47 protein-coding genes (1 of these 47 running past the window's edge) are annotated in these 57671 nt (G+C 40.4%); 43 read left to right on the top strand and 4 right to left on the bottom strand.

Annotated features, from left to right (window positions below):
* The 8 genes from HPE63_RS17430 to HPE63_RS17395 all read left to right on the top strand — a co-directional run.
* Nucleotides 1-931 carry the end of a TAT-variant-translocated molybdopterin oxidoreductase gene (locus tag HPE63_RS17430; RefSeq protein WP_188315590.1) on the top strand. Its footprint begins 2192 nt before the window's first position, so 931 of the gene's 3123 nt are visible here — the last part of the coding sequence; its start codon lies off the left edge, out of view; it ends in the stop codon at nt 929-931.
* A 33-nt stretch (nt 932-964) separates the two neighbouring features.
* Nucleotides 965-2698 carry an NrfD/PsrC family molybdoenzyme membrane anchor subunit gene (gene nrfD, locus HPE63_RS17425; protein ID WP_188315589.1) on the top strand — a complete coding sequence of 578 codons (1734 nt, stop codon included), beginning with the start codon at nt 965-967 and terminating at the stop codon, nt 2696-2698.
* Between the two features lie 6 nt (nt 2699-2704).
* Nucleotides 2705-3226, top strand: a complete 522-nt coding sequence (locus tag HPE63_RS17420) for a DUF3341 domain-containing protein (protein WP_188315588.1) — start codon at nt 2705-2707, stop codon at nt 3224-3226.
* Nucleotides 3227-3236: 10 nt separating this feature from the next.
* Nucleotides 3237-3815, top strand: a complete 579-nt coding sequence (locus tag HPE63_RS17415; RefSeq protein ID WP_188315597.1) for a c-type cytochrome — start codon at nt 3237-3239, stop codon at nt 3813-3815.
* Between the two features lie 20 nt (nt 3816-3835).
* Entirely contained in the window at nt 3836-5161 is a 1326-nt protein-coding gene (locus HPE63_RS17410; RefSeq protein WP_188315587.1) for a quinol:cytochrome C oxidoreductase, read from the top strand.
* Nucleotides 5162-5304: 143 nt separating this feature from the next.
* Nucleotides 5305-6363, top strand: coding sequence for a cytochrome c oxidase subunit II (locus tag HPE63_RS17405; RefSeq protein WP_188315586.1), 1059 nt, complete (start codon nt 5305-5307; stop codon nt 6361-6363).
* Nucleotides 6364-6394: 31 nt separating this feature from the next.
* Nucleotides 6395-8218 carry a cytochrome c oxidase subunit I gene (locus HPE63_RS17400; RefSeq protein WP_188315585.1) on the top strand — a complete coding sequence of 608 codons (1824 nt, stop codon included), beginning with the start codon at nt 6395-6397 and terminating at the stop codon, nt 8216-8218.
* Between the two features lie 167 nt (nt 8219-8385).
* Nucleotides 8386-9207 (top strand): GIN domain-containing protein, encoded by an 822-nt coding sequence (locus HPE63_RS17395; RefSeq protein WP_188315584.1) that lies wholly within the window; start codon nt 8386-8388, stop codon nt 9205-9207.
* A 100-nt stretch (nt 9208-9307) separates the two neighbouring features.
* Here HPE63_RS17395 and pckA read toward each other — a convergent pair whose 3' ends face one another.
* Nucleotides 9308-10897 (bottom strand): phosphoenolpyruvate carboxykinase (ATP), encoded by a 1590-nt coding sequence (pckA, locus tag HPE63_RS17390; protein ID WP_188315583.1) that lies wholly within the window; start codon nt 10895-10897, stop codon nt 9308-9310.
* A 285-nt stretch (nt 10898-11182) separates the two neighbouring features.
* On the opposite strand from pckA, the gene ruvB reads away from it, so the two are divergent.
* The 30 genes from ruvB to tsaB all read left to right on the top strand — a co-directional run bounded on the left by ruvB (nt 11183) and on the right by tsaB (nt 48556).
* Entirely contained in the window at nt 11183-12205 is a 1023-nt protein-coding gene (gene ruvB, locus HPE63_RS17385) for a Holliday junction branch migration DNA helicase RuvB (RefSeq protein WP_188315582.1), read from the top strand.
* Between the two features lie 220 nt (nt 12206-12425).
* Nucleotides 12426-13751, top strand: coding sequence for a cytochrome P450 (locus HPE63_RS17380; RefSeq protein ID WP_188315581.1), 1326 nt, complete (start codon nt 12426-12428; stop codon nt 13749-13751).
* Between the two features lie 269 nt (nt 13752-14020).
* Nucleotides 14021-15970: a helix-turn-helix domain-containing protein gene (locus HPE63_RS17375; protein WP_188315580.1), complete on the top strand. Its 1950-nt coding sequence runs from the start codon at nt 14021-14023 to the stop codon at nt 15968-15970.
* 182 nt (nt 15971-16152) lie between these two features.
* Nucleotides 16153-16689: a hypothetical protein gene (locus tag HPE63_RS17370; protein ID WP_188315579.1), complete on the top strand. Its 537-nt coding sequence runs from the start codon at nt 16153-16155 to the stop codon at nt 16687-16689.
* Between the two features lie 491 nt (nt 16690-17180).
* Complete coding sequence (locus tag HPE63_RS17365; protein WP_188315578.1) at nt 17181-17756, top strand: c-type cytochrome; 576 nt, start codon at nt 17181-17183, stop codon at nt 17754-17756.
* A 40-nt stretch (nt 17757-17796) separates the two neighbouring features.
* Nucleotides 17797-18714: a tRNA epoxyqueuosine(34) reductase QueG gene (gene queG, locus HPE63_RS17360; RefSeq protein ID WP_188315577.1), complete on the top strand. Its 918-nt coding sequence runs from the start codon at nt 17797-17799 to the stop codon at nt 18712-18714.
* A 168-nt stretch (nt 18715-18882) separates the two neighbouring features.
* Nucleotides 18883-20154: an MFS transporter gene (locus HPE63_RS17355; RefSeq protein WP_223198209.1), complete on the top strand. Its 1272-nt coding sequence runs from the start codon at nt 18883-18885 to the stop codon at nt 20152-20154.
* Between the two features lie 170 nt (nt 20155-20324).
* Nucleotides 20325-22613: an NADP-dependent malic enzyme gene (locus tag HPE63_RS17350; RefSeq protein WP_188315575.1), complete on the top strand. Its 2289-nt coding sequence runs from the start codon at nt 20325-20327 to the stop codon at nt 22611-22613.
* A gap of 229 nt (nt 22614-22842) precedes the next feature.
* A complete protein-coding gene (ruvA, locus tag HPE63_RS17345) occupies nt 22843-23424 on the top strand; it encodes a Holliday junction branch migration protein RuvA (RefSeq protein ID WP_188315574.1) in 582 nt (193 codons plus the stop codon).
* 5 nt (nt 23425-23429) lie between these two features.
* Nucleotides 23430-30626, top strand: coding sequence for a T9SS outer membrane translocon Sov/SprA (sov, locus tag HPE63_RS17340; RefSeq protein ID WP_188315573.1), 7197 nt, complete (start codon nt 23430-23432; stop codon nt 30624-30626).
* A 227-nt stretch (nt 30627-30853) separates the two neighbouring features.
* Nucleotides 30854-31234: a glycine cleavage system protein GcvH gene (gcvH, locus tag HPE63_RS17335; RefSeq protein WP_188315572.1), complete on the top strand. Its 381-nt coding sequence runs from the start codon at nt 30854-30856 to the stop codon at nt 31232-31234.
* 34 nt (nt 31235-31268) lie between these two features.
* Nucleotides 31269-31619 carry a VanZ family protein gene (locus tag HPE63_RS17330; protein ID WP_188315571.1) on the top strand — a complete coding sequence of 117 codons (351 nt, stop codon included), beginning with the start codon at nt 31269-31271 and terminating at the stop codon, nt 31617-31619.
* A 61-nt stretch (nt 31620-31680) separates the two neighbouring features.
* Nucleotides 31681-32400, top strand: coding sequence for an energy transducer TonB (locus tag HPE63_RS17325; protein WP_188315570.1), 720 nt, complete (start codon nt 31681-31683; stop codon nt 32398-32400).
* Between the two features lie 362 nt (nt 32401-32762).
* Nucleotides 32763-33674, top strand: a complete 912-nt coding sequence (gene cyoE, locus HPE63_RS17320) for a heme o synthase (RefSeq protein ID WP_188315569.1) — start codon at nt 32763-32765, stop codon at nt 33672-33674.
* 82 nt (nt 33675-33756) lie between these two features.
* Entirely contained in the window at nt 33757-34338 is a 582-nt protein-coding gene (locus HPE63_RS17315) for a cytochrome c oxidase subunit 3 (protein WP_188315568.1), read from the top strand.
* 98 nt (nt 34339-34436) lie between these two features.
* A complete protein-coding gene (locus HPE63_RS17310) occupies nt 34437-35411 on the top strand; it encodes a cytochrome c oxidase subunit 3 (protein WP_188315567.1) in 975 nt (324 codons plus the stop codon).
* 60 nt (nt 35412-35471) lie between these two features.
* Nucleotides 35472-35855, top strand: a complete 384-nt coding sequence (locus HPE63_RS17305; protein WP_188315566.1) for a cytochrome C oxidase subunit IV family protein — start codon at nt 35472-35474, stop codon at nt 35853-35855.
* Between the two features lie 151 nt (nt 35856-36006).
* Nucleotides 36007-36633 carry a hypothetical protein gene (locus tag HPE63_RS17300; protein ID WP_188315565.1) on the top strand — a complete coding sequence of 209 codons (627 nt, stop codon included), beginning with the start codon at nt 36007-36009 and terminating at the stop codon, nt 36631-36633.
* A gap of 21 nt (nt 36634-36654) precedes the next feature.
* Nucleotides 36655-37380, top strand: a complete 726-nt coding sequence (locus tag HPE63_RS17295) for an SCO family protein (RefSeq protein WP_188315564.1) — start codon at nt 36655-36657, stop codon at nt 37378-37380.
* Nucleotides 37381-37386: 6 nt separating this feature from the next.
* Nucleotides 37387-37923: a DUF420 domain-containing protein gene (locus tag HPE63_RS17290; RefSeq protein ID WP_188315563.1), complete on the top strand. Its 537-nt coding sequence runs from the start codon at nt 37387-37389 to the stop codon at nt 37921-37923.
* A complete protein-coding gene (locus tag HPE63_RS17285; RefSeq protein WP_188315562.1) occupies nt 37920-38135 on the top strand; it encodes a hypothetical protein in 216 nt (71 codons plus the stop codon). Before HPE63_RS17290 ends, HPE63_RS17285 begins: the two co-directional genes overlap by 4 nt.
* Before the next feature lie 114 nt (nt 38136-38249).
* Entirely contained in the window at nt 38250-39497 is a 1248-nt protein-coding gene (locus HPE63_RS17280) for an ABC transporter permease (protein ID WP_188315561.1), read from the top strand.
* 9 nt (nt 39498-39506) lie between these two features.
* Nucleotides 39507-40766: an ABC transporter permease gene (locus HPE63_RS17275; protein WP_188315560.1), complete on the top strand. Its 1260-nt coding sequence runs from the start codon at nt 39507-39509 to the stop codon at nt 40764-40766.
* 33 nt (nt 40767-40799) lie between these two features.
* Nucleotides 40800-41912 carry an efflux RND transporter periplasmic adaptor subunit gene (locus tag HPE63_RS17270; RefSeq protein ID WP_188315559.1) on the top strand — a complete coding sequence of 371 codons (1113 nt, stop codon included), beginning with the start codon at nt 40800-40802 and terminating at the stop codon, nt 41910-41912.
* Between the two features lie 106 nt (nt 41913-42018).
* A complete protein-coding gene (locus HPE63_RS17265) occupies nt 42019-42720 on the top strand; it encodes an ABC transporter ATP-binding protein (RefSeq protein ID WP_188315558.1) in 702 nt (233 codons plus the stop codon).
* The gene (locus tag HPE63_RS17260; RefSeq protein WP_188315557.1) at nt 42713-43942 is read left to right on the top strand and encodes an ABC transporter permease; all 1230 of its coding nucleotides are present in this window, start codon (nt 42713-42715) and stop codon (nt 43940-43942) included. The genes HPE63_RS17265 and HPE63_RS17260 overlap by 8 nt, the downstream gene beginning before the upstream one ends.
* 1 nt (nt 43943) lies before the next feature.
* Nucleotides 43944-45206 (top strand): ABC transporter permease, encoded by a 1263-nt coding sequence (locus tag HPE63_RS17255; RefSeq protein ID WP_188315556.1) that lies wholly within the window; start codon nt 43944-43946, stop codon nt 45204-45206.
* A gap of 42 nt (nt 45207-45248) precedes the next feature.
* Complete coding sequence (locus tag HPE63_RS17250) at nt 45249-46412, top strand: efflux RND transporter periplasmic adaptor subunit (protein WP_188315555.1); 1164 nt, start codon at nt 45249-45251, stop codon at nt 46410-46412.
* A gap of 34 nt (nt 46413-46446) precedes the next feature.
* Nucleotides 46447-47796, top strand: coding sequence for a TolC family protein (locus HPE63_RS17245; RefSeq protein ID WP_188315554.1), 1350 nt, complete (start codon nt 46447-46449; stop codon nt 47794-47796).
* Between the two features lie 88 nt (nt 47797-47884).
* Nucleotides 47885-48556: a tRNA (adenosine(37)-N6)-threonylcarbamoyltransferase complex dimerization subunit type 1 TsaB gene (tsaB, locus tag HPE63_RS17240; RefSeq protein ID WP_188315553.1), complete on the top strand. Its 672-nt coding sequence runs from the start codon at nt 47885-47887 to the stop codon at nt 48554-48556.
* A gap of 101 nt (nt 48557-48657) precedes the next feature.
* Here the strand turns inward: tsaB and HPE63_RS17235 are convergent, their stop codons facing one another.
* Together HPE63_RS17235 and HPE63_RS17230 are read right to left on the bottom strand one after the other, a co-directional pair.
* Nucleotides 48658-48858: a dodecin family protein gene (locus HPE63_RS17235; RefSeq protein ID WP_188315552.1), complete on the bottom strand. Its 201-nt coding sequence runs from the start codon at nt 48856-48858 to the stop codon at nt 48658-48660.
* 70 nt (nt 48859-48928) lie between these two features.
* Nucleotides 48929-49831 carry a NifU family protein gene (locus HPE63_RS17230; RefSeq protein WP_188315551.1) on the bottom strand — a complete coding sequence of 301 codons (903 nt, stop codon included), beginning with the start codon at nt 49829-49831 and terminating at the stop codon, nt 48929-48931.
* A gap of 122 nt (nt 49832-49953) precedes the next feature.
* Here HPE63_RS17230 and HPE63_RS17225 point away from each other — a divergent pair, with 122 nt between their 5' ends.
* A complete protein-coding gene (locus tag HPE63_RS17225; protein ID WP_188315550.1) occupies nt 49954-50946 on the top strand; it encodes a PorP/SprF family type IX secretion system membrane protein in 993 nt (330 codons plus the stop codon).
* A 78-nt stretch (nt 50947-51024) separates the two neighbouring features.
* On the opposite strand, the gene HPE63_RS17220 is transcribed toward HPE63_RS17225, so the two are convergent.
* Nucleotides 51025-52209, bottom strand: a complete 1185-nt coding sequence (locus tag HPE63_RS17220; protein WP_188315549.1) for a vWA domain-containing protein — start codon at nt 52207-52209, stop codon at nt 51025-51027.
* A gap of 253 nt (nt 52210-52462) precedes the next feature.
* Between HPE63_RS17220 and HPE63_RS17215 the strand changes: the two genes are divergently transcribed.
* The 4 genes from HPE63_RS17215 to HPE63_RS17200 all read left to right on the top strand — a co-directional run.
* The gene (locus HPE63_RS17215) at nt 52463-54673 is read left to right on the top strand and encodes a histidine kinase (RefSeq protein ID WP_188315548.1); all 2211 of its coding nucleotides are present in this window, start codon (nt 52463-52465) and stop codon (nt 54671-54673) included.
* Nucleotides 54670-55398: a LytR/AlgR family response regulator transcription factor gene (locus tag HPE63_RS17210; protein ID WP_188315547.1), complete on the top strand. Its 729-nt coding sequence runs from the start codon at nt 54670-54672 to the stop codon at nt 55396-55398. Before HPE63_RS17215 ends, HPE63_RS17210 begins: the two co-directional genes overlap by 4 nt.
* 19 nt (nt 55399-55417) lie before the next feature.
* Nucleotides 55418-55933, top strand: a complete 516-nt coding sequence (locus HPE63_RS17205) for a gamma carbonic anhydrase family protein (protein WP_188315546.1) — start codon at nt 55418-55420, stop codon at nt 55931-55933.
* 169 nt (nt 55934-56102) lie between these two features.
* On the top strand, nt 56103-57671 hold a 1569-nt coding region (locus HPE63_RS17200; protein ID WP_317172924.1), incomplete at its 3' end, for a Calx-beta domain-containing protein.

The raw sequence follows: 57671 nt of genomic DNA, 5'->3' as shown, positions 1-57671 counted from the left end.
CAATACGAAAGATCATGCCGAATGGAACAAGGTTCCTGTAGTGTCCTTGAACCACCAGGAGGTTCCTGCAACAACAGTTGATTTATGGGATAGTTTTGATCGTTCAATCGGACATCACTTCAATATGTCCATCGATTTAAATGCCTGTACGGGATGTGGAGCCTGTGTTGTAGCTTGTAGCGCTGAAAACAATGTGCCTGTAGTGGGTAAACAAGAGGTGCGACGTTCAAGGGATATGCATTGGTTACGAATCGATAGATACTATTCTTCAGAAGACACCTTTGAAGCCGATAATATCAAAAAGGATGAATTTGATGGCTTGTCGGGAGATAAAGGTTCTTTAGGAGGATTTGGTGAATTGGAGGATCCCGCAACCAATCCGCAAGTAGCTTTTCAACCGATAATGTGCCAACATTGTAACCATGCCCCATGTGAAACGGTATGTCCGGTAGCGGCAACATCACATGGACGCCAAGGTCAAAACCAAATGGCATACAACAGATGTGTGGGTACACGTTATTGTGCGAACAACTGTCCGTATAAAGTCCGAAGGTTCAACTGGTTTTTGTATAACAACAATGACGAGTTTGATTTTCACATGAATAACGATTTGGGTAAAATGGTCATCAATCCGGATGTAACTGTAAGATCTAGGGGTGTAATAGAAAAATGTTCTATGTGTATCCAAAAGACACAAAAGACCATACTTGATGCCAAACGAGATGGAAGGGTGATCAAAGACGGTGAATTCCAAACGGCCTGTTCTATGGCTTGTAACAATGGAGCTATTGTCTTTGGGGATGTAAATGATGAGAAAAGTGAGATTGCTGAGTTGAAAGAGAGTGATCGCATGTACCATTTATTGGAACACGTAGGTACGAAACCAAATGTATTCTATCACGTGAAAGTGAGAAATAACAACGAAGCGTAAAAATATTATTTAGCAAAGTAACTTAAAAAGATTATGGCGTCGCATTACGAAGCACCTATACGAAAACCCCTAGTACTTGGAGACAAAGGCTATCATGATGTAACCGTGGATATAGCCGCTCCGGTTGAGGGAAGGGCCAATAAACAATGGTGGATTGTTTTTTCCATATCGTTGGCTGCATTCCTTTGGGGAGTTGGTTGTATAATTTACACGATCTCTACGGGTATTGGATCCTGGGGATTGAACAAGACGGTTAACTGGGCTTGGGATATTACCAATTTTGTTTGGTGGGTAGGTATTGGTCATGCAGGAACCCTGATTTCGGCCGTTCTTTTGCTTTTCAGACAAAAATGGAGAATGGCCATCAACCGTTCTGCGGAGGCCATGACCATATTTTCGGTTATCCAGGCGGGTTTATTTCCAATAATCCATATGGGTCGCCCATGGTTGGCGTATTGGGTATTGCCTATACCTAACCAGTTTGGTTCTTTATGGGTGAATTTTAACTCCCCATTACTTTGGGACGTTTTTGCGATTTCTACATATCTTTCCGTTTCAATGGTGTTTTGGTGGACAGGCTTACTCCCCGATTTCGCAATGATTCGTGATAGGGCGGTATTGCCTTTTCAAAAGAAGATCTATAGCTTATTGAGTTTTGGTTGGACAGGCCGCGCGAAAGATTGGCAACGATTTGAAGAAGTATCTTTGGTATTGGCAGGTTTGGCCACCCCTTTGGTATTATCGGTACACACGATTGTATCGTTTGACTTTGCTACTTCGGTGATTCCTGGTTGGCATACGACCATTTTCCCTCCATATTTTGTGGCCGGGGCGGTATTCTCAGGATTCGCAATGGTAAATACCTTATTGATAATCATGAGAAAGGTATGTAGCCTAGAAGCCTACATTACTGTACAACATATTGAGCTAATGAATATTGTGATTATGATCACAGGTTCAATTGTAGGTTGTGCCTATATAACCGAATTGTTCATGGCCTGGTATTCTGGGGTTGAATACGAGCAATATGCATTCTTGAATAGGGCCACCGGACCATATTGGTGGGCATATTGGGCAATGATGAGCTGCAATGTATTCTCTCCGCAGTTTATGTGGTTCAAAAAACTACGTACCAGTATCATGTTCTCTTTCTTTATTTCGATCATCGTGAATATCGGAATGTGGTTCGAAAGATTTGTAATCATCGTTACTTCGTTGCATAGGGATTATTTGCCGTCTTCTTGGAGTATGTTCTCGCCTACCTTTATCGACATAGGAACGTTTATAGGGACCATCGGATTCTTCTTTGTATTGTTCTTATTATATGCAAGGACATTCCCAGTAATTGCACAGGCGGAAGTAAAGACGATTTTAAAATCGTCGGGTGAGAAGTACAAAAAATTGAGGGAAGCAGGTAAACCGTTATATCAAATCAGTACAAGCACAAAGATAAAGGAAGAGGTAAAACCGGTAACCGAATTAAAAACGGAGGCTCCAAAAGATGATAAAGGGGATGTTTCCAGCTTATTGAAAACCATCGGTACATTTGATGCGACCAAGGAAAAGGCTGATGATCTTAAGAAAGTTAAGGGTATTGGGCCAAAAATGGAGAAAACCTTAAACCAAATAGGCATTTTTACATTTGCCCAAGTCAGCCGAATGACGGAAAAGGAATATACTTTATTGGACTCAATTACAGGTTCGTTTCCTGGTAGGGCACAACGTGATGATTGGGCGGGTCAAGCAAAAAAATTAAATAACAAGTAATACGATATGGCATCTAAAGTTATACATGCATACTACAATGATGACGACGTGCTTATGCATGCAGTCAAAAAGGTGAAAGGCGCCAAACATCATATAGAGGAAGTATATTGTCCTTTTCCAGTACATGGCCTTGATAAAGCCATGGGCCTTGCCCCGACCAGAATAGCCATTACATCTTTTATTTATGGGTGTGTAGGTCTTATTGTGTCGATTGTTATGATGAATTATATCATGATCCAGGACTGGCCACAGGATATAGGGGGAAAACCCAGTTTCAGTTATATTGAGAACATGCCGGCATTTGTCCCGATTATGTTCGAATTAACGGTATTCTTTGCTGCGCATTTAATGGTGATTACCTTCTACCTTAGAAGTAGATTATGGCCGTTCAAAAAAGCGGAAAATCCGGATGTAAGGACCACGGACGACCATTTTGTAATGGAGTTGGCCATACATGATAACGAAAAAGAATTAAAGAACTTATTGATGGATACCGGTGCGGTCGAGATCAATGTTTCAGAAAAGTAGTCATAAGATGATGAACAATATTAGTAAAGTCGGAATTGCATTTGTGCTGGTACTGTTGATGGCATCATGTGCTGATAAAAACAGACCTAATTATCAGTATATGCCCAATATGTATGAGCCGGTAGGTTATGAGACCTATCAAGGGTTCAATGAGGAAGAATCCACTAGGATTGCCTTGTTCAAAGGTGTTTCAGAGGCTATGTTACCACCGGATAATACCATTCCAAGAGGGTGGATGCCTTATGACTTGGAAAATAGCATTGAAGGCAAAGAACTTTCAAGGGTAAAGACAAGTCCATTGGATTCTTTGAATAGTGAAGCGAATATGGCTGTGGGCAAGGAACTTTACGATATTTACTGTGCTCTTTGTCATGGAACAAAAGGAGATGGTCAAGGTACCTTGGTAAAAAGGGAAAAAATCTTGGGTGTACCCACATACGCCGATGCAGCACGTGATATTACAGTAGGTAGTACGTACCATGTGATTTACTATGGTTTGAATTCAATGGGCTCCTATGCAGTGCAATTGAACCATGAAGAACGTTGGCAAGTAGCCGAGTATGTAATGAAATTGAAAGAGGATTTATAAAATAATACATAGTTTAAGATATGTACACGTTTTCAAGCAGATTAAAAATGGCTTCCTTCATCATGATGATAGTGGGGTTACTAGGTATCGGAATTGGTTTTATGTCGGCCCCAACAACAATTGAGGAATCTAAAGCCATGGTCGCAAGTCACGATGAGGGTCATGGGGATGGGCAATCGGCAGATACAGCACATGCCGTGGCAAATAGCCATGGACAGGAACATGCTGAAGGTCATGATGCTTCCCATGATGAACATGTGTTGCATCAATTGCAGAATAAGCCATGGGCGGCTTTATATGTTGCTGCTTTTTTCTTTTTCATGATTGCCTTGGGCGCCTTAGCCTTTTATGCTGTCCAAAGGGCATCACAGGCAGGATGGGCTCCATTATTGTTTCGTGTGATGGAAGGAATTACTGCGTATTTGGTACCAGGTGGTATCATAGTGTTTATTATTTTGGTGCTATCTGTATTGCACATGAATCATCTATTTGTTTGGATGGATCCCGAAGTAGTGGCACATGACAAATTGCTACAAGGTAAGGCCGGTTATTTAAATCCGACTTTTTTCTTGATCCGTGCGGCAGTGTTCCTGGGCGGTTGGATACTTTATAGGGAATATTCAAGGAAACTGTCCCTTAAACAGGATGCTTCCGATGATAACGCAAGCTTTAAATTGAATTTTAGGATATCTGCTGGTTTTTTGGTGTTCTACCTGATTTCGGAATCAATAATGTCTTGGGATTGGATAATGAGTGTTGATCCCCATTGGTTCAGTACATTGTTCGGATGGTATGTATTTGCTAGTATGTTCGTTTCCGGTATAACGGTCATAGCAATGGTAACTATTTACTTGAAATCTAAAGATTATTTACCAGATGTGAACGATAGTCATATCCACGATTTGGCAAAATTTATGTTCGGTATCAGTATTTTCTGGACCTACCTTTGGTTCTCCCAGTTTATGCTTATATGGTACTCCAACATACCTGAAGAGGTTACCTATTTTGTAACCCGTATCGAGGATTATAAACTTCCATTCTTCGGAATGGTGGTCATGAATTTTGTATTGCCCTTGTTATTGTTGATGAACAGTGATTATAAAAGGATCAACTGGTTTGTGATATTTACAGGTATTATCATTTTAGCAGGGCATTATATGGATATTTTTAATATGATCATGCCATCAACGGTTGGCGATCAATGGTCGATTGGAATTCCTGAAATTGGCGCTGTGTTGTTCTTCGCCGGATTATTTATTTTTTGGGTGTTTAGGGCATTGACAAAGGCACCTCTTCAACCAAAACGTAATCCGTTTATCGAAGAGAGTAAACATTTTCATTATTAATCAGATTACCACATCCTATTTTACCCAAGAACTATTGGAAAGGAGTATGGATGGTTTATATTTTCCCACCTTTGGAAGGGTTTGCTTCAAGGATAGTGGGTTTGAGTTTTTTTTATTAAGTTTAGCGAAATTTTAAATAAACAATGACGACATTATTGATTTTAGCCGTTTTGGTTTTGGTGGCAATTGCGATTTGGCAAATGACCAAGATATTTGAATTGTCACAAATTAAGGCTGTTGACTCCCAAATAGCGAATGATACCGACAATAAATACAATGGTTATCTGTTGTTCGCTTTTTTAGTGTTCATTTATGGGATTACCATTTTTAGTTTTTGGAAATACAGTAAGATGTTGTTGCCTGAAGCAGCATCCGCACATGGCGCTGAATATGATAATTTAATGTTGGTTTCCATGGCGATTATATTTTTCGTTCAGACCATTACGCAGGCGTTATTGCACTATTTTGGGTATAAGTATAGAGGAGAGGAAGGAAAGAAAGCGCTTTTCTATGCGGATAATGATAGGCTCGAGTTTATTTGGACCATTATACCCGTAGTTGTTTTGGCTGGTTTGATATTATGGGGATTATATACATGGACCAATATAATGGATATCAATGATGAAGATGACCCGATTGTTGTTGAATTATATGCACAACAATTCAACTGGACCGCCAGATATGCAGGTGCCGATAATGTTTTGGGGGGTGCGAATGTTCGCATGATCGATATTGATAAGGCAAATATATTGGGGCTCGATGAATCTGACAGCTATGCCATGGACGATATCATTGTCAAGGAATTGCACTTGCCTGTAGGAAGAAAGGTAAACTTTAAAATGCGCTCTCAAGACGTTTTACATTCTGCGTACATGCCTCATTTTAGGGCACAAATGAACTGCGTGCCTGGAATGACCACCCAGTTCTCTTTTACGCCCACCATTACCACCGCAGATATGCGGAATGATGCCGATGTTATGGCCAAGGTAGAAAGGACCAATAAGATACGTGCAAAGAAAGCCGCTGCAGGTGTCGAAAATTCGGACCCTTGGGAGTTTGACTATATATTGCTCTGTAATAAGATATGCGGTAAATCGCACTATAATATGCAAATGAAGATTATTGTGGAAGAGGAAGAAGAATACAATAAATGGCTTGCAGAACAGCAAACCTTTTCCCAGTCAATGGTATCAGTTCAATAGAGTTTAGTTAAAAAATAAAAAAGAAATAGTTATGTCGGCCACAGCACATGCACATATAGAAGACCACGCAGATGATCACGGGCATCATCACAAGGAGACTTTTGTGACCAAATATATTTTTAGTCAAGACCATAAAATGATATCAAAGCAGTATCTGATTACTGGGTTGATAATGGGTTTTATAGGTATTGCCATGTCCTTGATGTTCAGGATGCAGCTGGCCTGGCCAGGCCAATCGTTTCCTATTTTTGAGGCGTTGCTTGGCGATTGGGCACCGAATGGGGTAATGGATGCGGATATTTACTTGGCATTGGTAACCATTCATGGTACCATAATGGTGTTTTTTGTACTTACCGCCGGTTTAAGTGGTACTTTTAGTAATTTGCTTATTCCCTTGCAGATCGGGGCTCGTGATATGGCTTCAGGTTTCTTGAATATGGTATCGTACTGGCTCTTCTTTTTATCATCTGTAATTATGATATGCTCACTTTTTGTCGAAGCTGGGCCCGCTTCAGCAGGTTGGACGATTTATCCTCCATTGAGCGCATTGCCGATGGCTCAATCAGGATCGGGAATGGGTATGACCTTATGGCTGGTATCCATGGCGATTTTTATAGCATCATCCCTTTTAGGTTCATTGAACTACATCGTAACTGTAATCAACTTGAGGACCAAAGGGATGTCCATGACCAGACTGCCATTAACCATTTGGGCATTCTTTATCACCGCTATAATCGGAGTGGTATCATTCCCTGTACTTTTATCTGCGGCTTTGTTACTGATTATGGATAGAAGTTTTGGGACTTCCTTTTTCCTTTCGGACATATTTATCCAAGGGGAGGTTTTGCATTATCAGGGAGGTTCGCCGGTATTGTATGAACACTTGTTCTGGTTTTTAGGCCATCCAGAGGTGTATATAGTTTTATTACCTGCATTGGGTATTACATCGGAAGTTATGTCTACCAATGCGCGTAAGCCTATTTTTGGGTATCGGGCCATGATCGCTTCTATCATTGCTATAGCTTTCTTGTCAACCATCGTTTGGGGACATCATATGTTCATTTCTGGTATGAACCCATTCTTGGGTTCTGTATTTACATTTACTACCTTATTGATTGCTATACCTTCGGCGGTTAAAGCTTTCAATTACATAACTACACTTTGGAAAGGGAACCTACAGTTGAATCCGGCCATGTTATTTTCCATAGGTTTGGTATCAACTTTCATCACTGGTGGTCTTACCGGTATAATCCTAGGGGATAGTACGTTGGATATTAATGTGCATGACACCTATTTCGTGGTGGCCCACTTCCATTTGGTAATGGGTATTTCCGCACTTTACGGATTATTCGCAGGGGTTTACCATTGGTTTCCCAAGATGTTTGAAGGTAAAATGATGAATAAAAACTTGGGATATGTCCATTTTTGGATAACTGCAATCTGTGCCTACGGGGTTTTCTTCCCAATGCATTTTGTAGGTATGGCCGGTGTACCGAGACGTTATTATGAAAATACGGCATTTCCAATGTTCGATGAATTGACCGATGTACAAGTGCTGATGACAGTATTCGCATTAATTGCTGGTCTTGCCCAGTTGGTTTTCTTGGGCAACTTCATTTATAGCATGTTCTATGGTAAGAAAGGGCCTCTGAATCCATGGAAATCGAATACTTTGGAGTGGACGGCACCCCAGGAGCATATACATGGTAACTGGCCAGGCGCCATTCCTCATGTACATCGTTGGGCATATGATTATAGCAAGACCGATGTTGATGGTGAATATATTATTCCAGGACAGGATTTTATTCCGCAAAGTACCCCATTGCATGATAACGAGGAGGAAGAAAACCATTAGCAATTCTAAATAAAAAAATATAAAAATGCCCAACTGACCAAGTTGGGCATTTTTTTTGATATAGGTACATAAGTTAATTAATCTTTTTTATACTATTTTTAATCAAAATAAGGGTACCATATAAAGCATGTGGAACTACTTAGAATAATAGAACACCTTTGAAAAAAATGAAAAAGAGTATCCTCCTTATCGCGGTTTTGATTTGTTTTCAAACATATGCCCAAAGAAAGCCTAAAATAAAGGGCAATAAAAATGTGATTGAGGTACGGGAAGACCTGCCTTTTTTTAAAGCCATTGAATTGGTCGATGATTTGGAATTAGTGCTGCAGAAAGGGTCTAGTGAGGGATATGCCATAGAAGCTGATGATAACTTGATCGATGTGTTGAAGTTCAAAGTAGTGGACAGCACATTGATCATAAGTTCATTTTACAAAATAACTTCTAAAAGGAAACTCGATATATCTATAAGTTATATTGGACTCGAGTCTATTACCATGCATGATGGTAAAATAAACATGAAGGATGTTATTTCTTCAGATCGATTTCTTGTGAATACCTTTGGACCTTCAAGGCTGGAGTTGAATGCGACGGCCCCGATAATTCAAATTAATATGGAAGGTATGAGCTCGGGGGATTTTAATCTAGCGAGCGATTCTTTGAACATTGTACTAAAAGATAGGGTAGATGCACGTATTTACGCGGTGGGCGTTTCCAATGCGATTCAAATGTTCAAAAATGCCAGCGCAAAAATGGAAGGTTCTGCCGATGTTCTCGATGTAGAGCTTTTCGAAAACTCAAACTTAAAGGCTGAAAAAATGGAAGCGACTAAAGTTGTGGCTTACCTCGAAGGGTCTTCAGATGCAAAGCTAAAAGCTATTGAACATATTGGGCTGTCTTCGAGAGGTTCTGCCAAGACTTATCTCTATGGCAATCCAGAAATCATTATAGAGGAATTCTTGGATACATCACAATTGCATAAAGAAAACTAAATACGGGTGTAGATCATGATTTCCTATTTTCAAGGGAAATACAAAAACAAAATCCCCATTGCCAAAAGCAATGGGGATTTATCATGAATTAAGGTATTGGTTAGGATTGTAAAGTACCGGCTTTTGGTCCGGCTTCTACAATCTCGGCATTAACATTAGCTTCAAATTTCTTGAAGTTCTCGGTAAATAAATTAACTAACTTCAATTTAGTAGCCTCATATTTCGCTTTGTCTTTCCAAGTATTTCTTGGAATCAAAACTTCAGAAGGAACGTTAGGACAGGTGGTTGGTATTTGGAATCCAAATTCCTCATCCTGTACGAATTCAGCATTGTCAAAATCGTGGTTATGAATCGCATCTACCATAGCTCGGGTATGTTTCAATTTCATCCTTGATCCTGAACCGGTCCAACCTGTATTGATCAACCAAGCAGTAGCTTTATGGGTTTTGATTTTCTCCGCTAATAATTCAGCATATTTGTTAGGATGCCACATCATGAAAGCAGCACCAAAACAAGCACTGAAGGTAGCTGTAGGCTCTGTAATTCCCATCTCAGTACCCGCCATCTTCGCAGTATAACCAGAGATAAAGTGATAACTTGCTTGCTCAGGGCTTAATTTACTAACTGGAGGCAAGACACCAAAAGCATCACAAGTAAGGAAAATGATATTTTCAGGATGCCCGGCAACACAAGGTATCTGTACATTGTCTATAAAGTTGATCGGATATGACGCCCTAGTATTTTCGGTAATAGAGATATCTGTATAATCGACTTTTCTTGAGTCTTTGTCATAAACCACATTTTCCAACACGGTACCAAAACGAATGGCGTTGAAAATATCGGGTTCGTTCTCTGGAGTTAAGTCAATCGCTTTTGCATAGCAACCGCCTTCTATATTAAAAGTACCATCATCTGTCCAACAATGTTCATCGTCACCGATCAATCTACGTTTTGGATCAGCACTTAAGGTAGTTTTTCCAGTTCCAGAAAGTCCGAAAAGGATAGTGACATCATCTTTCTCTCCTACATTGGCAGAACAGTGCATGGGTAGTACTCCTTTTAGGGGCATTAGATAATTCATTACACCGAATATTCCTTTTTTCATTTCCCCGGCATATTGCGTACCTAAGATTACAATTTCCTTACGCTCCAAATTCACATCAATACTGGTTTTGGAAGTCATTTCGGAAGTGTAACGGTTGGCAGGGAAGCCACCTGCATTCAGGATAACATAATCAGGCTCACCAAAATTGGCCAACTCCGCTTTTGTGGGCATAATAAGCATATTCTGCATGAATAATGCATGGTATGCACGTGTACAAACAATTCTTGTTTTGATTCTATATTTTGGGTCCCAACCTGCATAGGCATCAACTACAAAAAGATGTTCACGTGTGTTCAAATAATCCAAGGCACGTTCATGGTTGACCATATACGTATGTTCATCCAATCCTATATTTACCTTACCCCAATCGATGTTTTTTTCCGATTCAGGATTGCGGACTATTCTTTTGTCTTTTGGGCTTCGACCTGTTTTTTCGCCGGAGTAAGTCATTAGTGCACCTACATCGGAAATCGCGGTTCCTTTTTCCAAACGAAGTCCCAATTCATAAAGAACAGGAACACTACTGTTCCTATAAATAACTTCGGTTTCTATACCGTATTTTTTAAGATTAAAAGTTGCTGACATTGTTTTCTGCTTTTTAAATGGTTGTTAAATAATTACTCGTTTTAAATTTTATGCAAAGGTTGTGATTATACGTGGTATAAAAGATGACAAAAGTCATATTGCAATACGAATTTAACGATAAGCATGTAGATAGCGAAGTTCCAGTAAATTTTAACATTTGATTTTCACTATCTTTGTTAGCGAAGCTCATTTTTGGGAACTCCTTATCAAATTCGGTTCTCAAAAATGTAAGCCGAACTAATCCCGCTGAAAAGCGGGATCGGTTTTAACATCGTTAGATACATTATGAACGAGTACCTTGATCCCACGACCGGAAATTTCTCTCCTGAGGAAATTGATATAGAAAGGGCATTGCGACCTATCACCTTTGATGACTTTACAGGGCAGGAACAAGTACTGGAAAATCTGAAGGTTTTTGTTGAGGCGGCAAATCAAAGAAATGAAGCCTTGGACCACACGTTGTTCCATGGCCCTCCAGGCTTGGGCAAAACCACTTTGGCACATATCCTTGCCAATGAGTTAGGGGTTGGTATAAAGATCACTTCGGGCCCAGTCCTTGATAAACCTGGTGATCTGGCAGGCCTTTTGACCAACCTCCAAGATAGGGATGTACTATTTATCGATGAGATTCATAGGTTGAGTCCTATTGTAGAGGAATATCTGTATTCGGCCATGGAGGACTACAAGATCGATATCATGATAGAAACAGGACCAAATGCAAGGTCGGTCCAGATCAATTTAAACCCCTTTACGTTAATTGGGGCAACGACCCGATCCGGCCTATTGACTTCTCCCATGCGGGCACGTTTTGGTATTCAGAGCAGACTTCAATATTATTCTACAGAATTATTATCTACGATTGTTGAACGTAGTGCGGAAATATTGAAAGTTTCCATTACCCAAGACGCCGCTATTGAAATTGCGGGTCGAAGTAGGGGAACGCCTAGAATCTGCAACGCCCTTTTGCGAAGGGTACGGGATTTTGCCCAAATAAAAGGTGACGGAAGTATTGATATGGACATATCGAGATATAGCCTAAAAGCCTTGAATGTTGATGCACATGGGTTAGATGAAATGGATAATAAAATATTGACGACCATTATCGATAAATTCAAAGGTGGGCCAGTTGGTATTTCCACATTGGCAACTGCAGTATCTGAAAGCGGTGAGACCATTGAGGAAGTATATGAACCTTTTTTGATCCAACAGGGTTTTATTATGCGAACACCGCGTGGTCGGGAAGTAACAGAATTGGCCTATAAGCATTTGGGAAGGATCAAAGGCGGTAACCAACCTGGGCTTTTTTGAAAATAAGTGCCATGGTTTTTTTTCGGGTTTAAGGATCTAGATAAGCCATAGCTCAAGTTTTTGACAATGGCAATTTTTTCACCTAGAAGTACAATTAATCACCTAGAAGTACAATTAAATACAATGGAAGTTCCAATTTTTAAAGCTATGTCCGCAACAAGGGTGACTGCAGTAAAAACTGTTCTGCTTTGTTCGGTTAAGAATGGTCAATAAAGGAACAATGAAAAGCCTACCCACAATTCCCAGATTTGAGGTCTATAAGAACCGAAAGAGGATATTAAACAATCCTTTGCCTTTCCATCATGAAAATTTCGAAAAGTATGGAGATATTTTCAAGGTAAATATTGGATTGGGAAAGTCGGTGGTCTTTACCCGAAACCCGGGACATATTAAACAGATACTTCAAACGCATAATAGGAAATACCATAAATCCCCATTACAAACCATAGACCTTGCCAAGTATATAGGAAATGGCATATTAACTTCCAATGGGGAGCATTGGCGTACCCATAGAAGAATGGTACAGCCCGCCTTCCATAAAAAGAAACTCATGGGTTTATTGGGCATTATGCAGAATGCAATTCGCACGGAATTAGAAAGAATAAAACCGAATGTTGAGGAAGATATATTTCCATTAATGGGGGATTTGGCCTTCCAAGTGGTGGCAAAATCATTGTTCAGTAGAAATGATATTCAAGTGGCCATGGCCAAACTCCAGGATATCACAGAGACCAATCAAAAAATGCTGATCAAAGAAATGCGCCAACCTTATATGAAATGGTGGTTTAAGCTAAGTGGTCAAATCAAGAAGCATATAGGATTATCTGAAATTGGTCGCGGTGTATTGAATGATATAATCGAGGAGCGCATACAATCCGGGGAGGAAAAAGATGATTTGTTGGATATGTTGCTCAAAGCCAGGTATGAAGATGGTACCCCAATGCCTCGCCGACAGTTGATAGATGAGGTAATGATCTTATTCACTGCAGGTCATGAGACTACCGCGAATGTACTTAGCTTTACCTTGTTCTTATTGGCAAAAAACAAAAAGGATCAACAAAAGGTTTTTAAGGAAGTTTCCCAATTGGATTTGGAAAGAGATGATATCATGCAGAATATATCCCAACTTACATATACCAAGCAATGCATCGAGGAGAGTATGCGCTTGTACCCTCCTGCTTATGTGATAGACCGTATTTCTATAGACGAGGATACCTTAGGAGAACTTGAAATACCTAAAAACACCTTGATGTTGATGTCCATTTACGAGCTTCATAGATATGCCGGTTATTGGGAATCCCCGACAGCATTTATACCGGAACGGTTTGATGAGGAAAAGAAAAAGGACTTTCAAGACTATTATTATCCTTTTGGTGCTGGCCCTAGAATGTGCGTAGGGAATAATTTTGCCATGTATGAGATGGTATTGGCCATAGCTGGGATTATTAAGAAGTATAATTTGCAGACCAATTTGAACAAAGTTGAAATCAATCCTTTGATATCATTGAAGCCTAAGGAGGTGCCCTTGATTTTTCTTGAACGTTGATTTGCTAATACGAAATTAATACCATCCAATAAAATCCAGGCCATTCGCTTGGGTTTTTTAATTTTTGGTATTTCTAATAAAAAATAGCTGGAAGGCCATACGAAATGTCCAAGAAAAAGGTTAACCACTCCCCGGACAAATAGAATTGCTATAAAAACCGATTGACCGTCGTCATTGTTAATAATCAAAGCTTTACCTAATTTGGGGAAAATGCATATGCATTTCTAGAGTGTTTTTTAAAGGGTTGAAATAGCTGAATTATTACCATCATGAATAGCGAACTTTCAATGGACCGGGCATTTATTAAAAAGTTGACTGAACTTCTCGAGGCCAACCTGGACAACGAACACTTTGGGGTCAAGGAACTTGCCGAGGCGGTAGGTATTAGCCGTTCCCAATTACACCGCAGGCTCCAATCCATCAATGGAAAATCAGCAAGTCGATTTATTAGGGATTACAGGCTTGAAAAGGCCATGAAAATGCTTCAGGACAATGTAGCGACAGTCGCAGAGATAGCATATCGGGTGGGATTTAATAGCCCAACGTATTTCAATACCTGCTTTCACGATTATTATGGTTATCCTCCGGGAGAGGCAAAATTTAGGAAGCCTTTGGAAAGTGAAAAAGGCGGGAAGGATCGGACTCCGGAACAAGAAAAATCGAGCCATGTTACGCATGAAACGATCGAAATGGTGAAAAAGGTTATTAAGCGAAGAACACTTTTGTTTGCCTTAATTAGCGCCGTGTTGATATTTACCATTTCATATGTTTACTACATGGATTTCATTAAAGAAAATTCGACCGAAACCGCAGAAACTGAGGCCCAAGGTAAGTCTATTGCAGTGATTCCCTTTAAAAACTGGAGTGGTGATCCTGAACTTGATTATGTCAGTGATGGAATTACCGACGCCGTAATTACAAGACTTACCAAAATTGACCGGAAAATAGATGTAATTCCTTTTACATCGGTATTGAAGTACAAAACTTCAGATCAAAGCGCTCCCGTCATTGCAAATGAATTGGGAGTTCAGAATATTCTACAAGGAAACTTTCAGCTGTCCGGTGATCAGATGAAAATTACGCTACAATTAATCGATGGGCCTTCTAACAAGCATTTCTGGTCCGAGGAATATTCCGGTGATTGGAACAGCAATGATATCTTCAAAATCCAAGCTGAAGTAGCTGAAAATATAGCTGAAAATTTGCATGTTGAACTCAAAGAAGAAGACCTTATGGCGATACAATTAGTCCCAACTCAAAATAAGGAGGCCTATAATCTACTCTTACAAGCCAATTATCAGGCTTCTAAATATAATAAAACTGGGATGGAGAATGCGGTACCGCTGTATGAAAAGGCTATTCGCCTAGATTCTACTTTCTTTGATGCTTATGTAAATCTGGCTTATTTATATTTATGGGGCGGAGCCAGTTGGGGATTGTATAATGAGCAGGACGCATGGCACAAAGCAAAACAGCTTTTACTCAAAGCTAATGCAATAGACAGTACGAATTTAATCTTAAAAAGTGCCTTAAACGATGGTTCATATTTATATGAATGGGATTTTGAGCGTATGGAAAGGGAGTATAAGACAAGAAGTAATATTGCCATTCTATATGGTTTGCAAACCGGGAAGTATGACGAATCGTTTGCTCGAATCAATCGACAACTAAAAGAGTCTCCCATAGGAAGCTATCCGTATATTTTTAAGGCCCAAGCACTCTTTTTTCTCAATAGGAAAGAGGAAACTACCAATCTTCTAAAAAGTATAGATAAACTATTTAACGATGATATCATGTATCTAAGGATAGCTGCTAGATATTATTTCTATCTAGAAGAGTACGAAAACTCAAAAGGACTTTTAAATAAGATATTGACCAGTTTTTCAGACCGTCCTCCTATTGTCTTGTGGTTAAGCGCGTTACATGCCCATAGGGATGGTAATACTGAAAATCTTCATGGCTATTTGAATGATCTACGGAATAGATATGAAGCAGGCGAATCCGGTAGCCCGGCATGGTTTTTGGCGCTTTATTATTCTATCATAGGGGAATATGATGAAGCTTTTGAATGGCTTCAGAAGTCCTATGACCGTCATGAAGTAGAAATGATTTGGTTGCGTGAAGAACCCGCTTTAATTCCTTTACGAAATGATAAACGTTATCTTGACCTATACACTAAAGTCGGGTTTCCCATGGAACCACATAGTCTTCCTGAATAAATTACCCATCCTTTTTATGGCATCAAGAGCCTTTCGTTCAACATAGTTTGAAGGCTTCAATGTATAGGTGGAAGACTTCAAAAAAAACTTTTAATAATTTGAAACATAGGTGTTTAGTATTGCGGGTGCAATTGACTGATCTTTATACTGAGAATAAGTATTAACCTTTAAATCTATTGATCATGAAAGCAATTGTATTCGGTATGTTATTTATAGGCCTTACCAGCCTAGGTTATGCACAAGAGCTCAATAATGAAGCTAAAGAGGAGGAAACCCAAGAAGTGGTTTTAGAGGGTGTAACGGTCACTGCCTTGAACATGGATTATCTCGAAAAGGTACATGATGAAGTTACCCCTGAAGTTGTAAAAGAACTGGAAAACAAGGCGGCAAGGTTCAAAATCAAAGGAACCCCAATTTATTTTAATGACGTTGGGCCTTACGAAGTACATTTTTCAAATAACAAGGGAAATATTATTGCCACTTACAATCGTAAGGGTAAGATAATGGTATCCAGTGAAAAATTCAAGGATGTTGCATCCCCTGTTGCCGTTAGAAATTCGGTTTACAACGAATACCCCGATTGGGAAATTAAAAGTAGTGTCTATTTGGTTTCTTACCACTACAATAAGGGGGTAAAAAAATTATATCAATTCCAAATTGGAAAGGACAATTCTAAAAAGAATTTAAAAATTGATATGGACGGTAATATTTTGAATTAGATAATTGTTTGCCACCCTAAAATAGATCGCCCAATTGAGTTTGGGCGATTTTTTGATATACCGTTGCTCCATGGTATAACAAAGCATAAGAAGATTTAGACCTCGGCTCCTTACTGCTTTAAATAACCTTGAGTGTGGGCAAAGGGCGCATAAATAGGAAACAAAAACTTCCCTATCTCATCAAAATCGACCCCAGGTACCTTTGTTTTTTTATCCCGATGGATTTCCGCCAATGTCCGACCATCGATACTCTATCAATTACCGTTATAAGGGGATTGCCCCTTTCCTGATAAAATTCGGCCATAAATCATCATATATTGACACCTTTCCTTTTGGCACATTCCTTATTCCCCTCTAAAGGGTGTTTTTACAAGATAAAGGGATGAACCTTTAAATACCGTTTATACAAATATCGGCCCAACAGATACAAAACAAGAAGTATCGACTGGGATTTTTGGGTAAATTGAAGTATAATCATTATAACATTCAATATGAAGTCAACAGTTTATGGAGTGCTCGTATCCCTTGTCATACTGGTAGCTGCATGTGGTGAAAAGAAACCTACAGCTGAAGTGGTCGAAGAAATCCCTATGGGGGAAACCGATATAGTGGCACATGGGGAGTATTTGGTAAATATTCTGGGCTGCACGGATTGCCATACCCCAAAGAAGATGACAGAACAAGGACCTGTTCCCGACATGGACAAATATTTGATGGGATTCGATGCATCCCGGCCTTTGCCACCTATTCCTGAGAATGTTCCCTTGGGGCCATGGGTGCTCTTTAGCGGTGAACTTACGGCAGCGGTAGGCCCATGGGGCACCTCTTATTCCGGTAATCTCACACCACATGAAACTGGTATTGGTACATGGACTTTAGAGCAGTTCAAGAAAGCGATAAGGGAAGCAAAGTTCAAAGGCTTGGATAATAGCAGACCCATTATGCCGCCTATGCCGCAGCATTATGCCTACCTGACCGATGGGGACATCGAAGCCGTTTTTGAATATTTAAAAACGATACAGCCCATAGAAAATCGGGTTCCGGCATATGAACCACCATCTTCTTAGTACGCTTCCCTGAAAAATATTTTTCGCTTACCTTCGAAGCATGGGTTCAAAAAACTATGCGCATTTAATCAAAACCGAAGCAAAACGCCTCGGTTTTTTGTCGTGCGGTATTTCAAAGGCAGCGTTTTTGGAAGAAGAAGCTCCCAGATTGGAAAAATGGCTTAATCAAAACATGAACGGCGAAATGCAGTACATGGAGAACCATTTCGACAAGCGCCTGGATCCCACCAAACTAGTTGATGGGGCCAAGTCGGTGATTTCTTTATTATTAAATTATTATCCCGAGGCAAGCCAAAAGGAGGATACCTATAAGATTTCCAAATACGCTTATGGTAATGATTATCACCATGTGATTAAATCAAAACTAAGACAACTTCAAAATTTTATATCCGAAGAAATAGGTGAGGTTCACGGTCGTGCCTTTGTTGATTCCGCCCCTGTTTTGGATAAAGCCTGGGCCGCAAAAAGCGGTTTAGGTTGGATTGGGAAACACAGCAACTTATTAACCCAACACACCGGTTCTTTTTATTTTATAGCAGAACTCATTGTTGATTTGGAATTGGAATATGACACACCGGTCACGGATCACTGTGGCTCATGCACCGCCTGCATAGACGCCTGCCCTACCGAGGCCATTGTGGAGCCCTATGTCGTGGACGGGAGCAAATGTATTTCTTATTTTACCATAGAGCTGAAGAATGAAATTCCCAACGAGTTTCATGGTAAATTTGAAGACTGGATGTTCGGCTGCGATATTTGTCAGGATGTTTGTCCATGGAACCGATTTTCTAAACCCCATGCGGAGCCGTTATTTGATCCACATCCGGAATTATTGTCCATGTCTAAAAAAGATTGGGAAGAAATCACCGAGGAGGTGTTCAACAACGTGTTTCAAAAATCGGCAGTAAAAAGAACCAAGTTTACTGGTCTAAAACGAAATATTGGTTTTTTGAAATAAACTTTACTTTACGCAAACGTTTTAGTTTGGGTTGCGTTCGTTTTTCATATTGGGTTTTTCCTATTTCAGCATTTATTATAGTATCTTGTTCGGCAGTTTTACCACCTAACTTTTTACTATATGGACCTCTTTAAAAAACCAACCCTAAGTTTTTGGCAAATTTTCAATATGAATGTGGGATTCTTGGGAATCCAGTTCAGTTTTGGGCTGCAACAAACGGCTATCAACCCAGTTTTCTTGTTCTTGGGGGCACCCGAAGACATGTTGCCTATTTTGAATATCGCAGGCCCCGTTACAGGTCTGGTGGTTCAACCCATTATCGGGGCTATTTCCGATAAGACATGGTCGCCACGTTGGGGAAGACGAAAACCCTTTTTCTTGATTGGGGCTATAATCGGTAGTCTATGTCTGTTTGCCTTTCCGTTAAGTCCGGCTTTGTGGTTTGCCGTAGGGTTATTGTGGATATTGGATGTAGGGAATAATATGGCCATGGAGCCATATCGCGCTTTTGTAGGGGATAAGTTACCAGAAAAGCAATTGAGTCTGGGTTATCAGATGCAGAGTCTGTTTGTCGGTGCTGGCATAGTCTTGGCAAATGCTTCCATATTTTTATTCCAAGACTGGTTCGGAGGGGATACCTCAATCGAGGTTGCGGGCACTATTCCCAAGTGGTTATACTATTCCTTCTTTATCGGTTCTGTACTATCTGTAGGAACCATCTTGTGGTCCGTTATTAAAACCCCTGAAATTCCTCCTTCCTATGAAGAACTGAAAGAAATAAATTCGCATAAGTCCTTGCCTTTCATTGAGCGTTTCAAAATGCCTTTTATTGAAATCTCAAACGCGGTAAAAGAGATGCCTAAATTTATGTGGAAACTGTCAATTGTATACCTTTTTCAATGGTATGCGCTTTTTGTTTATTGGCAGTATATCACCCCCCTCTTTATGAAGACGATGGGCTTTGACCTCTCATCTGCTGCAGCCCAGTCGGCAAAAATGAGCACTACTTATAATATTGCAACGGTTGTTGTGGCCCTGATGCTCGTGCCATTGACCTTAAAATATGGGGGAAAGAAAATCTATGCAGCTAGTTTATTGGGAACAGGATTGGCATTGTTGTCCATACCCTATATTACCGATCCAGTCTATGTGCTTTTTCCAATGGTCTTTTTTGGCATAGGATGGGCAGCCATGATGGGTATACCCTATACGATGGTATCCAAAATTGTGCCCCAAGAACGTCGTGGGGTGTATATGGGCATTTTGAATATGATGATCGTGATACCAATGGGAATAGAGACGCTGACCTTTGGTATGATCTATAAAAATCTTTTAGGGGCAAATGCAATAAATGCTATTATATTTGCTGGAATATTCTTTATAATATCCGCCCTCTTGGCCTTGCGATTGAATGTGTCAAAAGAAGAGGAGCGGGATTGAAATGCGGTAGATCATTCTAATTGGGTGGGAGGATAACTACTCTTGACCGCCAATGATCATTGTAAACTAATAGTACTTTAATTTGACTTTGTTGTGATATAATCAACAATTGATCCGTCAATTTATTTTTTCCAAAGAATACCCCTAAATTTGATTTTCAACTGTTGACCATGAGTGAGAAAAAGTTAAAAAGTGAAGCGCTTGTTTATCATGCCAAGCCTCAACCCGGTAAAATAAAAATAGTACCCTCGAAGAGTTATTCCACCCAAAGAGATCTTGCTTTGGCCTATTCACCGGGGGTAGCAGAACCTTGTCTGGAGATTGCCAAGAATGTCGATAATGTATATAAATATACCTCCAAGGGCAATTTAGTAGCGATTATTTCCAATGGAACCGCCGTTTTAGGGTTGGGCAATATTGGACCAGAGGCTTCCAAGCCGGTCATGGAAGGAAAAAGTCTGTTATTTAAGATTTTTGCCGATATAGATGGTATGGATATCGAAATCGACGCCACGGATGTCGATAAATTTGTCGAAACTGTTAAGGCCATTGCTCCCACATTCGGAGGAATCAACCTCGAGGATATAAAAGCACCAGAGGCTTTTGAAATTGAAAGACGTCTTAAGGATGAACTGGACATTCCTGTAATGCACGATGATCAGCATGGAACAGCCATCATTTCAGCTGCAGCCTTGTTGAACGCTTTGGTCGTTACAAAGAAGAAAATCGAAGATATCCGCATTGTAATCAGTGGAGCCGGGGCAGCCGCCATCTCATGTACAAGGCTATACAAAGCTTTTGGGGCTAAGGCCCAAAATATAGTAATGCTCGATAGTAAGGGGGTAATTCGCAAAGACCAAGAGAATCTTTCCAAAGAAAAACTGGAATTTGCAACGGGAAGAAAAATAGATACCTTGACCCAGGCCATGAAAGATGCCGATGTATTCATTGGTTTATCAATTGCCGACATCGTGACGCCGACGATGTTAAAGTCTATGGCTAAGGATCCTATTGTTTTTGCCATGGCCAACCCCAATCCTGAAATTTCATACGATTTGGCCGTGAAGACCAGGAAGGACATTATTATGGCCACTGGAAGATCTGACCATCCCAATCAAGTCAATAATGTATTGGGCTTCCCATTTATTTTTAGGGGTGCTCTCGATGTTAGGGCCACAAAGATCAATGAAGAAATGAAAATGGCCGCAGTGGTCGCCTTGGCCGAATTGACCAAACAATCCGTTCCCGAACAGGTAAATATCGCCTATTCCGAAACCAGGTTGACTTTTGGTAAGGATTATATTATTCCTAAACCTTTTGATCCAAGATTGATATCCGAGATACCCCCTGCTGTAGCGAAGGCAGCAATGGATAGTGGAGTGGCCAAGGAACCTATCAAGGATTGGGCGAAATATCGTGAGCAGTTATTGCAACGTTCAGGTAGCGATAATAAGGTGGTTAGATTATTGCACCAAAGGGCCAAAGTAAATCCTAAAAAGATAGTGTTTGCCGAAGCCAATCATTTGGATGTATTGAAGACTGCCCAGATAGTCCATGAAGAAGGAATCGCCATTCCAATATTGTTAGGGAATAAGGAAATTATCAAAGAACTTAAAAAAGAACTTGAGTTTAATGCCGACGTAACAATAATAGATCCGAAAGCTGACGACTCTTTGGAAAAAAGAGAGCAATATGCGACGAGATTTTGGGAAGGAACCAAAAGGGATGGAATTACCTTGTATGGAGCTAAAACCAAAATGAGGGAACGCAACTACTATGCGGCTATGATGGTTTTTGAAAATGATGCGGATGGGATGATTTCAGGTTACTCCAGGGCGTATCCAACGGTTATTAAACCGGTATTTGAAGTAATCGGCAGGGCCAAGGGTGTAAAACGTGCGGCAACGGTGAATATTATGAACACGGAAAAAGGGCCATTGTTTTTGGCCGATACGTCAATAAACATTGATCCAACGGCCGAAGTGCTAGCCGAAATTGCGGTGATGACTGCAAATTTGGCAAAAGCTTTTGGCTTTGATCCAATTATTGCCATGTTGTCCTATGCCAATTTTGGGTCTTCAACACATCCTAATGCTAGAAAGGTAAACAGGGCCGTTGAAATTTTACATGAGACCCATCCCGAGCTTATAGTTGATGGGGAGATACAGACAGATTTCGCCCTTAATAAGGAGCTGCATCAAAGTCAATTCCCATTTTCAAAATTGGCTGGTAAAAAGGTGAATACATTGGTATTCCCCAATTTGGAATCGGCGAATATTACCTATAAGTTATTAAAAGAACTCAATGGTGCGGATTCGATTGGGCCAATCATGCTTGGTTTAAGAAAATCGGTACATGTGCTACAATTGGGAGCAGATGTTGACGAAATGGTGAATATGACGGCTGTCGCGGTTATTGATGCCCAAGAAAGGGAAAAGAGAAAGCGCAAAAAAAAGTGAGTACTAGGCAGATGGCTGTATTGAAAGGTATGGGTTTAGGGTTATAGTTTGCATTTAAAGCCTACAGGGAGGTGTTGCCAATGTGGTTTCTGAGCGCACAACCAACTTGGGTGCGTTTGGGGAAGTGACAACTCCAAATAATAGAAAATAAAATCGTTACTAATAAAAATGCGAAGAAATTCATTCCATTAACTTCTTAACTTTACAAACCACAAACTAAGAACACTCCATGATACATCATCTTAATGGAAAATTAATCGAAAAAAACCCTACCCATGTTATTATAGAATGTGCGGGAGTGGGATATTTCGTGAATATTTCCCTAAATACGTTTTCGAATATCAAAGACCAAGAAAATATATGCCTGTTCACCCATTTACAGGTTCGTGAAGATTCACATACACTTTTTGGATTTGCCGAGAAATCGGAAAGGGAGATCTTCAGGTTGTTGTTGTCAGTTTCTGGAATAGGGGCGAGTACGGCTAGGACGATGCTTTCCTCCTTGTCACCGGCCCAAATACGGGATGCTATTGCCCATGCCGATGTGGTTACAATTCAGGGAATCAAGGGTATAGGGGCCAAAACCGCTCAAAGGGTTATTCTAGACCTTCGGGACAAGGTTTTGAAGGTATCCGATATTGACGAAGTTTCCATCAATTCAAACAATACAAATAAAGAAGAAGCGTTATCTGCTTTAGAGGTTCTTGGATTTGTCCGTAGACAGGCCGATAAGGTTGTCGACAAGATAGTACACCAAGACCCTTCACTAAGCGTAGAGAACATTATTAAACTGGCGCTTAAAAATTTGTAAAAAGTTTGAAACAAGGGGCAAAAAAAATTCTTAAATATTCATTTAAGCTTATATTCCTATTCGCCTTTTTCCTAGTGTGCACAGAACAGTCCTATGCCCAGGAAACAGAGCAGGAAAGCGGTAATGATCAAGTACAGGACACTGTAGCTACCGGCTTTTCCCTGGGGAAATTAAAAATGGCCAATCCCCAGAGCATAACTACCAAATACATTTACGACCCCCAACTTGATCGATATATCTATTCTGAGAAAGTAGGCGATTTTAATATCGGCTACCCCATTATCCTTACACCCGAACAGTATTTCGAATTGGTTCGCAAAGAGGATATGAAAGACTATTTTAAGGAAAAGAACGATGCTTATTCAGGTAAGAAAGAAGGGAGTGAGGATGCTAGAAAAAACCTATTGCCTAATTTCTACGTCAATAACAATTTTTTCCAATCGGTTTTTGGGGGCAATACCATCGAAGTAATTCCTCAAGGTTCCGTAGCCATGGATTTAGGGGTGATTTGGCAGAAAAATGACAACCCTTCGCTTTCACCAAGAAACCGCACCAATTTATCATTCGATTTCGACCAACGGATCAGTTTAAGTATGTTGGGCAAGATCGGGGAACGATTGCAAGTTACCGCAAACTATGATACTGAGGCTACCTTCGATTTTCAGAATATCGTTAAACTCGATTATACACCTACCGAAGATGATATACTACAGAAGATAGAAGTTGGTAATGTAAATATGCCCCTTAATAGTTCATTGATTACAGGGGCACAAAGTCTGTTTGGGGTTAAAACCCAACTACAATTCGGAAAGACAAAGGTTACCGCTGTATTCTCGGAACAAAGATCACAAAACAATACGGTTGTTGCCCAAGGAGGGGGAACCATCAATGAATTTTCATTGACGGCTTTGGATTATGATGAGGACAGACACTTTTACCTCGCCCAATATTTTCGGGATAACTATGATGCTGCTTTGGCGAATTACCCGTATATAAATAGTCAGGTACAGATAACCCGATTGGAGGTTTGGGTGACCAATAGAAGCCAGCAAACCTTGAATGTCCGCAATGTTGTGGCACTTCAGGATTTAGGGGAATCGAGGGAAGAAAAAACTAGGATAGGTATCGCTAACGGGGATCCCGCAGGGTTCTTCAATAATCCAAGTAATGTATTGCCCAGAAATAACGCTAATGATTTTGATCCCTCGACTATAGGTTCAGGGGCATTGACATCTTCAATTAGGGATATTGCCACTGTCGAATCAGGCTTTAATGTCCCTGGGTATCAAGTGAATCAAGGATTTGATTATGCCATACTCGAAAATGCACGAAAACTCGAGGTAAATAGGGATTATCAGTTCAATTCCCAATTAGGGTATATCTCCTTGAACCAAAGGTTAAGCAATGATGAGGTCTTGGCTGTCGCCTACCAGTATACCTATAATGGGGAAGTATACCAAGTCGGTGAATTTGCAAACGGCGGACTGGATGCCACCACTGTAACGGGAGGTGTTAATGGGGTTAATCCAATTCTGAATAATAATACTTTGGTGCTTAAATTGCTGAAAAGTAATATCACTAATATCACGGATCCCATTTGGGACTTGATGATGAAGAATATTTATGCCACTGGGGCCTTTAGATTAAGTGAGGATGATTTTAAATTGAATATCCTGTATTCTGATCCCACACCCAGAAATTACATAACCCCTGTGGCAGAAGGACCAGGCTCAGGTTGGCCAAATACGCCCAAACCTTTGCAAGAACGTATTCTGCTCGATGTCTTTAATCTCGATAGATTGAATACCTATAACGATGTGCAATCCGGCGGTGATGGCTTCTTTGATTTTATTCCCGGACTTACTGTTGATACCCAAGGTGGACGAATCATATTTACCAAGGTGGAACCTTTTGGGGAATATATGTTCGAATTGTTGGGTGGTGGTACCTATGATGTTATTAATGACCAAGGATACAATGCAAACCAACAGAAATATGTATTCAGGGATATGTATACCCAGACAAAGGCTGCGGCATTACAAGATCCAGTAAAGAATAAATTCTTATTGAAAGGTAAGTACAAATCGGAAGGTACTAATGGTATACCAATCGGGGCCTTTAACGTTCCGCGAGGTTCTGTGAGGGTAACGGCCGGTGGCCGAACCTTACAGGAAGGGATTGATTATACCGTGAATTATCAGGCCGGGACGGTTCAGATTTTGGACCCCAGTCTTGAGGCTTCCAACACCCCCATTAATATTTCGGTAGAGAACAATGCCGTCTTTGGCCAACAGACCAGAAGGTTTACGGGTATTAATGTGGAACATCAGGTGAACAAGAATTTTGTCTTGGGCGCCACCCTGTTGAATTTGAACGAACGGCCATTAACACAAAAATCGAATTTTGGAGTCGAACCTGTAAATAATACCATCTTCGGTTTGAATGGTAACTTCTCAACAGAAGTTCCTTTTTTGACACGTATGGTTAACAAGCTTCCGAATATTGATACCGACGTCCCTTCAAATGTATCGGTACGTGGCGAGGTCGCCTGGCTAAAACCAAACTCTCCTAAAAATGCCGATTTTCAAGGTGAGACTACAACATATTTGGATGATTTTGAAGGTGCCCAGGCCTTAATAGATATTCGATCTTCATTGGGTTGGTCACTGGCCAGTACCCCATTGGAATTCGCTCCTGGAGGTGTGCTTTCCGGAAGCTCTCCTGAAGACCCAGCGAACTTGATCAATGGCCATGGTAGGGCAAAAATGGCATGGTATACGATTGACCCGATTTTTTATACCAACCAAAGGCCAACAAGCATAAGCGATAATGATATCTCGACCAATGCCACCAGAAGGGTGTTTATCGATGAGGTCTTTCCTCAGGTAGATATAGCACAGGGACAAACCACGGTGCAAGGCACATTGGATTTGGCCTATTATCCCAATGCAAAGGGACCTTATAATACGAATCCGGATTTTGATACGGAAGCTGGCCAGGATAAGTGGGCTGGTGTCATGCGATCTTTGAGCAGTACCGACTTTGAACAATCAAATGTTGAATTTGTTCAATTTTGGGTTTTGGACCCCTATGTCGATGGTATAGCCACAAGTCCCGGGGAATTGGTTTTTAACTTGGGGAATATCTCAGAGGATATATTGAAAGATGGAAGAAAACAATATGAAAATGGGTTGCCAATAGAGGCCGATGCACTGATTCATCAACCCTCATGGGGGATTGTGCCTGCCACCCAGGCATTAGTGTACGCGTTCGATGCTAATGAGAATAACCGTGTATTGCAAGATGTGGGTTTCGACGGTTTGGATGATAGTGCCGAAGCTGCCATTTATGGTCCGGGTGAGGATCCTGCCTTGGACAATTATGAATACTACCTTAATCGAGAGGGGAGTATCTTGGAACGTTATCTAGATTTTAACAACCCGGATGGCAACTCTCCTGTGCAGGTAACCAATACCAATCGTGGATCTACCACTTTGCCCGATGTTGAGGATATAGACCGTGATTTGACCATGAATACGGTGAATAGTTATTATGAATATAGAATAGCCATAAAACCAAATACCGGTATCAACGATAAATATGTGACCGATATTAAGGAAGGGGTTACGCCCGATTTACCAAATGGCACACAATTGAATCGCAGATGGATCCAATATAAGATTCCATTAAGCGATTTTACGGATGCCGTTGGAGGGGTTACCGACTTTAGGTCCATTAGCTTTATGCGGATGTACCTTACTGGGTTCAGTAGTGATGTAGTACTTCGTTTTGCTACCTTGGATTTGGTCCGTGGCGATTGGCGGACCTATACCAAAACCTTGGAAGATGAACTGATCGACAATGACCCTTCGGATGATGGGACCGTAGTTGATGTAAACACGGTCAATATTGAAGAGAACAACACTAGGACTCCGATTTCCTATGTGATGCCGCCGGGAGTTGTTCGTGAGCAATTGAACAATAACAATACCATTATTCGTCAGAATGAGCAATCCCTGTCTTTTAAAGTTGACAATTTACAATCACAGGATTCACGAGGGGTTTTTAAAAGTTTGAACATTGATATTCGCCAGTATAAGAAATTAAAAATGTTCTTACATGCAGAAAAGATCATAAGTAGCGATTACTCTGACGATGATACACCATTGGTAGGGTTCTTACGATTAGGGACCGATTTGTCACAGAACTTTTATCAGGTAGAATTGCCCTTGCAATTCACGCCCCATGGTGCGGCTTCCGAAAGTGAGATTTGGCCCGATGTAAACGAAATGGAAATACTTTTAAGCGATTTGAACAAGGTTAAATCGCTTCGAATCGCCAATAGGACTAATACCCCATTGAACGAATTACAGTTTTTTGAGGTTGACAATGGGGAGATAGTTCCTGTAGCTGAATTTGCACCTAGGACTTTGGGAAGACTACGGATCGGTATTCGTGGTAATCCGTCCTTGGGAAGCGTTCGTAGCATGATGGTCGGTATCAAGAACATTGACGACTTACCTGCGAGGGGCGAGGTATGGTTCAATGAACTTCGTCTTGCCGGATTGGATAATAATGGTGGATGGGCCGCGGTGGCTTCCATCGATGCCAACATAGCCGATTTTGCGAATATCTCGGCAACAGGAAGCAAAAGTACTTCCGGTTTTGGCGCTATTGACCAAATGCCGAATGAACGTGCACGGGAAGATGCTGTTTCTTATGATCTGGTGACCAATGTGAACGTGGGACAATTATTGCCTAAAAAATGGGGTATTCAGGTGCCTTTTAATTATGGGATCTCCGAACAAATGATCACACCCGAATTCGACCCTGTCTATGATGATCTAAAATTGGATGATCTCGTGGCTTCGGCCTCGACACAGGAAGAAGCTGATCAGACCTTGCAACAGGCTGAGGATTATACCAAGCGTACCAGTATAAATTTAATCGGCGTTCGCAAAGATAGGGGGGAAGAGGCCGAAGCCAATTTCTACGATATTGAGAACTTTACATTTAATTATTCATATAACGAGACCGATCATCGGGATTTTGAAATCGCAACATTACGGGATCAAAATGTAAATACGGGTTTCGTTTATAGCCACAATTTCAAACCTATTGAAGTGGCCCCTTTTGCAAAAAAGGATTCCTTGTTTACCGGGCAATATTGGCAATGGCTGAAAGCGTTGAACTTTAATTTATTGCCGGCCAGTGTTTCGGTAAATTCCAATATCAATAGGCAGTTTAACCAACAACGTTTTAGGGAGGTTTTTGAGCCTGGGGTAGAGTCCTTGGATCTACCGTTCCTTCAGCAACGGAATTATTTATTCAATTGGCAGTACGCCATTAATTATAGCCTTAGCAAATCATTAAGCCTAATTTTGACTGCCAGCAACAATAATATTGTCCGGAATTATTTTACAGAAGACGGAAACCCGGATTCGGAAATTAACCAGGCCTTGGGCTTATGGGATGGCTTCTGGGACTTGGGCGAACCTAACCGTCATGCACAGGAAATGCAATTGAACTATGAACTTCCATTTAACAAAATTCCGGCACTGGATTTTATAAATGCCCAATATTCATATACCAGTAATTTTGATTGGCAACGAGGGGGCGATGCCTTGTCAGAAGTAGCAAGTGATGCTCTTGGCTACGAAACTTCCATCAATACCGTTCAGAATGCCAATACGCATAACTTGACGGCAACGCTGAGCATGCAAAAATTCTACGATTTGATCGGACTAAAGAAACGTGATGGTAAGGGAAACACAAGACAAGCACCAGTTCGACGGGATAAGGCCGGAAATGCGGCTTCCGAAACAAAGTCGCCCGAACAGAAAACCAGTGCTTTGTTCAATACGGCGATAGATATTGTCACGATGGTCAAAAGGCTAAATGTAAATTACAATGAGAGTAATGGTACGGTCCTTCCAGGATATACACAATCCGTAGGATTCGTGGGAACCGCCAGGCCTACAATTGGCTTTGTTTTCGGTAATCAGGCCGATGTTCGCTATGAAGCAGCTAGGAATGGCTGGTTGACCAATTTCGCGGATTTTAACGAACAGTTCATTAAAAGGACCAATAGGCAGTTGAACATTACGGCTACGGCCCAACCCATGCGGGATCTGACCATCGACCTTTCAGCAGACAGACAATATTCCAGCAGCTATCAAGAGAATTTTGAGATTGATAATCTTGGTAATGGGCAGTACGAATATATAAATCAATTGGGCAATGAATATGGCAATTTCAGTATTTCAACCATGATGATCGGCACCGCCTTTACAAAAAGCGACGAATTCACCTCGGAACTATTCGAGACCTTCAAACAAAACAGGATTACCATTGCCAATAGACTGGTATCAGATCGTGGTGAATTACCGGGTACTCTTGATGATGATGGATTCCCGGAACGTTATGGAAAAACACAACAAGACGTGTTATTACCCGCTTTTTTTGCCGCTTATACAGGGCAGGATGTAGATCGGGTGAATTTGGATGCGTTCAGACAGATACCGATACCCAATTGGAACATCAAATATACGGGACTGATGCGAAATAAATGGTTCAAAAAGAAATTCAAGCGTTTTTCCTTAAGCCATGGATATAGGGCTTCCTATAGTATCAATTCTTTCCAGACCAATTTGGAAAAACAAAATACCCAATTCGATGTTGAGAATGGGGATAGGTTACCTGATCTGATCTTGAACAATTTGGTGTTGACCGATCAGTTTAATCCTTTGGTGCGTGTCGATTTTGAGATGAAAAACTCCGTAAGTGTTTTGGCCGAAATACGAAGCGATAGGGCCTTGTCCTTGAGTTTTGACAATAATTTAATGACCGAAATCAATGGGAAGGAATATACCATTGGCTTAGGCTATCGCCTTAAAGATGTAAAATTCGTAACGAATATTGGGGGAAACAAGACCCGTTTAAAGGGAGATTTGAATCTTAAAACTGATGTTACACTTCGAGATAATATCACGATTATCCGAAATTTGGACATAGACAATAATCAAATAACTTCTGGCCAAAACCTATTCTCGCTTAAGTTTACTGCAGACTACGCGTTGAGTAAAAACCTGAATGCCTTGTTCTTTTATGATCATTCATTCTCTAAATTCGCAGTCTCAACAGCCTTTCCACAAACCACCATCAATACTGGGTTTACGTTGAAATATAACTTTGGTAATTAAGATTTATGGGTAAATACCAAACTAGGGGTTTGGTTAAAACCTAGGTCTATGCTATAGAAAATGTTCTGGATAAAATAGTTAACATAATACCCCATGCTTCCATACACACAAATTAGTACCTCGTATTTTGCACTTCGTACTTTTTAAACTTTGAACTTGGACTTTATTTACTTGAATTTCGGTATCAAATCATTTACATTTGCTTGTTTAATACTAAAAAGCTAAAAATGAAAATACCCGCAGATTTAAAATATACCAAAGACCATGAATGGGTAAGGATTGATGGTGATATAGCAACCGTGGGAATCACTGACTTTGCCCAAGGCGAATTAGGGGATATCGTATATGTTGAAGTTGAGACTGTTGATGAGACTATGGATAAGGATGAGGTTTTTGGATCAGTGGAAGCCGTTAAGACGGTTTCCGATCTGTTCTTACCGTTAAGTGGGGAAATCATTGAATTTAATGAAGGTTTGGAAGATGAACCTGAAAAAGTAAATACGGATCCTTATGGTGATGGTTGGATGGTCAAGATAAAAATTAGCGATGCCAGTGAAATCGATAGTTTGCTGGGTGATGTGGACTATAAGGCATTAATAGGTGCATAAAAGGCACGTATTTGCAATTCTATTTATAAGCTGGATGGTGTTCGTAACATTTTCCAGCTTATATACTTTTGAAGGGGATGATCTGTCTTCCTTCAATATCCCTTATGCCGATAAACTAGTTCATTTTACGTTCTATTTTGTCGGATTGATTTTAGGCTCCTTGTATGTTCTGCAATTGAAAGATCGGCAGCAGGTAATTCTACGAAAAATTGTAATATTGGCCTTTGTACTGGTGCTATTTGGTATAATTATTGAAGTAATTCAAGGAAAATGGACGGTTAATAGGTCCGGTGAAGTGTTTGACGCACTGGCGAATACAACAGGCGTGGTCATGGGTTTTATTGTTATTTTCAATCGATTTTATAAACAAAGAGGGTTAAAATAAAGTATTACTTGTTTTATTGTCAATTATTTAGTTAAATTAGCGAACATTAAAAAAATTAAATATGGAATTAAAAAAGAACCCAAAAGCAGATTTAAGAAGGAATAGCAGTACTTATTTCGTTATAGGACTTGCTATTGTGATGTTTTTGGTTTGGAGAGGTTTGGAATGGAAGACGTATGAAAAAACCAATGAATATGATATTTCCATGAACGTTGAGGATATGTTGGATGAGGAAGTTCCAATGACCGAACAAATTAAAACACCACCACCACCACCACCACCTGCAGCTCCTGAGATTATTGAAATCGTTGAAGATGAGGTCGAGGTTGAGGAAACGGTAATCGAATCTACGGAAACTAGCCAGGAAGAAGAGGTTATTGAAGTGGAAGATGTTGAAGTGGAAGAGGTAGAGGAAGATGTCGATGTACCTTTTGCGGTTATTGAGGACGTACCGATTTTCCCTGGTTGTGAAGGCGAAAAAGGAAAAGGTGCCAAAGCAATGCGTGATTGTTTCCAAGCCCAAATGCAAAAACATATCAGTAAAAACTTCAGATACCCTGAAATTGCCCAAGAAATGGGCGTTCAAGGAAGGGTTAACGTCATGTTTGTTATTCAAAAGGATGGAAGTATTGGTAATGTTAGAATGCGTGGACCGGATAAGAATCTGGAACAGGAAGCGGCTAGGATTATCGGTAAATTGCCTAAAATGACGCCTGGTAAGCAAAGGGGCAGGGCTGTTAGGGTACCTTTCAGTATCCCCATTACCTTTAAATTACAGTAGGGTTCATTGTACTGTAAAAACAGGAATCCAGATAAATTTAATGTATTAAATCCCGAACCTTGGTTCGGGATTTTTTTTTCTACTTTTCCTTACCGACATGTGATATTATCTGATAATGTGTACAAGTACAATAGGATGGTTACAGTTTTCAATTGGGTATTTGTATTTGTTCAAAGTAGTCTTGAACTAATGGATCAACGGGATGTAGAATAAGTAAGTTGCTACAGTAACGATAAGCCTAGTCAAATTTGACATAGGTAAAAAAGGGGGATGGTCATTTTTTGAAAGAAATCATAAACCTTGGTAATTGGTTGCACACATAGCCTACTACGATTATATTTGCGTTTTTATAAAAAATGGGAATGAAGACGGCGATAGAGCTTGCGAAGAACATCTCATGGTCCATGATGTTTGCTGATTTTAAGGAAATTACCAAGGTGAGACTCGCGGTCAGTGTGGTTTTTTCCTCTATGGCAGGCTATTTGCTGGGCGCCTATGACATCAGTTTACTCTCCTTGGCACTGCTTGCTTTTGGGGGCTATTGTATGGTAGGAGCCTCCAATGTGTACAATCAGATTATAGAAAGGGATCTGGATGCCCTAATGAATCGCACAAAAAATAGGCCAATCCCATCGGGCAGAATGTCCGTGAATATGGCCTTGACCATTGCCGTTATCTTAACCATCCTCGGTGTGGTATCATTATATTTCCTGAATCCCAAGACCGCCATGTTCGGTGCTATTTCAATATTTTTATATACCAGTGTTTATACCCCCTTAAAAACAATGACCCCATTGTCGGTTTTTGTAGGCGCATTGCCGGGAGCTATTCCCTTTATGTTGGGATGGGTAGCCGCCACCGATGAATTTGGCATTGAACCCGGCACCTTGTTTATGATACAGTTTTTTTGGCAATTTCCGCACTTTTGGGCGCTGGCCTGGATGTTGGATGAAGATTATAAAAAGGGAGGGTTTAAATTGCTTCCGACAGGTAAGAAAGATAAAGGTACCGCCTTACAGATTATAATGTACACCATATGGATGATGGTAATTTCGGTCATTCCGGTTTTTGGCATTACGGGGCGTTTGCAATTATCGATTCTGGCCGCGGTCATAATTTTTGCATTAGGGGCCGTAATGTTGTTCTTTGCATTTAAGTTATATGAAAAAAGAGACAATATATCCGCTCGGAAACTAATGTTGGCCAGTGTTACCTATATCACTTTAATACAAGTGGTCTACGTACTGGATAAGTTTAGCGCCACATTTTTCTAGGGACTTGCCTCTACCCATGTAGGTCCATTGCCAAAGCCAGTGAAAAGAGGCCTTATTATTTTAAATTTTAGAATCAAATTGTATGGATTTAACACAAGGAACTCAAAAAGAAAAGAATGATAGGTCAAAAAAAATGATGCTATGGTTCGGTATTGTGAGTTTGCTCATGGCTTTCGCAGGTTGGACCAGTGCATATATCGTTAGTAGTAAAAGGGAAGATTGGTTAGAGAACATAGAAATGCCATCTTCCTTCTATATAAGTACGATCGTCATCGTTCTAAGTAGTCTTACCTATATTTTGGCTAAAAAGGCCATACAGAAGAATGTTAAAAATGCATGTACGAATTGGCTGTTGGTTACCTTGGGATTGGGTATAGCTTTTATCGCATTGCAATTCAATGGTTTTTCCCAACTCATAGGCCAAGGCTATTACTTCACAGGACCTACAAGTAGTATAAAAATGTCGTATATTTTCCTTATCGCCGCTGTACACATAGTTCATGTGGTTGCGGGAATTATTTCCTTATTGGTCGTGTTGTACAATCAATTTAAGGGAAAGTATTCCTCAGAGGAATATTTGGGATTATCCCTAGGCGCAACATTCTGGCACTTTCTGGACCTTTTATGGGTCTATCTGCTTATATTCATGGTTTTTGTCGACTAAAAAATCAATTTTTTTTGATTTCTTCGACTTAGACTTTTGTATCCTGCAAAAAAATGTATTTTTGTGAAAATTCTATTCATACGATAACTGACTAATTTATGGATTCTACGGTAACAACGGGTGCGGAAGAAAGCGTTTGGGGTGGTGGTAATCGTCCTTTAGGGGCGAGCTACGGAAAATTGATGATGTGGTTCTTTTTGGTATCAGATGCTTTAACATTCTCCGGATTTTTGGCTGCTTATGGTTTTTCACGTTTCAAGTTTATGGAAACATGGCCGATAGCAGATGAGGTGTTTACCCACGTTCCTTTCTTTCATGGTAACTACCCCATGTATTATGTGGCGTTTATGACCTTTATTCTGATCATGTCCTCGGTGACCATGGTTTTGGCCGTTGATGCCGGACATCGAATGAAACAGAACAGTGTTATTTGGTATCTGTTCCTGACGATTATCGGGGGTGCCATATTCGTAGGCTCCCAAGCTTGGGAATGGGCAACGTTCATCAAAGGTGATTATGGTGCAGTCGAAACCAAAGGAGGAAGGATTCTGCAATTCGTAAAAGCGGATTCGGGCGATAGGGCTTCTTTAGCCGATTTCGCCAAGACTATACCTGGCGAAAGAGTGGCCCACGAAAAAAATAATGGACTTTGGTTCTACGATGAGGGATATCAACCAAGTTATTCATTAAATGAGGTTAAGGCAGGTTTCCAAGCCAATACCAATATTCTTATACGAACCGAAACAATAAATGCCGAGGGTGAGAAAGAAGTACTATCAAGACAAGAATCTTTGGCAAAACTTCAAAATGCAACCCAAGTTGTTGAAGGGGCCAATCTTATCCACAATGAATATGGAAGTAGATTATTTGCCGATTTCTTCTTTTTTATCACAGGTTTTCACGGATTCCACGTTTTCTCAGGCGTAATGATCAACCTTATAATTTTCTTTAATGTGGTGTTGGGAACCTACGAAAGGCGGGGCCATTATGAGATGGTTGAGAAGGTAGGGCTATATTGGCATTTTGTGGATTTGGTTTGGGTATTTGTATTTACTTTCTTTTATTTGGTTTAATCTGAACTTGATTCAGATTCCCACATAGGATGATTTAAAATTTTAATTGATAGATTTAGTATGGCACACGAACACAAGTTGGAAATTTTTAGGGGGCTTTTAAAATTCAAGTCGAATACCCAAAAGATATGGGGAGTGCTTGTCTTTTTGACTATAGTTACTGGCGTTGAGGTATTTTTAGGGATTACCAAACCCCCTTTACTTACAGAGAACTCCTTTTTGGGAATGAAAATATTGAATTGGATTTTCATTATTTTGACTTTAGTAAAGGCATACTATATTGCCTGGGATTTTATGCACCTAAGGGATGAAAAGAATTCCCTGCGTAGGGCCATAGTATGGACACCGGTATTTTTAGTGGCCTATTTGGCATTCATACTTCTGGTAGAAGGCAATTACATCTACAATGTCTTTAAGGATGGTTTCGTGACCTGGAACTTCTAATAAGATATAATTAACACAATAAAAAGACGGTTTCAAGACCGTCTTTTTTATTTTTGTCAGTAGAATCCAGTTCTAGGTTTATTATTTTATCCCGAATATATATCGCCTTTAAACCAAACGATATTTTTTAGGGATAACAGCATCACTTCGTATGAAAAAAACGTTTGTTTTAGTCGTATTGTTTATCCTGCCAATTGTGGCCTATCTTTTCTTTGCTTCAGGCATAAATAACTTCGGAAAGCTTCCTACCCTAACCGAGAATATTGGTGATATCGCCAATATCGATGACAATGTTATACTCCAGGATAAAATTACTATTCTAGGGTTTTTAGGGAGTGATTTGGAAAATAAAAAGGGAATTGCCTTTAATCTGAACCAGAAAATCTATAAACGATTTTATGAATTTAATGACTTTCAGTTTGTAATGATAGTCCCAAAGGGAAACGAAAGTAAAGTTGCAGCACTTAAATCGGAATTGGGAAATTTAGCTGATGTTGCAAAATGGAAGTTTGCTTATGGTGATAAAGAACAGATCCAACGGTTTTTCAATGAACTTAAAACCGACCTTGCTTTGGATGAAAATTTGGCAACCCCTTATGTTTTTATCATCGATAAGGATAGAAACCTACGCGGTAGGACCAATGATGAGGACGAGGGGACTAAATTCGGTTTTGATGCCACATCGGTCGCAGAATTGAACAATAAGATGGAAGATGATGTTAAGATCATCTTGGCAGAATATAGGTTGACATTGAAAAAGAACAATGCCAGTAGATAATTAAAATGAATAGCTACATTGATGAAGAATAAATACACATATGTATGGGTGTCCCTGGTCATCCTTGTCTTTGGAATCATCTTCATTCCCAAGATCGTTGATCGCGTGGGTTCAGGCACTATTGTTGAAAATGACCGAATGAACCTGAAAGATAATAATGCTGAATTGGCGTATATATACTTAAACGGCAAAAAGCGGCGCGTGCCTTCGTTCGAGTTTATTGATCAAGATAGTTTGCTGATAACCGATAAAGATTATTTAGGCAAGGTATATGTGGTGGAATTCTTTTTCACTTCGTGCCCTTCCATTTGCCCTATAATGACTCGGAACCTTGTGGACCTGCAAGAAACATTTAAGACCTCGCAAGATTTTGGTGTGGCATCGTTTACGATTACACCGGAATATGATACACCCATGGTGCTTAAGCAATATGCGGAAAAGCACGGTATCACCAATTTAGATTGGCACCTGATGACCGGAAGCCAAGAGGCAATCTATGATTTGGCCAATAAGGGATTTAATATTTTTGTTTCCGAAATGCCAGATGCCCCTGGAGGTTTTGAACATGCTGGTCTGTTCGCCCTTATAGATAAGAAAGGATATCTGCGTTCTAGGGTAGATGAATTTGGGAACCCGATTATCTATTACCGCGGTACCATTACTGAAGAGCAGGGTGAGAACAGTGAAGGTGAAAAAGAACAGATTTCCATTTTAAAGAAGGATATTGAAAAATTATTAGAGGAGTAATAGCGCATGGATCAAATCCAAAAGAAAGAGAAAAAATTCAATAGGTGGATCAATGGGGTTTCCATACTGGTTCCCATCGTGGTTGCCATAATGTTTGGGGTTAAAATACCCAATGTGGAGCCTTTGTACTTCTTACCGCCGATATATGCGTCGATAAATGGGCTTACTGCGGTTATTCTGATACTTGCAGTTTGGGCTATTAAAAACGGCCGACAGGAACTCCACCAAAGATTAATGACCACTTGTATTGCTCTATCGCTGGTGTTTTTGGTGCTATATATTGCCTATCACATGACCTCGGATTCAACCTCATTTGGAGGTGAAGGAGTGATAAAATATATCTACTATTTTATATTGATAACACATATAATTTTATCAATAGGCATTATTCCGTTGGTACTTAAAACGTATGCCCGTGCCTACTTAAAAAAATACGATGAGCATAGGGCGTTGGCAAAGTTGACTTTTCCCGTATGGCTGTATGTGGCTATTACCGGAGTAGTGGTTTATTTGTTGATATCACCTTATTACGCATACCCATGAAAACAAAAGTAGTCTTCTTAGCCCTTATCATCTTATTGCTGCTTCCCCAAAATATTGAGGCGCAGTGCGCCATGTGTAGGGCAGTCTTGGAAAGTGAAGGCAATACGTCCTCGGCGGAAGGAATCAATAACGGGATCGTATATTTAATGGCTATTCCTTATCTGCTGGTAGCTGGTGTTTTTTATTTTGTTTATAGAAAAATGAAGTCTTGATGTTTCTTGCCTCTTTTAACATTTATTTAATGCATTTACTGTAACAATACTTTGGCTTTCTAGTCTTATGATATACAGTAGTCTTTATTGTAATCATCAATCAAAACCAACCCTATGTTCGACATCGAAAGATGGCAGGAGATTTTTGATACGATCCGTAAAAATAAATTACGGACGTTCTTGACGGGTCTATCCGTAGCTTCCGGGATTTTTATTCTTGTAATTTTATTGGGTTTCGGTCAGGGAATGCAAAATGGTATTGCCCAAGAATTTGAAGAGGATGCCTCAAATCGAATTGTGGTATGGACACAGGTTACCACCAAAGAGTACAAAGGCTTAAATCCTGGTCGTACCATACAAATGAGGAATGAGAACTATGACCACATTGAAACCCGGTTTAACGATCAATTAAAAGATCGATCAGCTATGTTCAGGGTCAGGGATGCTATGGTCAATTACAAGAAAGAGTCTGTAGGGTATAGCGTGCAAGGCATAAATGCGGGTTTTCAATTCGTTGAAAATCAATACATTTCAGAAGGGCGTTATATTAATTATCAGGATCATAAGAATGGCGCCAAGGTCGCTGTAATAAGCAACACCATAAAAAAGGAGATTTTCAAGAATGGTATTAGTCCATTGAACGAATATTTGGATATTTCAGGTATTCAGTTCAAGGTTATAGGTGTTTACGGTGATATGGGTGGGGAACGAGAGGAAGAACGTATTTTTATTCCCATGTCAACGGCTCAGCGGGTTTTTAATGGTGCCGATAGGGTAAACAACCTGTATTATACCTTACAACCTGTGGAGAATTTTGACCAGGCCGTAGCGGAATCCACTAAGTTTTCCAACGACATGAAACAGTATTTGCAAGAGGTCCATACGGTCGCCCCTGATGATACCAGTGCGATTAATGTTTTCAATACACTTGAGGAAGTCAAACGCTTTTTTACACTCATAGGTGGCATTAAACTATTTTTCTGGTTTGTAGGTATCTGTACCATAATAGCAGGAGTTGTGGGCGTAAGCAATATTATGCTGATTGTGGTGAAAGAAAGAACAAGGGAAATTGGGGTTCGTAAGGCTTTGGGGGCGAAACCCTGGTCAATTGTGGGAATGATATTACATGAATCCATATTTGTAACCGCCATATCTGGTTTTGCCGGGCTTATTTTCAGTATGGGGCTGTTAGAGATTTTCGGACCCTATATAGAGGTTGATTATATAGTGAATCCTACGGTAAATTTCAATGTCGCCATCACCACCGTATTCATTTTGATTTTTGCAGGGGCAGTGGCAGGTTTTTTCCCTGCCTGGCGGGCTGCGAATATCCATGTAATCGATGCACTTAGGGATGAATAATAAAAAGAAATGTTTAATAGAGATCGTTGGAAAGAGATATTAGAGGTGCTAACCAGTAATTGGTTCAGGACCGTCCTCACTGCCTTTGGGGTGTTTTGGGGTATACTGATCCTAATTATCCTATTGGCTGCAGGCAAAGGCTTCCAAAATGGGGTTATGGCCGATTTTGGGGACATTGCTACCAATACCATGTTCATGTGGTCTAGGAATACCACTAAGGAATACATGGGTCTGCCCAAAGGGCGTAGTTATAATTTTAAGTTGGAAGATGTCCAAGCCATCAAGGACAATGTTCCAAATCTTCGATTTGTATCACCAAGAAATCAATTGGGAGGGTTTCGAGGGGCAAATAATGTGACCCGGGGTATTAATACCGGTGCTTTCGGCGTGTATGGCGATTATCCTGAAATCATAAACCAAGATCCAATGACCATAACTTCCGGTCGCTTCATAAACCACTCTGATATTATCGAGAAAAGAAAAATCGCTATTATCGGTGAAGGGGTTAAATCGAGCTTGTACGACAAAGGGGAAGAAGTAATAGGTACCTATATAAAAATTCAAGGGGTCAATTTCATGGTCATTGGCACCTATAAGAAAAGAAATAATGATGGGGATGGTGAGGAGGCCCAAAAAGAGATATTTATTCCTTTTACAACATTCTCCCAAGCATTTAATAGGGCGGATAATGTAGGTTGGATGGCAATTACCGCTCAAGATGGCAGTTCTATTACCTCATTAAAGGAAAGAATAGTAGCCCTGGTGAAGCAAAATCGGAAAATTCATCCTGAAGATAAAAGGGCAGTTGGTTATTTTGATTTATATGAACAATACAACAGGATCGAGAGTTTATTTGCGGCAATGAGTTTTATCGCATATTTCGTTGGAATTCTAGTGTTGATTTCCGGGGTTATCGGAGTAAGCAACATTATGCTTATCGTTGTGAAGGAACGTACCAAGGAAATAGGGATTCGGCGTGCTTTGGGCGAAGACCCATGGTCCATTAAACTACAGATCATGATGGAATCCATATTTCTTACCTTTATTTCTGGTATGGCCGGTATTTCCTTTGGTGCACTACTTATTTATATCATCAACGCCATATTGGATGCCAATGGTCCTGTAGATATGTTTTTGAGCCCTAGCGTTAGTTTAGGAGTCGTCGTGGCAGCCTTGGTAATTTTAATAATTTCAGGATTACTCGCGGGTTACATCCCAGCACAAAGTGCGATAAAAGTAAAACCTATAGATGCCTTACGAACTGAATAATAACATCAATCAATCCTAAAATAGAACAATAAAATGAAAAAGTCGGTAACTATAATAACATTGTTAGTAATCGTTTTGGCCTTCGGGGGCTCCATGTATTATCTCTATCAAAAAAACGCTGAAGACCCCACCATTTATAAAACAGAACAACCGAGCAAGCAATCGATCATTAAGAAAACGGTTGCCACCGGTAGTATTCTCCCGTTGGAGGAAGTACTTATAAAACCGAACATCTCAGGGGTTATCGAAGAGGTTTTTGTTGAAGGTGGGGATTATGTAAAGTCTGGCGACTTATTGGCACGGATAAAAGTGGTACCCAATTTGAATGCATTGAACGACGCAAGGAACAATATTGATGAAGCACGGATTGCCCTTGAAGATCAAAAACGGAATTTAGATCGCCAAAAAGGCCTTTTTGAAAAAGGTGTGGTTTCCAAGGTAGATTTGGAACGGGCACAGGTTAGTTTTGATCAAGCCCAACAGGCCTACAGTGCGGCCAATAAGCGTTACGACATTGTTAAGACGGGGACAACTAGGGGCTATGGTAATGCTGCCAATACGATGATCCGTGCAACGGTGAGCGGTATGGTTTTGGATGTGCCTGTCGAAGTGGGCAATCAGGTGATCGAAAGTAACAATTTTAACGAAGGCACTACCATTGCGGCCATTGCCGACGTCGAGAAAATGATTTTCGAGGGTAAGGTCGATGAGTCCGAAGTGGGTAAGATAACCGAAGACCTGCCTTTGGAGATTACTGTTGGTGCCATTGAGAACAAAGTATTCGATGCCATTTTGGATTACATTGCGCCCAAGGGCAAGGAAGAGAATGGGGCGATTCAATTTGAAATCAAGGGAACATTGAGGAAGCAGGATACCGTATTTATTCGGGCAGGTTTAAGCGCCAACGCCTCCATTATTTTAGGCAGGGCCGATAGTGTCTTGGCAATCAAGGAAGCCTTGGTACAGTTCGATCCGAAAACCAAAAAGCCCTTCGTCGAAATTGAAACTGGGGAGCAGAACTTTGAGCGAAAAGACATTGAGCTGGGAATAAGCGATGGTATTTTTGTGGAAATTAAATCTGGAGTCTCCAAAGAAGATAAAATCAAGGTATGGAACGAAGTAAAGCCAGATGAATTCGCCGATTAATTTTTTTAACATAAAATTTGGTGCAACTCTTGTAACATTTTAACAACTTCGTGGTCCTATTGTCGGATTCCTTTTTTGATATTTCCAAAACAACAAACAAACCAACATGATTGAAATAAAAGACCTTCACAAATCCTATAAAATGGGAAGCAATTCCCTTCACGTTCTAAAAGGTATAAATTTTAAGGCGGAAGCTGGTGAATTGGTAGCGATCATGGGTTCTTCAGGTTCAGGTAAGTCAACCTTGCTGAATATCCTGGGCATGTTGGATGAGGCGGACTCTGGAGAGTATACCTTGGATGGTGTTCCCATAAAAAACCTAAATGAGACCAAAGCTGCAAAATACCGCAATAAATTTTTGGGATTTATTTTCCAATCCTTCAATTTGATCAATTATAAGTCGGCTCTCGAAAATGTAGCCTTACCGTTGTATTATCAACGTATTCCACGAAAAGAACGGCTAGCAAAATCTATGAAATATTTAGAAATGGTAGGTCTTAAAGAGTGGTCACATCACCTTCCCAATGAACTTTCAGGCGGTCAAAAGCAGCGAGTGGCGATTGCGAGGGCCATGGTGGGGGAACCCAAGGTTTTATTAGCCGATGAGCTTACTGGGGCATTGGATAGTACTACTTCCTATGAGGTAATGGATCTGATCCAAAAAATTAACGATCAAGGGAACACTATTTTGGTGGTAACCCATGAAAATGACATAGCGCATATGTGCAAGCGCATTATTCATTTGAAAGACGGCGTCATAGAAAAGGACGAAAAAGTGAAACAAGTAAGAGCTTCACAATATGTTTAGTAGGGACAATTGGAATGAAATTTTTGAGACCATCCGGAAGAATAAACTTCGGACTTTCTTGTCCGGGTTTACTGTCGCATTGGGTATACTCATATTTGTTGTACTCTTTGGTTTTGGCAACGGCTTGATCAATACTTTCGATGAGTTTTTTGGAGACGATGCGACCAATGTATTCTATATTTTTCCGGGACGTACTTCCATGCCCTATAAAGGCTATAAATCTAATCGACAAATAGAGTTCGACAACGAAGATCTCGCAGAGATCAACAAGAATTTTGCACCTTTCTTGGAATATTCAACACCTAGGATATTTAGGAATGGGTTAGTGAAATATAAGGAAGAATCGAATAATTATACAACCAGGGCTGTTGGTCCCGCCTATCAATTTGCGGAGAAAACGATCATGATGAAAGGTCGTTATCTTAATCAAGAAGATATCAAAAACAAAACCAAGTATGCGGTAATTGGCAGGCTTGTCGAGCAAGATCTGTTCGGTGCTCATGAGTCTATTGGGGAGCATATCGACATTGCTGGGAGTGCTTTCAAAGTCATTGGGGTGTTTCAGGATGATGGCGGTGATAACGAAGAGAGAAATATCTATATCCCATACACAACCCGACAATTGATCGAGAAGAATACGGATAAATTGGATCAGATTATTGTGGCATTCAAACCGGAATTGGGTTATGCTGGGGCTATGGCTTTTGAAAAGAGTTTGAATGATTTCTTAAGGGAAAAGAAGTATATAAGTCCTAAGGATCAAAACGGCTTGTTTATTCGTAATGTGGCAGATCAACTTAAACAAAACCAACAGTTTGCCCGAGTTTTACAGTTAATAGTCGCTTTTGTGGCCTTTGGTACTATCGTAGCTGGTATTATTGGGATTAGCAATATCATGGTGTTCGTGGTAAAGGAACGGACTAAGGAATTGGGTATTCGAAAGGCTTTGGGGGCGACGCCAAAATCCGTGATAGGCACCATTCTTTTAGAATCTATATTTATTACTACCATTTCAGGATTTGTAGGTATGATGATTGGAATAGGGATACTGAGTTCATTAGGGGAAAAATTAAAGGATTTTTTCATTACAAATCCTAATATTAATTTAGGCACCGCAATCTTTGCAACGGTTATATTAATAGTTTTTGGTGGTCTGGCGGGGTATATTCCAGCAAGGCGAGCGGCACGTATAAAACCAATTGTGGCATTAAGGGATGAATAATATGGGCTTCATATTTGATAAGAATACATGGCAAGAGATTTTTGGTTCTATTGGCAAGAATAAGACCAGGACGATAATTACTGTGATTGGGGTACTCTGGGGCATTTTTATTTACATAGCACTTTCTGGATCGGCCAAAGGATTGGACAACGGATTTGAAAAGGCCTTTGAGACTGTAGCTATGAACAGTATGTTTGTTTGGGCCCAGAGTACAAGCATGCCTTATGAAGGCTTTAAAACAGGTAGGCAGTTGCAATTGAAAATGGGCGATGTGACGGTTTTGGAAAATAGAGTACCTGAAATTCAAAGTATTGCACCACGAAATGCAAAAGGGGTATTCGGAGATGCACCGGCATTGGTTGTAAATGGACAAAAATCGGGCAATTATGCTATATATGGGGATTTCCCTGTATTCACCAAGATTGCGACCAAAAAAATATATGATGGGGGTAGGTTCATCAATGATGATGATATTGAACAGACGCGAAAGGTCTGTGTTATTGGGGAACGAACACAAAATGAGTTGTTTGAGAAGGACGAGGATCCTATAGGGGCTTATATTAGAGTCGATAACATCTATTTTCAGATCGTAGGGATTCATAAATTCACTCCAGGTGGGGGTTTTGAAACGGATGGCGATATCTATATTCCATTTACAACGTATAGGAAGTTGTATAACACTGGCGATAATGTAGGTTGGCTGACCATAGCCGCTTATGACGATGCTGATGTGGTACAGGCCGAAGCTGATGTGAAAGCCGTTTTAAAGAGCATTCATAAGGTGAATCCTGATGATGAAAGAGCCTTTGGATCATTTAACTTGGGAGAGGTGTTCAATCGTATTATGGGCTTTGCCAAAGGAATGACATTCTTGTCCTTGGTGGTGGGTATAGCCACTATTTTGGCAGGGGTTATCGGAATAGGCAATATCCTATTGATATCCGTAAAAGAGCGAACAAAGGAATTGGGGGTTCGTAGGGCTCTCGGTGCAACACCTTCAGAGGTGAAGAATCAGATAATTTTGGAATCGGTGTTTTTGACAGTAATTGCTGGGATAATGGGAATTATTTTAGGGGCAGCGACCCTTAGTTTAATAAATAGTTTTACAGAAGGCGGCGATTTCCCATATGCTAATCCAACGGTACCCATTCCTTATGTGCTTGGAGCCTTGGCTATCATGGTGGTTTTAGGGACCTTAATAGGGTTAATACCCGCGCAACGGGCAGTGAGTATTAAGCCGATTGATGCATTACGCGAAGAGTAAGAAACAAATAACAAACCAGTATATAAATTAACACACTTTAAAATGAACAAATATTTAAAATATTCTTTAATAGGGATTTTGGTGCTTGGGGCACTATGGGCTGCGGCTTTCTTTATAAAATCCAATAGTAAATCGGCAATAACCTATGAGACACAGAAGCCATTTATTACGAATATAGAAAAGAAAACAGTGGCTACCGGTAAGGTGGTGCCAGAGGATGAAATTGAGATAAAGCCACAAATATCGGGTATAATCGATAAAATATATTTAGAAGAAGGCGTCAAGGTCAAAGCTGGGGATTTAATAGCCGTTATAAAAGTGGTTCCCAATGAACAATCACTAAACCAGGCAAGGGGTAGGGTACGTAATGCCGAGCTTGCTCTGAACAATATAAAAATCGAATACAATAGGAACAAGTCCCTATTTGACAAAGGGGTAATATCCAGTCAAGATTTTAATAGTTTACAATTACAGTATGATCAAGCCCAGCAAGAATTGAGCAATGCGCAGGCCGACTACCAAATAATCAGGAGAGGATCTGCAGGAGGTTCTACGACGGCAAATACAAATATTCGTGCTACGGTAGACGGCACTATCTTGGAAATTCCAGTAGAGGAAGGCGATCAAGTCATCCAAAGTAATAATTTTAATGATGGTACAACTATCGCCACCATTGCAGATTTGTCCAAGATGATTTTTGAGGGTAAGGTAGATGAGGGTGAAGTGGCCAAGTTGCAAATAGGAACGCCATTAAAAATAAGTCTTGGGGCTGTTGAAGGGAAGGAATTGGATGCCAAACTGCGATTTATAGCGCCCAAGGGCGTTGAGGAAACCGGCGCTGTCCAGTTTAAGATTGAAGGTGATGTTGAAATACAGGAAGATGTTTTTATCCGGGCAGGTTATAGCGCCAATGCTTCTATGGTGTTGGAGAAAAAAGACAGCGTTATGGTCATTCCCGAGGCATTGTTACAATTCGATAAAAAAACCGATAAGCCTTATGTCGAGGTTGCAGTGGGTAATGTTGAGGATCAAAAATTTGAACGGAAGGATATCGAAATAGGAATATCAGATGGGGTAAATGTTGAAATCGTATCTGGTATTACCGAGGAAGACCTAGTAAAACAATGGAACAAGACCGAACCTATCAAAAAAGGAGAAGATGGTGATGAAGATGGTGATGAAGGTTCAGAGGATAGTGAAGAATAGATCATCAATCAATCAATAATCAAAAATTTAAAAAATGAAGTTTAAACTAACAGCAATACTCCTCGTATTTACAATTGGATGGGCAACGGCCCAACAAAAAAAGTGGACCTTGGAAGAGTGTGTACTTTATGCTGTGGAAAATAATTTGACCGTAGAACAATTTGAATTGGATCTGGAAAATGTAATGATCGACGAAAAAGATGCCTTGGGTGATCTGTTGCCTAATTTAAATGCCTCGACCTCCGCATCAAGTAATACGGGTTTCTCAATCAATCCTACCAATAACCTGCCTACGAACAGCACTGCATTCAATGTGAATGCGGGTTTTAGTTCCAACGTTGTTCTTTATAATGGTTTACAGAACATTAAAAGGTTGAATAGGGCAAAAATGGCCGCTATTTCAAGTCAATATCGATTGGACAATTTAAAGGACGACATCCAATTGAACGTGGCCAATGCCTATCTACAAATCGTGTCGAACAAAGAAGCCTTGAAAGTTTCAAGAGCCCAATACGCCGTTACCGAGCAAGATTTGAAACGCACCAAGGAATTGGTTGAATCGGGTGTGGTACCCAAAGGGGATTTATTGGAAATAGAGGCCACAGCAGCGAATCAAGAGCAACAGATCGTGAACAACGAGAGTTTGGTACTGATTTCTAGGATTAACCTTGCCCAGCTATTGCAGATTACCGATTATGAGAATTTTGACGTATCTGAAGAGACCTTCAATATTCCGCTTTCCGATGTTTTGAATAACTCTCCAAAAACTATTTTTGCCAAGGCGCTGGAATTCAGGAACGATATTAAATTCTCCAAGGCCAATGTTGAACTTGCCGAAAAGGATTTAGAGATCGCCAAAGGGGCATTTGCTCCAACGTTAACCGGGTTTTTCCAGTATGGGACCCGATATTCCGATGTCACCCAGATTCCTGATGCCAATGGAATTGCCTATACACCTAGCTTTAAGGATCAGCTATGGATTTTCGATGGTATTTCATATGGTGCACAATTGAGTATTCCCATTTTTAATGGGTGGAGTACGAGGAACAGTGTCAATCGTTCCAAGATCAGTTTAGAGAAATTCAGGTTGCAGTTCGAACAGGACAAATTAGATCTCGAAACGACCATTAATCAGGCGTATGTCGATGTTACTACTTTTTACAAGGCTTATGAAGCCGCTGAAAAAACATTGGAAGCTAGACGGTTGGCATATGAGTATGCCCGGGAACGTTTTGAAGTGGGATTGATGAACTCCTTTGACTATAGTCAGGCACAAGCGAGGGTCGATAATGCGGAAGCTGAGGTTGTCCGATCCAAATACGCCTATATCTTTAGACTAAAAATACTAGAATTCTATTTTGGCATTCCAATTACATTGGAGTAAAAAATGAACTTTAAGATTAATAGGCCCAATATATTTTCTAGTATTGGGCCTTTTTATTTTCAGGGTATTAGGTATATCTTTGTGGGCTATGGCTTTGATCCTGAACTTAGAGACCGCGACCACCAATTGTTCTGTTTCCCTTGCGAAGAACGGGGAGGTAATTGCTATCAAAGAGTACAATTCCGCAAACTATTCACATTCCGAGCAATTGCATGTCTTTATTCAAGACGTATTACGGGAAGCCTCTTTAAATAGAACCGATCTCGATGCCGTGGCCGTAAGTAAAGGTCCAGGTTCGTATACAGGGTTACGCATAGGGGTGTCGGCGGCCAAAGGGTTATGTTTCGCTTTGGATATCCCATTGATTTCGGTTTCAACATTAAGGAGTATGGCCGAACAGGCGAAGGATGCCGAGGTTGATTTTATTGTCCCGGTCTTGGATGCCCGAAGAATGGAGGTATATTCTCAAGTGTTCGATAAGACCCTAAAGGAAGTGCGCGAGACCCGGGCAGAGATTATCAGTGCCGATTCATTTCAAGATTATTTAGACAAGGGCAAGGTAATGTTGTTAGGTAGCGGCGCTGAAAAATGTATGGGTGTAGTAGGGCCCAACAATGTGATTTATAGAACTGAAATCGTTCCCTCTGCGAAAGAAATGGGAAGTTTGTCACATATAAAATACAAGGAAAAGGACTTTGAGAATGTTGCCTATTTTGAACCGTATTATTTAAAGGATTTCATTTTGCAGGGCAAAAAATAATTCCATTCATATTTTGTATTTCGCATTCCCTTCCCTCCAAAAATAAAGGCATAAAAAAACGTCCTTAAACAGGACGCTTTTACCATTTGGATTACAAAGGATTATTTTACTTCAAAAGTGATTTTCACGTTCACTCTAAAATTATCCAATTCACCATCCTTAACCGTGGCACTTTGTTCGTTAATATACACAGAGCGTATATTTTTCACGGATTTTGAAGCTTGGGCAACCGCTTTTCTGGTGGCGTCTTCCCAACTTTTATCTGAATTCGCTAATACTTCGATAACTTTTAAAATTGACATACTATTTTATTTAATGGTTTTCTTAAAGTTAACAAATAAAAAGAAGAAAGGCTAATCCGAAACATAAAAATCAACCGTTCAAAGCTACGACTTCATTTACCTTTTCACCCATCATATTCTTAAGCATGGTTTCTATGCCATTCTTCAAGGTATAGGTCGAAGAGGGGCACCCACTACAAGCCCCTTGGAGAATAACATTTACCGTCTTGGTATCCGCTTCGTACGATTGAAAAAGAATATTACCGCCATCACTTGCAACGGCGGGTTTAACATATTCCTCTAGAATATCTATGATCTGTTTGGAAGTATCATCCAACGGCTCTTGGGTTTTATTTGATTTTGTAGGAACGGTATTCGAAGCAGAAATACTGCTTTCCGTAACCACTTCATTGCCATTGGCCAAAAATTCCCTTACAAATTCGCGTAATTCCATGGTAATATCATCCCATTCGGCTACGTCATATTTACTTATCGAGACATAATTCTCATCAAAGAAGACTTCTTTGACAAAAGGAAATTGGAATAACTGGGTGGCCAACTTCGAGCCTTTCGCTTCATCGAGGTTCTTGAATTCGAAAGTAGCCGGCACAATACGCTTGTTACAAACAAATTTCATCACCGATGGGTTAGGGGTGACTTCGGCGTAAATGGTTATTGGCACCTTTGCACGGGTTTCTTCTTCTATAATGACCGGCTCCCCCGAATTCAGATAATCTACCAATTGTTGTGCGACTTCTTCCTGTACATCTATCCATTCAACAATATCATAACGTTCAAGGCCGATGAAATTCCCTGAAATATATACGGTTTTGATAAAGGGAAGGTAGAATAATTGCTGTGCCAAAGGGGATTTTTTGGCCTCATCTATATTTTTAAACTCGTAATTCGTGTTCTTGGTTATGAACTGGTTGGTCTCGAATTTTAGAACTGCCGGGTTATTGGTTTGCTTTACTACAATTGAGTATGCCTTCATAGAATTATGTTTTTGGTAAAAATACAAACTAATTCCTACTTCAGGGATATATAATAATGTAGCATTTCATCCGTTATACTTAATATTTGGACGATATTATAATAGAAATCCCCAATATCTATATGAAATTTCGCTTGGTGCTACTATTCGCTTTTATGGCTTTTGGCTTTACGTCAGTGGCTCAAGAAGGCGTTCCCGTTTATTTTGATTATTTGTCTGACAACTACTATCTGGTACACCCTTCAATGGCGGGTATCGGTGAAGGGGGAAAAATTAGGGGCACCATTAGAAAACAGTGGTTTTCTGTCGATGAAGCTCCCAACCTACAAACCCTGAATGCACATTTTCGATTGGGGGATGGTCCTAGCGGTGTTGGGGCCATATTCTTTAATGATGCCAATGGGTATCATTCGCAGACCGGACTTAAGTTGACCTATGCACACCACTTGAAATTAGGGGGTGATGAGCGCTTTTTAAATCAATTATCATTCGGACTTAGCGGTGGTTTATTGCAAAGTAGTTTAGATGAATCCGAGTTTCGTTCGGTAATCCCTGATCCTATCATCACGGGTGCCAACAATAGTGTCAGTTATTTTAATGTAGATTTTGGCATGTCATATAGCCTAATGGAGTTCTATGCACACTTTTCAATTCTGAACGCTTTGGGAAGTGGAAGGGATTTGTACTCGGCCATTGAATTTGACAATCTGAGGAGGTATCTGGTTTCGGCTGGATATGTTTTTGGTAGGAATGAATGGCAATATGAACCTTCGGTACTTCTACAACTTACTGAATTTACTGAGGAAAAAACGATAGATATCAATGCCAAGGTATACAGGGATGTTGATTTTGGCAGAATATGGGGTGGGGTTTCCTACCGAAGAAGTTTCGATGGGGCACAATTCCTGGTCGATGGTACCTTTGGGGAACAGCGACTACAACTGATCACACCGATTATAGGGGCGAATATTAAAAATTTCATGGTTTCTTATAATTACTCGTATCAGATGGGGGATATTCGGTTTGATAATGGAGGTTTCCACCAGATAACCGTAGGTTACGATTTCGGCCAAACAGAGCGTCGATACGATTGTTATTGTCCCGCGGCACAGTAAAAAGGGCCTAATCCTTTTTAGAAGATAGACCCCTTATAAAACACCGATTATATAAGTTTAATAATTAATCAAAGGTGTTTATTCCCACTTGTAATTTTTCTTTTCGGCCTGTTTTTTTATGGCCTCCAACATGGCATTCTCCAATTCTCCCGTAGCATTTTCCTTTTGGTTTTTTGCAATAAAGGCATCCCTTTTTGTATTGAGTTCCTGGATCTCTTTTTGTATATCGCTACGTTCCCTCTTTTTTGTTTCTATATAACGTGCTATTTCGGATGTTGATTTGTCTTGCAGTTCTGTAGGCAATTGTTCTTTTTCGATGGCTGAAATATCAAAATCCTTGTCATCCATGGCATCGACCAAGTCCCACGATGAATTCTTGTACATTCTGGAGCTTTTGCTTACCGCCCGTTTTACGGCTACGGCCTCTTCCAATTCCATGGCATTTTCATCTTGTACCATTTGTTGTTCCCTTTTCATTGCCCCACGGGAGCCATAGCTGATATATGTTTTGTTCAGTTTGCCATTCAATTTAATAATGATATCATCATATGGTGTCTCTATATGCACGACACGCCTATTATGGTCAATGGCCATATATTCACCTCCGGTTAGGGTAGCCCCTTTTTTCCAATCCGTTTGTACACCTTGATCATAGTTGCCACAAAAGATCGTATTTATAACGACATCCTTTTCAATGGCATTAGTTATAGCGTCTTTGTAATTCAATTTTCCTTGCGTAAAAGGTTCGTTCCCGGCAATGAAGATCATCTTCAAATGGTCAGGATTTTTACCCCAATCCAATTGCTTTAGGGAAGTATGGATCACCTGTCCGCAGTATTCCTCGCCCCCATTAGTCGTTAGGGAAAACAATTTTTCCGAGATTTCATCCAAATCGGTGCTAAAATCCAGAACCTGTTGAATATATCCCTCTCGTGATGAGAGATTATCATTGCCGTATTGATAGAGGGCTATTTCTAAATTGGGTCTTGAACCGTTGCCGCATTTCGCATGGGTAAACTTGTTCACGATATCCCATAGCTGCGATTTAGCTTGGTTAATCAACCCGTCCATGCTATTGCTTGTGTCTAATAACAAAGCGATTTTGACCGTATTGCTCTTTGGTTTTTCAATGGGTTCGTTAACGATGGCTTCGGCAATGATGGGTGCCTTGTTGGTTCGTTTTAGGGTTAATTCACAGCCATACGCTGTATTGATTGTTGCTGTTAAAAGGCAAATTCCTAGGATTCGATGTACATTTTTCATGATATTCAATTTTTATTTTATTGTTTTTCAGCGTTGTTCTTATGCCTGAAAAAAAATAATTTCTATGGTGTAAATGTATTTTCGAACTTTTTATAAAAAAATAAGGAATGAGTGAAGTATCCTTTTGATTGAGTAAAGCGGTATCTTGATTTCGTAAACCTGGATTTCTGCAGGGAATATGACCTATTTTAGGCATTTCTTCATTTTTTATTGCCGTATAAATCAGCTAAGTTTACGTTGTTTATTAAGAACAATGCACAAAATATACTGCATACTAATTGTACTGCTCATAGGTTGCTTCACTTGTTTTTCGCAGGTTCAGCCCACCAAGGCAAAACTCCAGATCAAGGGAACGGTGAAAGGATTGGAGAACAGTACCCCTATTTCCGGGGTCTCGGTTTCCACGAATTCTGGGGAGTATACCTTGACCAATGCCTTTGGCGAATTTAAGATCAGGGGTATGATAGGTGAGGAACTCATTTTTGAGAGTCCACATTTTGAAACGGTTAGGCATCGCATCAAAAGTGGTGAGGATGTCGATGTCAAGGTCAAGGGATATGTTGAAAAAGGGGATAGTAGCTTTAGCAGAAACAAAAGTTCCCCAAGTGGGATTTCGTTACATGCCCTCTTTTTGGATTCCGCCAATTACTACAAAAAAACCAATATTGAAAAGAGTATTGATTATATCACAAAGTCGATTACAGAATTGGGTCAAAGAGGCGATAAAAAAGAACTTTCGCAATCATTGTCGACCTTAGGGGAGGTCTATTATTTTCACAAACAGTACGACCTTTCGATTGCCAGTTTTTTGGATGCTTTGGAAGCGCAAAACACCACCAAAACCTCTTTTTTGTTAGGTAAGGCCTATGTAGCGAATCGGGATTTTAAAAATGCCGAAGAAACGTTGACGCCTTTACTTAAGGTCAAGAATCTAGTCCCCTTTCAAAAAGTGGAGCTGTATGAATATTTGGGGGATGCTTATTTGGGCATGGGTGATATCGATAAGGCTGTGTCCTTTTATAGGGAAGGACTGACCATTGCCGAGAAAAACCAGGTCGCCCCAAAAGTCACCGACCTGAATTCAAAAATTGCCGATGCCTATGTCAAGGACAATCGAAATATCGAGGCCGAAGGCTATTATTCCAATTCGCTGAAATTAGCCAAAAGTGAGGCACCGCAACGATCTATTCAGGAAAAGGAAAAAGTGGCCGATTTCTATAATAAGAAAAACAGGTTCGACGAGGAAATCCAATTGCGCAAACAAAGTTTGAACGAGCTTGGGGAATTGCCGGCCGATACCAAGGTCAGTCTCGATAAACCAAAATCGCTCGACTCCATTACCTCCCAACGCATCAATTACAAGATAGCCAATGCCTATATAGCCCAGGATAATTACGACGAAGCCATACCCTATCTTCAAAAAAGTATCATTGAGGCAGATAGCGATGATGATCTGATCATTCAAAAGGATGCCACGCGTAAGTTGTCAGAGGTATATGAATATAAAGGGGAATTCAACAAAGCATTGGAGACCTATCAAGATTACGTGGCGGTAGTAGATACGCTATACATTCGCAAGGAGCAGGAAATATCGCGTGCCGCACGACTCAATCGTGAAATCGCAGCAAAGCAGAGTCGTATCTCTGGTTTGGAACAGGAGCGGGAGTTGTCCCAAAGCAAGTACGATCTAGCGATCACCGGTCAACAATTGCAAGAGGAAAGTAACAAACGTAAAAACTGGGTTATCTATTCCTTGCTTTTTGGTATGTTGTTAATGGGTTTGGCGGCCTTCTTCTTCTATAGGAGTAATCAGCAACAAAAACTGGCGAATAACCTTTTGGCGTTAAAATCATTACGTTCTCAAATGAACCCACATTTTATCTTTAATGCTCTGAATTCTGTAAACAGTTTTATTGCCAAAAGCGATGAACGTAGTGCCAATAGATACTTGAGCGATTTTTCTACGCTGATGCGTGCGGTTTTAGAGAACTCGGAAGAAGATTTCATCCCATTATCCAAAGAGTTGGAATTGATACGACTCTACGTAAAATTGGAGCATTCCCGATTCCCGGACAAATTCGATTATTCAATTGATGTAGATGACACTATCGATATTGAAAGCTACCAAATTCCCCCCATGCTCTTGCAGCCCTATATTGAGAATGCCATTTGGCATGGTTTGCGTTATAAGGAGGATAAAGGGTACCTAAAAATTCAACTTGAAAATATTGGCAAAAATTCCATTCGAATTTCGGTTGAGGATGATGGGATTGGACGAAAAAAATCCGCCGAGTTAAAAACCCAAAACCAGAAAAAACAAAAGTCAAAAGGAATGGGGAACATCAGTAAAAGAATTGCCATTTTAAACGAAATGTATAAGGATAAGGTAGACGTACATATTACCGACCTGAGCAGCGATGGCCATGGTACCAGGGTCTTGTTCACTTTAAAAAAAGATAAATGAACTTAAATGCGTTAATTGTTGAAGACGAGGCGAATAGTCGGGACATACTTCGAAACTATTTGTCAAAATATTGCGAAAATGTCACGGTTGTAGGGGAAGCAGCGTCCATTCAGGAGGCCCTTCAATTGATCAACGGGAATGAACCCGACCTGGTTTTTTTGGATGTTGAAATGCCCTATGGCAACGCTTTTGACCTATTGGATCAATTGCCCGATAGAAGTTTTGAGACCGTATTTGTTACGGCCTACAATCAATATGCCATCGATGCTTTGAACAATCATGCGGCCTACTATTTGATGAAACCGATCAATATTGATGAATTGATAAAGGCTGTCGAGTATGTTTCAGAAATAAAAACCAAGGAAACCGCCCTCGAGGACACCATTTTGAATGCCCAGCTACCTAAGGTCGAGGGGAAAATCACCTTGCCCCAACAAGACGGTTTTCAAGTGTTGAATGTGGCCGATATTCTGTATTGCAAGGCTGATGATAATTATACAGAAATCCATTTGGAAAAAAAGAAGATCTTGGTCAGTAAAACGTTAAAGTATTTTGAGGAGGCACTGTCCCAATTTCCCTTCGCACGCATACACAAGTCCTATTTGGTGAATGTCAATGAGGTCATCAAATATAAAAAAGGCAAAGGGGGTAGCGTTGTGGTTTCGAACGGCAGGGAACTTTTGGTTTCAGCTTCCAAAAAGAAGGAATTATTGGCTTATTTTTGAACCAAGAAAAATACAACCCATGTTGATAAAATCAGTTAGGGGTAAGACCCCAAGTATAGGAGAAGATTGCTATATCGCCGAAAATGCGACCATAGTGGGGGAGGTCACTATGGGCGATCAATGCAGTATATGGTTCAATGCGGTGGTCAGGGGGGATGTACATTTCATAAAAATGGGCAACAAAGTGAATGTTCAGGACGGTGCCGTAATACATTGTACTTATAAAAAGTCACCGACAACCATTGGGAATAATGTTTCGATCGGGCATAATGCCCTGGTCCATGGGTGTACCATTAAAGATAATGTGCTGATAGGTATGGGTAGTATCATTATGGATGATTGTGTGGTCGAGAGCAATAGTATCATTGCGGCAGGTGCCGTGGTGACCCAAGGGACCCATGTCCCCGCAGGTTCCATTTTCGCGGGTATGCCCGCAAAAAAAATAAAGGACATTAGCCCAGAATTGAGTTCTGGGGAAATTGACCGGATCGCCAATGCCTATGTCAAGTATTCGGGTTGGTTTAAAGAAGATTGAAAATTCGTTCAAATAATGCGAAATTGCGACATATGGCCCATTATTTTAAAAGGTATTTATGTTATTAAAGAAAGAAAATCCCTATCTTAACATACCTGCTTTCCAAGTTGTACATTGAGATAGGATTTGTGCAACGGACAGTCTTTGAAAAAGAAAAGCTTAAAATTATATGTTTGCCCCGATTCGAAGTATATCAAACGCTTCCAAAAAGCTATTGTTTTTTGGTGCCTTTTTGCTTTTTACCCTTAGTGGGTATGGGCAGGATGTATCTATAGAAAATGTTACCGAAGACGAGGATGTGGGTAACATGGTTTTTACCGTCACATATAAAGGTGATGATCAACCCCTGGGTACAGTGGTAGTGGTTACTTATTCTTTTGTTGATAATACAGCCATAGGCGGGATTGATTATGACAATACCAGAAATACGCCATTGTTTTTTTCTGGATTTGATGGTGAAACCCAAACTATAACTGTTCCGATAATAGATGATTTTATAGATGAAAATGATGAGGAGGATTTTACAGTTCAATTAGGTACTCCCACTAACGGTGTAGGTCTCGCTGGCGGAGGGGATGCAAGGGGACGAATTCGTGACAATGATACAGCGGGTATAAATGTATCCACAACTACCGGAACAACTACTGAAGCTGGGGGGCAGGCTATTTTTACCTTTACGCTAACCAGCCAACCAACGGCCGATGTGACCCTATTTATAGATCGGTACGATACCACGGAAACTATAGGGCCTTCAGCTATAGTACTGACCTCTTCAAATTGGAATACCGGGGTCGATTTGATAGTAACTGGTGTTGATGATAATATCATAGATGGGGATATTGTAGATAGAATAAGGACAGAAAGTGTCGAGTCTCCTGACTCCTTTTATAATGACTTGGATGGCGGTGATGTTGCGGATTTGGATGTTACCAATCAGGATGATGATGTTGCAGGCGTAGTGGTTACATCAGTAGTCGGTACTACGACTGAAGCCGGCGGAACGGCAACTTTTACATTTACACTTACAAGTGAGCCTTCAAGAGATGTTACCATTCCAATCACCGGTTATGATATAACCGAGGTTACAGGAAATGCTGAGGTGGTTTTGGATTCTGGAAATTGGAATACCGGAGTGGATTTGATAGTTACAGGAGTTGACGATGCTGTGGTCGATGGGGACATGATTGTTTCCTTGATTACCGGGGATGTCACCTCAGATGATGATGATTATGATGATTTGGTTAATATTGATGTCGCGGATATTACAGTGACTAACGAAGATGATGACATTGCAAACCTCACAATTTCGGACGTCGAAGTTTTAGAAAACGTGGTTGGTAGTAATATAGTATTCAATGTCGTATTGGATATAGCGGTAATTGGTGGAACGACAGTCGACTATACCTTTTCTGATGGTACCGCTACTGGGGGTGGTGTGGACTACGAAGGTACCGATGGCACACTTATTTTTGTGGGCACTGCTAATGAAATTCAACAAATTACCGCGACCATTATCAATGACGACTTATTTGAAAGCACGGAAGAAACCTTTACGGTAGCATTGGGTACACCCTCCAATGGGGTTAACCTCGTAGGCAGTGGTATTGGTACGGGTACCATAACCGATGACGACAATTGTGCCCCAGCGCCCATTTTGAACAGTGCCGTGCAAACGGCATTTTGTGGCACCTTTACCTATGATGATGGCACTCCGATGAGTCTTAATGATTATACCGAT

Source organism: Maribacter arenosus (genome assembly GCF_014610845.1).
In the GTDB taxonomy this organism is placed as follows: Bacteria; Bacteroidota; Bacteroidia; order Flavobacteriales; family Flavobacteriaceae; genus Maribacter_A; species Maribacter_A arenosus.
This window is presented reverse-complemented; position numbering and strand designations above follow the sequence as displayed.

What these genes read in the sequence shown, in the direction of transcription:
- nrfD (WP_188315589.1), top strand. Translation starts at nt 965, where the DNA reads ATGGCGTCGCATTACGAAGCACCTATACGAAAACCCCTAGTACTTGGA.
- HPE63_RS17420 (WP_188315588.1), top strand. Translation starts at nt 2,705, where the DNA reads ATGGCATCTAAAGTTATACATGCATACTACAATGATGACGACGTGCTT.
- HPE63_RS17415 (WP_188315597.1), top strand. Translation starts at nt 3,237, where the DNA reads ATGAACAATATTAGTAAAGTCGGAATTGCATTTGTGCTGGTACTGTTG.
- HPE63_RS17410 (WP_188315587.1), top strand. Translation starts at nt 3,836, where the DNA reads ATGTACACGTTTTCAAGCAGATTAAAAATGGCTTCCTTCATCATGATG.
- HPE63_RS17405 (WP_188315586.1), top strand. Translation starts at nt 5,305, where the DNA reads ATGACGACATTATTGATTTTAGCCGTTTTGGTTTTGGTGGCAATTGCG.
- HPE63_RS17400 (WP_188315585.1), top strand. Translation starts at nt 6,395, where the DNA reads ATGTCGGCCACAGCACATGCACATATAGAAGACCACGCAGATGATCAC.
- HPE63_RS17395 (WP_188315584.1), top strand. Translation starts at nt 8,386, where the DNA reads ATGAAAAAGAGTATCCTCCTTATCGCGGTTTTGATTTGTTTTCAAACA.
- pckA (WP_188315583.1), bottom strand. Translation starts at nt 10,897, where the DNA reads ATGTCAGCAACTTTTAATCTTAAAAAATACGGTATAGAAACCGAAGTT.
- ruvB (WP_188315582.1), top strand. Translation starts at nt 11,183, where the DNA reads ATGAACGAGTACCTTGATCCCACGACCGGAAATTTCTCTCCTGAGGAA.
- HPE63_RS17380 (WP_188315581.1), top strand. Translation starts at nt 12,426, where the DNA reads ATGAAAAGCCTACCCACAATTCCCAGATTTGAGGTCTATAAGAACCGA.
- HPE63_RS17375 (WP_188315580.1), top strand. Translation starts at nt 14,021, where the DNA reads ATGAATAGCGAACTTTCAATGGACCGGGCATTTATTAAAAAGTTGACT.
- HPE63_RS17370 (WP_188315579.1), top strand. Translation starts at nt 16,153, where the DNA reads ATGAAAGCAATTGTATTCGGTATGTTATTTATAGGCCTTACCAGCCTA.
- HPE63_RS17365 (WP_188315578.1), top strand. Translation starts at nt 17,181, where the DNA reads ATGAAGTCAACAGTTTATGGAGTGCTCGTATCCCTTGTCATACTGGTA.
- queG (WP_188315577.1), top strand. Translation starts at nt 17,797, where the DNA reads ATGGGTTCAAAAAACTATGCGCATTTAATCAAAACCGAAGCAAAACGC.
- HPE63_RS17355 (WP_223198209.1), top strand. Translation starts at nt 18,883, where the DNA reads ATGAATGTGGGATTCTTGGGAATCCAGTTCAGTTTTGGGCTGCAACAA.
- HPE63_RS17350 (WP_188315575.1), top strand. Translation starts at nt 20,325, where the DNA reads ATGAGTGAGAAAAAGTTAAAAAGTGAAGCGCTTGTTTATCATGCCAAG.
- ruvA (WP_188315574.1), top strand. Translation starts at nt 22,843, where the DNA reads ATGATACATCATCTTAATGGAAAATTAATCGAAAAAAACCCTACCCAT.
- gcvH (WP_188315572.1), top strand. Translation starts at nt 30,854, where the DNA reads ATGAAAATACCCGCAGATTTAAAATATACCAAAGACCATGAATGGGTA.
- HPE63_RS17330 (WP_188315571.1), top strand. Translation starts at nt 31,269, where the DNA reads ATGGTGTTCGTAACATTTTCCAGCTTATATACTTTTGAAGGGGATGAT.
- HPE63_RS17325 (WP_188315570.1), top strand. Translation starts at nt 31,681, where the DNA reads ATGGAATTAAAAAAGAACCCAAAAGCAGATTTAAGAAGGAATAGCAGT.
- cyoE (WP_188315569.1), top strand. Translation starts at nt 32,763, where the DNA reads ATGAAGACGGCGATAGAGCTTGCGAAGAACATCTCATGGTCCATGATG.
- HPE63_RS17315 (WP_188315568.1), top strand. Translation starts at nt 33,757, where the DNA reads ATGGATTTAACACAAGGAACTCAAAAAGAAAAGAATGATAGGTCAAAA.
- HPE63_RS17310 (WP_188315567.1), top strand. Translation starts at nt 34,437, where the DNA reads ATGGATTCTACGGTAACAACGGGTGCGGAAGAAAGCGTTTGGGGTGGT.
- HPE63_RS17305 (WP_188315566.1), top strand. Translation starts at nt 35,472, where the DNA reads ATGGCACACGAACACAAGTTGGAAATTTTTAGGGGGCTTTTAAAATTC.
- HPE63_RS17300 (WP_188315565.1), top strand. Translation starts at nt 36,007, where the DNA reads ATGAAAAAAACGTTTGTTTTAGTCGTATTGTTTATCCTGCCAATTGTG.
- HPE63_RS17295 (WP_188315564.1), top strand. Translation starts at nt 36,655, where the DNA reads ATGAAGAATAAATACACATATGTATGGGTGTCCCTGGTCATCCTTGTC.
- HPE63_RS17290 (WP_188315563.1), top strand. Translation starts at nt 37,387, where the DNA reads ATGGATCAAATCCAAAAGAAAGAGAAAAAATTCAATAGGTGGATCAAT.
- HPE63_RS17285 (WP_188315562.1), top strand. Translation starts at nt 37,920, where the DNA reads ATGAAAACAAAAGTAGTCTTCTTAGCCCTTATCATCTTATTGCTGCTT.
- HPE63_RS17280 (WP_188315561.1), top strand. Translation starts at nt 38,250, where the DNA reads ATGTTCGACATCGAAAGATGGCAGGAGATTTTTGATACGATCCGTAAA.
- HPE63_RS17275 (WP_188315560.1), top strand. Translation starts at nt 39,507, where the DNA reads ATGTTTAATAGAGATCGTTGGAAAGAGATATTAGAGGTGCTAACCAGT.
- HPE63_RS17270 (WP_188315559.1), top strand. Translation starts at nt 40,800, where the DNA reads ATGAAAAAGTCGGTAACTATAATAACATTGTTAGTAATCGTTTTGGCC.
- HPE63_RS17265 (WP_188315558.1), top strand. Translation starts at nt 42,019, where the DNA reads ATGATTGAAATAAAAGACCTTCACAAATCCTATAAAATGGGAAGCAAT.
- HPE63_RS17260 (WP_188315557.1), top strand. Translation starts at nt 42,713, where the DNA reads ATGTTTAGTAGGGACAATTGGAATGAAATTTTTGAGACCATCCGGAAG.
- HPE63_RS17255 (WP_188315556.1), top strand. Translation starts at nt 43,944, where the DNA reads ATGGGCTTCATATTTGATAAGAATACATGGCAAGAGATTTTTGGTTCT.
- HPE63_RS17250 (WP_188315555.1), top strand. Translation starts at nt 45,249, where the DNA reads ATGAACAAATATTTAAAATATTCTTTAATAGGGATTTTGGTGCTTGGG.
- HPE63_RS17245 (WP_188315554.1), top strand. Translation starts at nt 46,447, where the DNA reads ATGAAGTTTAAACTAACAGCAATACTCCTCGTATTTACAATTGGATGG.
- tsaB (WP_188315553.1), top strand. Translation starts at nt 47,885, where the DNA reads ATGGCTTTGATCCTGAACTTAGAGACCGCGACCACCAATTGTTCTGTT.
- HPE63_RS17235 (WP_188315552.1), bottom strand. Translation starts at nt 48,858, where the DNA reads ATGTCAATTTTAAAAGTTATCGAAGTATTAGCGAATTCAGATAAAAGT.
- HPE63_RS17230 (WP_188315551.1), bottom strand. Translation starts at nt 49,831, where the DNA reads ATGAAGGCATACTCAATTGTAGTAAAGCAAACCAATAACCCGGCAGTT.
- HPE63_RS17225 (WP_188315550.1), top strand. Translation starts at nt 49,954, where the DNA reads ATGAAATTTCGCTTGGTGCTACTATTCGCTTTTATGGCTTTTGGCTTT.
- HPE63_RS17220 (WP_188315549.1), bottom strand. Translation starts at nt 52,209, where the DNA reads ATGAAAAATGTACATCGAATCCTAGGAATTTGCCTTTTAACAGCAACA.
- HPE63_RS17215 (WP_188315548.1), top strand. Translation starts at nt 52,463, where the DNA reads ATGCACAAAATATACTGCATACTAATTGTACTGCTCATAGGTTGCTTC.
- HPE63_RS17210 (WP_188315547.1), top strand. Translation starts at nt 54,670, where the DNA reads ATGAACTTAAATGCGTTAATTGTTGAAGACGAGGCGAATAGTCGGGAC.
- HPE63_RS17205 (WP_188315546.1), top strand. Translation starts at nt 55,418, where the DNA reads ATGTTGATAAAATCAGTTAGGGGTAAGACCCCAAGTATAGGAGAAGAT.